This window comes from Lactobacillus rizhaonensis (assembly GCF_036246345.1).
Classification (GTDB): domain Bacteria; phylum Bacillota; class Bacilli; order Lactobacillales; family Lactobacillaceae; genus Lactobacillus; species Lactobacillus rizhaonensis.
In genome coordinates, this window is sequence record NZ_BTTV01000006.1 from 1 (window position 1) to 57,671 (window position 57,671).

Genomic DNA, 57,671 nt, shown 5'->3' on the forward strand with positions numbered 1-57,671 from the left:
AACAAGCTGTACGTCAATAAAGGTTAACTGCTAAACAAATATTTAACTCTCAAAAAGGCGCCTTTTTGAAGTACCTTTAGTATACCCATTTTTAAATCTTTTTGATACTTGACATTCTATAAGAAATCCAGTTGAAAAAGATTAAACGAAAAGAATCAAACCGTTAATAAACTGTTTGATTCTTTTTCTTTGTCTTGTTTTCTGTCAATCCGATCCTGGCTAGCAGATTGTGGAAATTGTTGTGGCCAAAAGTTATTCGCTATGCTTTGTTGACTACCTACTCTTGCGTTAGATTGTCTTTGTAGATTTGTTTTTGTCTTGCATAAAAATTAACGAACCGTTTTAATAAGAGAAGAAAATTTTTAATAACAAAAGGAGTAAAAATGGGACTTAACAAACCACTTTTATTTGCGCTTAGCGATACTAAGCCTGGACCAAAAAACTTAATTACAGACGTTGCCGGAGTTACAGTTGGCCACAAGACAATTGTCACTGATAGATTCAGAACCGGTGTCACTGTAATCAGCCCTTGCCCAGATAACATTTTTCGGGAAAAAATACCAGCTGCTACACATGTGATTAACGGTTTTGGCAAAAGTACAGGTCTAATTCAAATTAACGAACTGGGTACAATCGAAACGCCTCTAGTTTTAACCAATACTCTCAGCGTTGGCACTGCCTCGACAGCTTTAGTCAAAAGAATGCTGGCCGAAAACCCTGAAATTGGCCTTTCAACTGGCAGCGTTAACCCAATCATTATGGAATGTAATGACAGCTCAATTAATCATATTCGCGATTTGGGTGTCACTGAAGATGACGTTAACGATGCTTTTGCAGCTGCTACTACAGATTTCGCTGAAGGAGGCGTTGGTGGCGGTACAGGTATGCGCTGCTATGAACTCAAAGGTGGTATTGGCTCTGCATCAAGGCAAGTCGAGATTGACGGTAAAACCTTTACAATGGGCGCGCTAGTCATGTCCAATTTCGGTCTTAGCACTGATCTTAATATTTACGGCCATGCTATTGGTAAAAAGTTTGTTGATAACAAGGATAGTAAGGAAAAAGGCAGCATTATCACAATAATTGCTACCGATATTCCGTTTAACTCGAGACAATTAAAACGCATTGCCAAGCGTTCTGGTATTGGCATTACACGCACTGGCTCCTTTAGTGGTAATGGCAGCGGTGAAGTTACCCTAGCCTTTTCTACCGCCAACCGTGTAAGTCATTTCCCTGACCACGAATTAAGCACAATTCAGGCAATTACTGATGACAAAATTGACCGCTACTTTAGGATTACAGTTGATATTGTCAATGAAGCCATTCTTAGTTCTTTGGCTCACGCACAAACAACACCTGATCGTGACGGCAAGCCAATGTTATGCTTAAAAGATGCTCTATTGCAGCTGGGCAATGATGAAGAAGCACTGCAATTACGCTCAGATTTAGGACTTTAATTAGATACCGGTAACATTAATTCTCATTATTCTGCAGTGTTATAATTAACAGATAATGTTAGCGATTGCAAAGGAGAGTTAATATGACACCTTGGTGGAAAAATGCAGTAATTTATCAAATTTATCCCAAGTCCTTCCAAGATAGCAATGGGGATGGTATCGGAGACCTACCCGGCATTATTAGTCACTTGGATTATTTACAAAAATTGGGGATCGATGCAATTTGGCTTTCGCCAATTTATCAATCTCCCGGCGTCGATAATGGCTATGATATTGCTGATTATGAAGCAATTGATCCGCAATATGGCACTATGCAAGACATGGATAAGTTGATTAGTGAGGGTAAAAAACGCGGCATTCGGATCATTATGGACTTAGTTGTTAATCATACTTCTGATCAACACCAGTGGTTTATTGAAGCACGCAAAAGTAAAGATAATCCTTACCGGAACTTTTATATCTGGCGTGATCCTGTTGCTGGCCATGAACCCAATGATTTAAAATCTGACTTTTCAGGTTCTGCTTGGCAATTTGATGATCAAACAGGCCAGTATTACTTACACTTTTTTGCCCCGCAACAACCAGATTTGAATTGGCAAAATCCGCAATTACGGCACAAAATATACGATATGATGAACTTCTGGCTTGATAAAGGCATTGGCGGTTTCCGGATGGACGTAATCGAACTTATTGGCAAGGAACCTGATCGTAAAATTCGCGAAAATGGTCCACAACTTCATCATTATATTCAGGAAATGAACCAGGCTGTTTTAGCTAACCGCGACGTAGTCACTGTTGGCGAGACTTGGAGTGCCGACCTTGACAGCGCCCGCAAATATTCAGATCCCGCTCGGCATGAACTCTCTATGATTTTTCAGTTTGAAGATCAAAATATTGATAAACAACCGGGAAAGCCAAAGTGGGATCTCAAGCCGTTTAAAGCCAGTGATCTTAAAGAAGTCTTGCTTAAATGGCAGACACAAATAGATTATAACCATGGTTGGAACAGTTTGTTTTGGGAAAATCATGATATTCCCCGTGTTATTTCACGTTGGGGTGATGACAGTAAATACCGCGTACAATCTGCCAAAATGTTTGCCATTGCCTTACATTTAATGCGTGGTACACCATATATTTATAATGGTGAAGAAATTGGTATGACTAACTGCCCGGTCAAAGATATTTCAGAAATTGAAGACCTCGAGAGTATCAATATGTATAATGAGCGAATCAAGCAAGGTTATACCAAAGAAGAACTTATCAGGTCAATCAACGCCAAAGGACGCGACAATGCCCGCAGACCGATGCAATGGTCAACAGCTAAAGCTGCTGGCTTTACTACTGGTAAGCCTTGGCTGGCACTTAATCCTAATTATCAAGATATTAACGTTCAAGCTGCTTTGGCGGACCCACAATCAATTTTTTATACCTATCAAAAACTCATTAAATTACGTCATAAAAACGAAATTATCACTAATGGCAGCTTTACACCTGTTCTTGCAAGTCCTAATGTCTTGGCTTATTACCGTGAACTTGCTGGCGAGCGCTGGTTAGTCGTTGCCAATTTGACTGGTAGTGCCGAACAGTTTTCTGCACCAGATAAAATTGACCAAGTTTTAATCAGTAACTATAATGCACCGCAATCACTTAACAACATTAACTTAAGGCCATATGAAGCCTTTGCTGTGATTGTAAAATAAAAGCTTTATTTTTGTGAAAATACCCCCAAATTTGTCCTAAATTTGGAGGTATTATTGTGACTAAATTATCGAAATAAGATTTAGCAATTAAAGAGATGGTTCGATGTCAGAAAGATTAATTTTTGAACATCAATTGAAAATAACCTTCTTAATCTTTCCTCAAGCCTATTTTTTAACTTCTGCTCGGTATAACTCTGCTGTTTTGGCATCAAAGGCACACATAATAACTTCCATTTGATAATCAGAATGCTCTAGGAGCCAATCATGCGCGGCTGTAAAAGCAATATGGGTGGCTGGTGCAGCAGGAAAACCGTAAGCTCCAGTAGAAATAGCCGGAAAAGCAATGCTATGCAGATTATGATCTTTAGCTAAATCTAACGAGTTTATGTAACAGTCCTTTAATAACTCATTATCTTGTTTAGAACCTGAATAAATTGGTCCTACAGTATGAATGACAAATTTAGCAGGCAGCTGATATCCTTTGGTAATCTTAGCCTGACCTGTTTCACAGCCATGAAGCTGCCTGCACTCGGCCAGCAGTTCTGGTCCAGCTGCTTGGTGTATTGCACCATCAACGCCCAAGCCACCTAATAAAGAATTGTTTGCGGCATTAACAATTGCATCTATAGTTAATTTAGTAATGTCACCTTGAATAATTTTGATATTTTCCATAAGCATAGCCTCTTTTTATTTCATTCTAAACCTAAAAAGATTTTTTGCTTAAATTGTTATTTGTAAACTTTTTTATAATTAAATATTTTTAATCAAAGTCTCGAGGTTAAGTAATTCTACGTCATAAAAACTCTTTATTTTGCCAATAAAATTACCCATTCTAGTTTCTATTTAAGCACTGTTTTAAGATATATGTATATGCGATCAGCAAAAAACTTTTTCCAAAAGTATTGCTTTTTTCTTCCCAATGTATCAGAATTAAATATAGGTAAGCGCTTACCTAAAAATATATTTATTGCAAATAAAAAAGATAGGTGAAATATCTAAGTCTTTGACCAAATTACTTATTCGGTTTATTTGTAGTTTTATACTATCAAATTTAGATTTGTTTTTAAGCTAATTAAGGAAGAAAAATTATGGTTTCATATATAATTCCGATTTTACTATTAATCAGCTTTTTCCTTTTTATTTATTTCATACTAAAGGGTGGCAACTTAACAATTGGCTTATTTGTGATGGCTATCTTGTGGGCTATCATTGGACTTGTTCCCTTTGACACAGCTATCAAGAAAATATTCACTGAACCAGTTCTTGGTTATGGACCAACAATTATTTATATCATTTTTGGTTCATGGTTTGGCCGAGTGCTCGTTGAAAGTGGAATAGCGTCTTCTATTTCTGAAGAAACAAATAGGATTGGTAAAAAGAAACCTTTATTATCGGCAATTTTAGTTTTATTGGTTACTTCGTTTATTTTTATCAGTGCATACGGAGTTGGCTCAGTTATAGCTATCGGGGTAATTTTATTACCGATTATGCTATCAGTAGGTATTCCGCGCGACTTGGCTTTAACAACTTTTTGTTTAGCTATCGGTGCGCCAATGTACATTAATGTGGTTTTATTTAATCAAATAAAGCCTTTCTTTCCATCCGTTACCTATGATAATAAATATCTGAAATTCGCTTGGATAGCAGCGATTATCCAACTAGCATTCGTAATACTTCTGCTCGTCTTAAATCGTAAAAAAATCGACCCTGCAAAAGCACAAGAAAACCTCGCAGTTATCGGTGCCAAAATTGATAACAGTGATCAGCAACCAAAAATTTCAAAAATTGCTTATATAGTACCAATTGTCCCAGTCGCAATGAATATGCTTTTTAAGTGGGATGCTGTACCGTCACTTACTTTAGCTGCAATATTAGCCATGCTTTTGACGAAAAAAATGAATAACTATAAGAAATTAGTAGATTTCATTAATGATACTGTCAAAAAAGCTATATCAGATATTGCTGGTTTAATCATGTTCTTAATGGCACTGACAATGTTTACAGGAGCCGCCAAAATTGACGCAGTTCATTTTAAGCCCCTATTCAGTGCAATTTTGCCTCATGGTCACTTAATATTAGCGCTGATATTCGGAGTATTAGCTCCATTAGCACTATTTAGAGGTCCTCTACACGTTTGGGGAGCTGGTGCGGCTACTGCTGCAGTTCTTTCAGGTACCCATTTATTCAGTGATTATTTCTTACTACCACTGTTACTGATTCCAAGTTTACTTGCAGTGTCTACTGACGTTACACAGTCTTGGAACATTTGGGGACTTGATTATATGAAAGTTGATACTAAGAGTTTCCTAAAATATGGGGTGCCAACAATGTGGATTGTGTCTATTATCAATGAAGTTGTGGCCTTTATGTTTTTCGGCTAAATGTTAGTTAAAATTGGAAATTAAAATTATTATACAGAAATGGAGAACAGAAAGATGAAGAAAGAATATATTTGCCCTATTTTGACCATTTTGAAAGATGAAAATACTGTAGATTTTGATGCTATGCATAAGCTATATGACCGCCTGATTGAAGATGGAATTTCAGAAATTGCTCTTTTAGGCAGTTGTGGAGAATTCTATGCTCAAACCTTTGAAGTTTGCCAATCTTTAGTAGAAGATGCAATTAAGTATATTGATCACCGGACTAAAGTTTTAGTCGGTGCTAACCGTATGGATGATCAATTAACTATTAAATTTGCCAACAAAGCATTGGAACTTGGTGCAGATGGCATTTTGCTAGTAGGACCATATTACATGTCTTGTGATAGAGCTGGTATTATTACCTTCTATAATAAGATGGCTAAAGCTATTAAAGGCGATATTATAATCTACAATTATCCTGACAGAACTGGTTATGATGTTAACGCCGACATTCTCTTAACTTTATTAAAAGACAATTCTAATATTGTCGGAATCAAAGATACTGTTGGAGACGTTAACCACACTCTCAACACTATCAAAGTTGTAAACGCAAAATTCCCTGAATTTAGAGTTTACACAGGTTATGACGGTAATGTAATTGATGTAGTTAAAGCTGGCGGTCAAGGTGTAGTTGGCGGATTATCTAACCTCTACAGTCATGTTTGTGTTGACTTGTTAAGAAACTATGAGGCCGGTAATGATGAGCAAGTAGCAAAAGAACAAAAGACAATTGCTGAAGCTTCTGAACTATTAAATATAGTTAACCCATTTATGACTTTATTCAAATACATCCTCGATCAAAGAGGGATTCCGAATAACGTTGTAGCTTTAACACCATCTTCTCCAATGTCAGATGAACAAAAGCAAAAAGCTTTAAGCATTTATGACAAGACAATATAAACTAGTTTATATATGACATACAAGGTTTGGTTCTGATGCAATAGGTTGGAAGCAAGCCTTTTTTATTGTTCTGTTTTTATATAAAAATTTTGAATAACAAAAAATGCGAATCTTGTGAGCCGCATTTTTGATAGGCTACCTTTAGTTTCTTCAATAGCATTACTTGTTCTAGTTGCCAGATCCTGCATATAACTATCTACTTCATTTAAATTAATAATTTCCAAAATTTCTTTAATGATCTTACCGTGAATAGTTGCACCTAGTCTACCATTCAATATTTCAGCTGTTTCAGATTCAATCATCGTACAACTTTCAATAACTGCAGAAGACCATAGACCAATTCTGATGTTTTACTCAAGGCCGTTTCTCTTCAAGTGGTGATATGGCCTACTTTCTTTATCCTAACTCAAATTATTTTTACCCAAACAAAAAATGCGACTCCTAAGAGCCGCATTTTTCTTACTAAGTCCTATCCCTTTTCTGCACCAGCAGTAATACCGTTAACGTAAAACTTCTGCATGAAGACGAATAAGATCGTGATTGGAATAGCGATAATCACACAACCAGCAACAAACTCCGCAAAGTACGCGGTAGCATTGCCTTTAGTGTTGTGCACCATGTTATAAAGTCCGTACGCAATTGTGTATGTTTTAGGATTGCCAGAGGTTGACAAAATAATTCCCGAGAAAATAAAGTCAGTCCACGGACCAATAAAGGCTGTTAAAGCAGTGTAAACTATCATAGGCTTAGCTAATGGCAAATCAACGTGCATGAAGATTTGCCATTTAGTGGCCCCATCAATTTCAGCAGCTTCATCTATTGAAAATGGTACCGTGTCAAAGAAGCCTTTAGCAACGTAGAATCCCAGTCCGGCTCCACCGACATACACCAGTAGCAGGCCACCCAGATTTAACATGTTTAAGCCCTTTAAAATGTAATAAAGAGCAATCATTGACATAAATCCAGGAAACATTCCTAAGACCAGTGCAATCTGCATGAACGGCTTTCTAAACGAAAAGCGTAACCGTGATAAAACATAAGCAACCGAAATCGTTAAAAAAGTAGAAATGATCATTGAAAGTATAGAAACGATCAAGGTGTTAATAATCCAGCTGACTAGTGGATACTGCGAATTAGTAAAAATACCAATGTAGTTGTCAAAAGTGAATTTGTCAGGCCAAAAAGTTGAAACAAATCCCGTATCATTATAGGAAAAACTGGCTAATATTATCCAGATAATTGGTAAAATCCAAACTACAGCCAGGATAATCAATAATAGGTAACGAAAAATGAGTGAAAGGCGTTTTTGATTTTGATATGATTTCATTTTTAGCCCTCCTTAAAAGCATTGGTATGACGGTATGCAATTAATGAAAATACCGCACTAATAATAAAGATGAGGATACCCAAGACCGCTGACGCATTGTAGCGTTGCTCCTGACCAAAGGTTAAGTTGTACAGCCACGTTACCAACAGGTCGGTAGAACCCGCACCATTATACTTGTTATTCATTGGTGCTCCTCCAGTTAACAGGAAGATCACGTTAAAGTTATTAATATTACCAATAAACTGTTGAATAAGAGAAGGTGCCATCACAAATAATATTTGTGGAAAAGTAATTGATTTAAATACTTGTAAAGCATTAGCACCATCAATTTTTGCGGCTTCAATTTGATCTGTTGGCAAATTTTGAATAATCGCAGTTGAAACCAGCATTGAAACCGGGATACCGATCCACATATTAACAATAATAACAGTTATTCGTGCTACCAAAGGTGAGGCTTGACTGTCAATAAAATGTAACGGATGAGAAATCCAGCCGATATTCATTAAGATATTGTTGAGTGCGCCCTGATAGTCTAAGAACTGAGCCATCATTAACAAAGAAACAAACTGAGGTACTGCCCAGACAATCACAAAGATTGTCCGCCAGAAACCTTTATGTTTTATTCCTTTAGATTCAATCAACAAGGCAAGCAAAACTCCAAAAAAGAATGTTGTGGCCGTAGCGGCTACCGCCCAGACGAGTGTCCAGCCCAAAACTGGGAAGAACGTGCCTGAGAGGTCACCACTAAGGACATTGCCAAAAGCTTGAAATCCTGTCCAAGAAAAGGCAATTGGGTGTTGCCGGTTATAGTTGGTAAATGCCATTGAAATCATAAAGATTGTTGGCAAAATGGTAAAACAGAGAATACCGATGATTGGAAAAGTCATCAGAGTATCATGCAAACGAGAATCAAACAAGTTTGCCAGTTCTTCTTTATTGGTTAAAATGTGTTTGCCATCCCGCTGAAGCACATAATTTTTTCTGGTAGAGCGCAGATTGACAATGTATAAGTAAACCATTGCAATACAAATAATAATTGCCAGTAATCCAAACAAAAGAATCAAAACGGAGTTTGAAGGCTGCTTGGTAATATAAACGCCTTGTGCGTTATCATAAACAACCTTTTTATTTTTTATTGGTCCCAAACTTGACAACATACTAATTGCGGATATGCCACTAAAAACAAACCAAGCAATAAAGGCCACTTCTGCCAGCAATAATGCGATACCTTTTACCCATTGCTTATTTGCCAAAGCATTGGAACCCATAAAAAAGAATGATAATTTGGTAGCAATATTGCCTTTAGACCATACTTCCTTAAAGGTTGCCTCAGGTGCCGCATGTTTTTTCTTTCTAAACATAATTCTTCCTCTTCTTGAACAAAAAGGTTGGGCACTACTTGTCCAACCTTTAAGTATTTTAATTAACTATTTCTTTGATGAGTGCTTAGCTAATTTATCAAGTTGTGCTTTATATTGATTAGGTTTAACTTTACCATCATATGCACCATTGATTAGAGGAGGAACATCGTTCCAGAAGACAGACATTTGTGGTAATTTCGGCATCAAGACTGAATTGCCAGGTTTAGACATTTCAATTACCGCATCAGCAACTGGATCGTTCTTAATTACTGAATCATTAACTGCTTCCTTAAGAACAGGAATTTGACCAGCTTCTTTGTGAGCAATTAATTGTGACTTTTTATCTGTGATAAATGCTGCTAATTGTGATGCAGCTTTAGGACTCTTGGTATGAGCATTGACAGCGAACCCTTCGATTCCCAAAAAGGCCTGCATTTGTACGTTCTTGCCACCGACATTAATCATTGGGTACTTAGCAACAGCAAAGTTCTTACCTAAAATTTTCTTAATGTTAGCTGCATTCCAAGGACCATCCAAGATGGCTTGAGCGTTGCCCTTCTTCAATTGGTTCAAAGCATTAGAAGTCTGCATTACGCCCTTATTATTCTTTTGCTCCGCAAACCACTTCAATGCGTTAACACCTTTAGCAGAATTAAAGGTTGAACCCTTCAAATCTTCACCACTGTCACCATAAAGCTTTGTACCAGCAGAGAAGAATACCGGCCACATAACATAAGCGTTAGTAAAGTCTGTTGCCACAACTCCCTTTGAGGTTAAAGTCTTCCAGTCTTTTACATCACTTGCTGATAATTTAGACTTGTTGTAATACACTGTTTGTGCTTGTTGTGCATATGGATAAGCATAGATCTTGCCCTTCCAAGTTACACCTTTAGCTGCAACATCAATGTAATTAGATTTAATATTGTTGCTGTCTTTTGGTGACAGAGGATTAATATAACCAGAATCTGCCAGTTGACCTAATTGATCATTAGGTGCTTCAAAAACATCGGCTGCTTTTGAAGGGTCCTTGCCCACATCAGTTTTGGCATTAGCTGATCCGGTTGGACTTTGTGTAACACGCACTGAAATGTTCTTATGTGATTTAGTAAAATCACTGGCAATTTTCTTGTAGTATGATACCTGGTTAGTATCAACCCATAAAGTCAGCTTGGTATTTTGATTACTGCTGCTGCTTGATGAAGAATCTGATTTACCATTAGAACATGCTGCAAGTGACATTGCAGCTAAAACTGCTGTACTTCCTAAAGCTACTTTCTTCCAAATACTCATGTTATTTACCTCCTAATATAAAACAACATGTTTTTATATCAATGACAACTGAAGTCACTGATTTTATTCCCTAATTAACTACCGCCAAGGTCGTATCCTTGTCGAAAAAGTGTGCTTTGTTCAAATCAAAGCCCATCTTGACTTTTTGCCCTGGTTGATAAACATCCCGGGCATTGATGTTAGCAACAAACTCAGTTTCATCCACTCTTTGGTAAAGCTGAATAGTAGCTCCCAAGAGTTCAGAAACAACGACTTCAGATTCGACCACCGCATCAGGCCAAGTTTCTAAAAAGGCTTCTTCTGCGTGGATATCTTCTGGCCGAATACCCAGTATCAAGTCACGGTCATTATAGCCCTGCTCATTAAGCAATTTTGACTTGCCTTCTGGTATTCCCAGATTAAGGCCCTTGCCATCAGAGACTTGACCATCATGATAGTGGACATTAAAGAAATTCATTTGCGGTGATCCAATAAATCCGGCAACAAATTGGTTAACCGGATGGTTATATACTTCCTGCGGTGTCCCAATCTGTTCAATTTTACCAACTGACATTACCACTACCCGATCAGCCAAAGTCATAGCTTCAGTCTGATCATGAGTAACGTAAATTGTAGTTGTACCTAAGTTCTGGTGCAGTTTGGCAATCTCTGCCCGCATAGAAACACGCAGTTTCGCATCCAAGTTTGACAGGGGCTCATCCATCAAGAAGATAGGTGCATCCCGCACAATTGCCCGTCCCAGAGCGACTCTTTGCCTTTGACCACCAGAAAGTTCTGCCGGCTTTTTATCCAAATATTCACGCAAATTAAGAATCCTGGCAGCATTTTGTACCCTTTTATCAATCTCATCTTTATGATAATGACGCAGTTTCAAGCCAAATGCCATATTATCGTAGATTGACATGTGCGGATAAAGCGCGTAGTTCTGGAAAACCATGGCAATATGACGGTCTTTGGGTGCCACATCATTCATTACCTTGTGATCAATTTCAAGAGTACCCTCGCTAATATCCTCTAATCCCGCAATCATTCTTAAAGTAGTTGATTTACCACAACCTGAGGGGCCGACAAAAACAATGAACTCTTTATCTTTAATGTGTAAATCAAAGTCTTTCACTGAATAGTGATCATTGCCTTCATACTTTTTACACATATGGTTTAAGTCAACTTCAACCATATCTTTAACCTACCTTCTTATCATTTTTCTTAAATACCGCCACAATTTTATCCAGCTTTAATTCCTTTGTAGATTTAACGATATAATCAGCTCCTTTAAGTATTTGTTTATCTCCAATTCCCACTGCAAACTGCTGCGCAGCTTTAATTGCCGCAACACCGGCAGCCGCATCTTCAAAGCTAATCACTTCATCATTATGCAGCTTTAGCAACTGCTGTGCTTTTTGATAAATTTCCGGATCCGGCTTACCACGTTTCAGCAAAGCGGGATTAACAATTTGATCAAACTGATCAGCAATACCTAGCTTACTTAAGATTTTAGGGGCATTTTTAGAAGCAGAAGCAATACACATTTTCAAACCTGCTTTTTTGGCATCTGCTAATAATTCTGTAATTCCGGGCAAAATATCAGCTGGCGTCATAGTTTCAACCTGCTCTAAAAACTTTTCATTTTTTTCTGCCGCAAATTCTTCTTTTTGAGCTTTAGAGTACTTATTTTCCTGCTTGCCATATTTCAGAATCAAATCAAGAGAGTCCATCCGTGATATTCCCCGTAGAGAATCTAACTGCGCACTGGTCAACTTAATACCCAGTTCTTGAGCTAAATTATTCCACGCTGTCAGGTGAAATTTAGCTGAATCAGTCAGGACACCATCTAAATCAAAAATCAGGCCTTTAAGCAATTTTGTTCACCCTCTTTTAAAGTAACCTTTTGCTCTTTAACTAAAATCGTTAGTTCCTTTCCGCTAATTAACGTAATACACGTCTCCTGCTGCGTCACTTCTACCTTAATTAAGCGTCCACGATAATTAATTTTAAAACTATAACCGGTCCAATTGTCTGGCACAAAAGGATTAAATCTTAATTGATTATGACCATACCGCATGCCGGCAAATCCCTGGACTATTGCCAGCCATGAGCCGCTCATTGAAGTAATGTGCAGGCCGTCATCCGTATCATTATTGTAGTTATCGAGATCTAGGCGGGCCGTGCGTTCATAAAATTCTACTGACTGCTTTTTACGCCCTAATTCCGCGGCCAAAATTGAATGAATACAGGCGGAAAGGGAACTTTCATGTACCGTCAACGGCTCATAAAATGCAAAGTTACGCTCTTTTTGTTCTTTGGTAAACCTGTCATCCAAATAATAAATACCGTGTAATACGTCGGCTTGCTTTATGAAAGGTGACCGTAAAATTTTATCCCAAGACCAATGCTGATTTATTGGTCTTTGGTCAAGCGGAATTTCTGTAGCTGGTCTAATGTCTTTATCCAAGAAGTCATCTTGCTGCAAGAAAATGCCGCGTTCTTTATCTTCAGGCAAATAAATATTGTCAATAATGTCTTGCCATTTTGCCTGTTCTTCTTTAGTTACGTTTAAACGCTCTTGGGCAGTCTTATCCGCAAGCGGCAGTCTCTCTAATGTATATTGCAGTACCCATTGCGCCATAATATTGGTGAACCAATTATTATTAACGTTATTGTCGTATTCATCAGGTCCTGTTACTCCGTGGATAACATATTTATGCCGCCACTTGGAATAATGGACTCGATCAGCCCAAAATCTGGCAGTGCCTACTAGGACATCCATGCCCTCGTTCTTAACGTATGATTCGTCTCCCGTATAACTAGTATACCGTTTGATTGCAAATGGAATATCCTCATTACGGTGTATTTCTTCAAAAGTAATTTCCCACTCGTTATGGCATTCAATTCCGTTAAAGGTTACCATCGGGAAAAGTGCTCCGGCCAAGCCCTGCTGCCTAGCATTATAATAGGCACCATCAAGTTGATCATGTCTGTATTGTAATAATGCCCGCGTGACATTCGGCTTAGTGATACAAAGATACATCGGAAAGATGAAAGCCTCTGTGTCCCAATATGTAGCTCCACCGTACTTTTCACCAGTAAAGCCTTTAGGACCGATATTAAGTCTCTTGTCTTCACCATAATACGTCATGAATAACTGTAAAATGTTAAAGCGAATACCTTGTTGCGCTTCATCATTGCCGGTAATAACTACATCACTTTTAGTCCAACGATCCTGCCAAACTGCAGTATGATCGGCCAAATTTTCTGCAAAGCTTTTTGACTGCAATTGTTGCATCAACTCATCTGCACGATCACTTTGCTTTTCAGGTGCTACATCACGACTGGTAATTACGATCACATCTTTTTCTAAAGTGTAACTTTCACCAGCATTTAGAGTAACTGCCAGTTTTTCGCTTAACTTTGCAGTTGCAGTTTTAACAGCGCCCTCAACAACATGATTATTATTTCTTAGGCCTGCTTTTAACAAAACCGTAAACTGAGGCACATCGTAAGGATTAGGCTTGGTTATCACTTGAATGGAACGCTTTTCAGCATTCTCATTACAGCTAAGCCAAAAATGTTCATTATAGTTACTATCTTCATTAGTAACTGTGCCGTCAAGCGTTGAATTAAACTCAATTTGTGCCTGACCTGCAAGTACAGTAGCCTTAACAGTAATTAAAGCTGCTTCTTTTAGCTTGATATGTAAAAAACGCTGAAATTCAAACTTAACTTTAGTATCCGCACCTTCATAAATAAAACTGCGGGTAAGCAAGCCTTGGTGCATATCTAATTCAAAATAAAAGTCTTTAAATTTAATCTTGGCTAAGTCAATTTTTTCATTATTAACTGTAATACCAATTCCAATAAAGCTGGGGGCATTAATGGTTTTGCCAAAATATTTAGGATAGCCGTTTTTCCACCAGCCTACTCGCGTTTTATCAGGAAACCAGACACCTGCTAAATATGTACCCTGCAGTTGATCTCCAGAATATCCTTCTTCAAAATTACCGCGCATCCCCATATAGTCATTGCCAATCGCAGTAATGCTTTCCTGCAGCCTTTTATCCACCGGGGAAAACTTATGCGTAGCAACTTTCCATGGGTCAACCTCAAAAATTCGTTTCATTTACTTTCTCTCCCTCTTTGGTGAGGTTTTTTGTTTACGCTTTCATTATTCGCAAAAATGGAGTATTTGACAATAGCAAAATCGCTGTTAACGGTATCAGAATCATGTTTAAAAAAAGTCTGGGAAGAAATAATTTCTCTCAGACTCTTTAAAATTAATTTGCAAGTTCAATGACAAACCCGTGCTCAGCAAGTTGTCCATCTGCAAAATTCTGACTCAGTACCACCTGGCCGTTTGTGGCAACGGCAATCTTATCAGGTGTTGTATTAAAAAGAGCAGTGATCTTTTCTGCACCAATTCGCTTAACTTGGATTAAGCCGGTAGACGTAACACTTAGACTGATTGTGCCATTACCTATAGTAGCAGCATGGTTATTTCTAAAAGCAATCAGCTTTTGCACTTCATCCCAAAAAGGCGTGCCCTTTTTTTGCCAGTCCATTGGTTTGCGGCAATCGGGATCTTCTCCTCCCGTCATTCCCATTTCAGTACCGTAATAAATGCACGGACTGCCAGTCTGCATGAACATAAAAGTCAGAGTTTGCAAAGCCAGCGCTTTATTTTCACCTGCAAGCGTCAGTAAACGGGCGGTATCATGAGAATCAAGCATATTCATCATTGCCTGATTCGTGCAGTCGCGGTACATCATTAATTGATCAGTCAGAGCCTCAACCAGTTCCTGAGCCGTTTTTGTTTTGTGTAAAAAATGCTCCTCAATCTGCAAAGTATACGGGTAATTCATTACTGCAGAAAACTCGTCACCGTTGAGCCAAGGACGTGCACTATGCCAAATTTCACCTACGATATAAAAGTTAGGCTTAATTGCAGTAACCGCATCATGAAATTTTCGCCAAAAATGATGGTCTACTTCGTTAGCAACATCCAGCCTCCAAGCATCAATATCAAAATATTTTACCCAGTAAGTTGCAATTTCCAACAGAAAATCTTGGACTGCAGGATTCGCAGTATTCAATTTGGGCATTTGCCCTTCAAAAGCAAAGGTATCATAGTTTGGACCGCCTGCCTCAGGTCCTTGATATGGTTTAACTGGAAAATGATTAATATGAAACCAGGATGCAAACCTTGACTTAGCACCATTTTCTACTACATCCTGCCACTGCATTGATTGTCCGCCTAAATGGTTAAAGACAGCGTCCAGCATTACTTTCATTCCCCTTTTATGAGCTTCACTCACAAACTTGGCAAACAAATCCTTGTCACCAAAATCAGGGTCAATCTGCAGATAGTCTATCGTGTCATACTTATGATTGGAACTGGCTTTAAAAACTGGACACAAGTATAATCCGTTAACGCCTAACTCCTTTAAATAGTCTAGATGGTCAATAATACCCTGTAAGTCGCCCCCGTAAAAGTCTTCTCGTCCGGGATGATCTTGCGGATCCCACGGTTTTGTGCCTTGAGGATCATTATTTTTATCACCATTTGCGAAACGCTCAGGGAAAATCTGATACCAGACAGTATTTTTAACCCAGTCAGGGGTTTTGGTTTGATCAATTTCATGCAAGTAAGGTAATTTGAAGTAGCTGCTGTCAGCTGCTAAATTTGCTGCAGTAAAATCTTTGATCCCGCGGTCTCCAACAATTTTATGGCTGTTATCCTGGCCAATGACTTCAAAAGTATATTTAAGACGGCGATAAGGAGCATTCAAAGTTGCTACCCAATAATCAGTTACCTGCCCTTGTCCCGCTTTAGTCATGGCCATGGTTTTATCAGTCTTGGTATCAAGATAATTATCAGTATAATGAACTATTACTTTTTTAACATCATTTTTGGCACTGTGGAACCTAATCCGCACGTGATGCTGACTAATGACAAAACAGTCTTCGCTTTCTGTTCTATGTTTCAGGGCTGCTAATTGCATTTTTTCCTCCATTATTTACTTAAAACTACACCAGAATACGGCATCAAAATCAATTCATTCTTATTCAAATAATGCTGTCCGGCAGTTAACATGACTTTCCTATATTCACTAGGTACTTTAATTTTTAATTTTTGACTACTTAGTGAAACAGCCACGATTGCACTATCATTTGCTAAATCCCGCTGGTATACGTAGCTGTCATTAGCAGTTGCTAACAAGTAAAAACTACCTGATTGAAACAAAGCAGTTTTTTTCAAACTAATCAATTGTTTATAGAAGTTAAACATACTGTCAGGATCATCCAGTTCAGCCTGAACATTAGCGTCATTTTGACTTTGACCTTTAAGCCATGGTCTCACTTTTGAAAAACCATAATTTGGCTTTTTAGCCGTCCAGGGTATCGGCCCTCTCGCCGGCATTTTGTGCGCTTGACTGACCATTTTCAATGCTTCTGCTTTTGTTAAACCCCAATCTGCAGCTTTCGTGATAAAGCGTTCTACCTCTTGATCATTAAACTCTTCTTCAGCAGTAAAAAGCAGGTTTTTTAAGCCCAATTCTTCGCCATAATAGATAATGGGGATTCCTCGTTGCAAATACATCAGCATTGCTAAGCTGCGTGCCTGTGTTTCAGTCTGCGCTATTCTGGTAGCGAGTCGCGGCATGTCGTGATTGCTCCAATATAATGTAGGTTGAGAAACCTGCGCCAGAGTTTGCTGCCAAATAACCTGCGTCTTTTTAAAAGCATCCCAGTCAAGTCCTTTAGGCTGAAAATCTGCAGGCAAATTAGGATCAATGTGACGCTGATCATCCTTAAAATAACGAAAAGTAACAACACTGTCTAAAAGGTGGTGGTCTTTTGCCGTATAGTCCGCTGCTAAGTTAACATTAGCGCTGGCAGCTTCCCCTAAAAGCAAAGCTTCAGGATAATCCTTTTTTATTTGCTCACAAAATGGACGCAGCCATTTCTGAACTTGGGGCAAATTAGCAAAAAAGGGTTCAGCAACTATCGTTTGGTCATCTTCATTTGCTATTTTCTTTACCGGAAAACTTTGCCGTAAATCTGCCTTGGCAATATGAATAAAAGCGTCAAGGCGCAAGCCATCTATTCCTTGAGCCAGCCAAAATTCCGCAATTTTGAGCATTTCTTGTCTTACTTTGGGATTACGCCAGTTTAAATCAGGCATATGCTTGTCAAACAAATGGAAATAAAATTGGCCCGTACCTGCCGGATCCGGCTCCCAAACGCTGCCACCGAAAAAGCTGCCCCAGTTATTCGGACGCTGATTATTTGCACCTGCAAAAATATAGTAGTCGCGGTATTGACTATGAGGATCACTTTTGGCCTTTTGAAACCATTCATTTTGATCAGAAGTATGGTTTAAAACAAAATCTAAAAGCACATGAATTCCTACTTGGTGACAAGCAGCAATTAGAGCTTTCATGTCTGCCATCGTTCCCATTCGTGGATCGATTTTAAAGTAATCTGCCACATCATAGCCGTTATCAACTTGCGGGGAAACAAAAACAGGATTTAGCCAAATAGTATTAATACCCAGCTGTTGTAAATATGGTAATCTCTGCCTAATTCCATTTAAATCACCAATACCATCATCATTACTGTCTTGAAAAGACTTGGGATAAATTTGGTAAATTATTGCATGCTCATACCAGTGCGTCATAAATTTATACCTCCACTTAAAGTTTAGCGGAGAAGCCTGGTGAGAGGCAATGGTAATAGCAATGTTACCGCTATCAAAAAAATACTTATTAGTTCAACATAAATTAGTGTAGTGCGTTATATTCAGGCATATTTTTCTTCAAAAAACTATTGCATTTTTATGTGTACAGGTTCACAATAATCTTGAAATCGCTAACAAGTAAGGAGGATTTTTTTATGAAAATAAAAGCTGCTGTTGTTAATAAAATGGGCGATCCGTTTGAGATCGAAGACAATATTGATTTGCACGAAGTAGGACCAACTGACTTGCAAATTCATATGGTAGCAAGCGGAATCTGCCACTCAGATGAAGCCTTGCGCAAAGGTGATTCAAGTGTTGGCTACCCGGTAATTCTAGGACATGAGGGTTCTGGTATTGTTGAAAAAGTTGGTGACCAGGTTAAAAACTTCAATGTAGGCGATCACGTAATTTTATCTTTCTACGCTGATGGTATTTGTGATAATTGTTTAAAGGGTATCCCTACCCAATGCCGTCATTATAGTGACTATAATCTTTCTGGCGTCCGCGCAGATGGTGATGATCATTTCCAAAAAGACGGTCACAGAATTTGTGATATGTTTAACCAATCATCATTCACTACCACTACTGTGGTTGATCAGAGAAACGCGGTAAAAATTGATGATAGCATCGACTTGCGCAAAGTTGGCCCTCTTGGCTGTGGCTACGTTACCGGTTCCGGTACTGTCTTCAACACTCTTAAAGCTAGACCAGGCGATACCATTGCTGTCTTTGGTACTGGCGCAGTAGGATTAGCTGCAATGATGGCCGGCGTAATTAGTGGCTGCACCAAAGTAATAGCAGTTGATGTTGTTCCAGAGCGGCTTGAATTAGCTAAAGAATTAGGTGCCACACATACAATCAACAGCAAAGAAGAAGACCCAGTTGCCAAGATCAAGGAATTAACTGGCGGATATGGTGTTGACTGGACAGTTGATACTACTGGTGTTTCTGGCGTTATTAAAAATGCTGTCGATGCCTTGGCACAGGGTGGCACTTGCGCAGCAATTGCCGTAACAGCTCAGAATTTGACCATTTCTACTTGGAACGATCTTTGTGTAGATGATAGAAAAGTAGTTGGCGTTAACATGGGTGACGCCATTCCACAAGTTGACATACCAAGATTACTTGAGTTTTATCAATTAGGAAAGTTTCCGTTTGATAAGACTGAAAAATTTTATCAATTTGAAGATATTAATCAGGCTAATGCTGATTCAGTTTCTGGTAAAACAATCAAGCCTGTTTTGATTATCGATCCTGATTACAAACCTGAATAATAAAGAAAACAATCTAGTTTTTCCCAGAAAATGTGACCCCCAAATTTAGGACAAATTTGGGGGTCATATTATTTTTAAATAATTAATGCCAAAACTTTTTTAATTGTTTTGGCATTTTTTGTGAGTTCAATTATATCGTTTCAATTCTCACTGACTAGCCTTTGTGATAGCAGTTTTAACCATTAAAAAAGCACATAGTAATCGGCCTGATATTCGATTATTACGTGTATTTTTATTTGTACTTAATATTTACCTGGTTGATTCTCTTTTAACTAAGGAAGGCTTAATTAGTGCCTCTCCTTGAGGTGACCCTTTTTGATCAATTTTGCGTAAGAGCATGTTGGCCAAGAGTTCACCCATTTTAAAAATCGGCTGTTTAACGGTAGTTAACTTCAAGTTGGAAACCTGATCCAGAAAAACGCCATCGTACCCAATCACACCAAAATCAGCCGGAACTTTAGCCTTTTCATCCTGCAATTGTCTGACCACTCCTGTAGCAATGCGATCGCTGGCACAGATAAAACAAGTATCTTTAGGAAACTTGTGGAAATTATTTTTGATTACTTCTTGCGCAGCGTGACTGTGATTGGCAATACGATAGATTTGAGGGACCTTTTTATGCTTCTGTAATGTATTAACGTAACCCGTTTCACGCGAATACTCAAATGGCTCTCTGACATCAATGCCAATGAAAATAACGTTTTGGTATAACCGCGAAAGTGCATATTTTGTCGCCAATTCTCCACCATACTGATTATTATTGTCCACATAATCATAGCCATGATGATTTTCGCCAAATAAAATAAAGGGTTTTTTAAGGCTGTCAAATAAAGCATAATCACTGGAGCGGGCGCCAGTAATCAGGTAGCCGTCAAAGTTGCCATCTTCTATTTTATTTCTGTCTGTAACTAGCTGGATGGCATATTGCTTTTTTGATAACCCACGTGCAATGCCAAATAACAGGTTCATATAATATGGCTCTGTCGTATCAACATCCTCTAGCGTGACAAATTTAACCACATTTGTACGCTTATTTACCAAAGCCTGGGCAACATAATTAGGATGATAATCAAGTTCATCCATCGCCTGCTCAACCAATTTACGCAATTCCTCTGTTACCTGTTCGGGATGATTAATTACACGAGAAACTGTCATCTTTGAAACATTAGCCTTTTTAGCAACATCAAGCAAGGTTACCATTACGATCCGCCTCTAATCTAAGTACATTCGTTTTAGCTGAGCCAAGTCATCATCATTAAAGCCCAATACTTTTTTAAAAAAGGTAGGAAAACCGCCCCAACCGCCACGAACAGTTTCCGTAATGCCACGAATTGCTATGCCTTCGCCTTTGGTGACGTTCATTTTGGAAACCATTTGCGTAATTTCATCATTACTTGGTAATTGCCGTGAAACTGCAAAATCATAAAGTTCATTGGTTAACAAATAATCACGAGCAATAGTATCATCGTCTACGCCTAATGCCATTAAGATCAAGGCAGATACCATTCCCGTTCTATCCTTACCTGCACTGCAATGGTAAACTAGTGCTTCATCTTCTGGCAATTCCAACAGTTCCGCAAAAACGCGGGCAAACATTTCCTGGCTGTGGGAACTTAGCAGAGTTTGTTGATAAATCCGACCAATAAAATTATTATGCATATCTGGAATATGATGCAAAAAGCGGTAGATTGAGCGGTTATTTTGCACATCATTAATATTGTCAGAATATACCGGCAAATCAATATATTTCACATCGGGCCATGACATATCAGGTGAAGAGGACTTTTCATATTCAGAACGCAAGTCACAATCGACAGTGACGCGTAACTTAGCTAATTTAACCTGATCCCTTGCTGTTAAAGAGCTGAGTGAATCTGAACGATAAATTTTATTCCATTTAACTGTCTGACCAGTTACGCTTTGATAGCCACCAACATCGCGAAAGTTCATCGGACTATCTAATGCAATTATTCGATCATGTGCCACTTTGTTGTCCTCCTTTTATTATAATTACTCACCGTGTGCAAAGACTTGGGTGGCCTTCACGGCTTTTTTCCAACCCTGATACAAATGTTCCTTTTCGCTTTCAGGCATCTTAGGTTCAAAAGTTTTACCTACTACAAAAATATCCCTTAATTCATTAACATTTTGCCAATAACCTACGGCTAAGCCTGCTAAGAAAGCCACACCCATTGAAGTAGTTTCCAATATTTTAGCACGTTCAATTTTTATACCTAAGATGTCAGATTGGAATTGCAGCAAATAATCATTATTTGAAGCACCGCCATCAACGCGCAAAGCAGGAATTTTAATGCCCGAATCAACTTGCATCGTATCAACTACATCTCGCGTTTGATAAGCCAGCGACTGCAGTGTGGCCTTGATAAAATCTTTGTCATTTGTTCCACGTGTAATACCAAAAACGGAACCGCGAGCTTCGGAGTCCCAGTACGGTGCCCCTAAGCCAGTAAATGCCGGTACAACATAAACTTCATTTTCAGACTTTGATAGCCTGGCTCCCTTCTCCGAATCCGCTGCTGTTTTAATCATTTTGAGCGAATCACGCAACCACTGAATAGCGCTGCCGGAAACAAAAATAGAACCCTCTAAAGCATATGAAATTTTGCCATTTAAACCATACGCAATAGTAGTCAATAAATTATTGTCAGATTCTGTTGGTTGTTCTCCAGTATTCATCACGATAAAGGAGCCGGTGCCATAAGTGTTTTTAACCATGCCCTTTTTCAAAGCTAACTGACCGAACAAAGCCGCCTGCTGATCACCGGCAATACCGGCAATGGGTACTCGCCCGCCAAAAAATGTATAAGATTTGGTGTAGCCGTAAATTTCAGAATTGGACTTTACCTCCGGCAACATTACTTTAGGAATATTAAGCAGCTTTAAAATGTCATCATCCCAAGTTAAATCGTGAATATTGAAAAGCATCGTTCTTGAGGCGTTAGTATAATCAGTCACATGAACTTCACCATCGGTTAAGTTCCACAAAAGCCAGCTGTCAATTGTGCCGAAAAGCAGCTCGCCATTTTCGGCCTTTTCTTGTGCCCCATCGACATGATCCAGAATCCAGCGAATTTTAGTGGCACTAAAATAAGGGTCAATTATCAGTCCCGTCTTTTTGTGGATCAGATTACTATAACCATCTTTTTTCAGCTTTTCCGCTAAGTCGGTCGTCTGCCGTGATTGCCATACAATTGCATTATAAATTGGCTTGCCGGTTTTTTTATCCCAAATTACCGTTGTTTCACGCTGATTGGTAATACCTATACCTACTATTTGCTGTGGCCGGACTCCAGAATTAATGATTGCATTGGCAATTGTTGTTTGCACTGCGTGCCAAATTTCTTCTGCCTTATGTTCCACCCAGCCTGGTTGAGGAAAATATTGGGGAAATTCTTTTTGTGAAGAGGCAATTTTTCTACCCTGATGGTCAATTATCATTGTCCTGGTTGAAGTTGTGCCTTCATCAATTGCCATAATATATTCTTTTAACATCTTTGATCCTCTCCGACAGAAAGCGGTTTTATCTTCATTTTACTACTAGGCCTTGCTTTTACAAGAAATTATTATAACATTATGCTTGTTTTAAGTTATACTGGTTACATAGAGCTTTTATTAAAATGGGGATATATAAAAAATGAGAAAAGAAATTATTGCTTTAACAATTGCTGGCAATGACAGTGATGGCAGTGCGGGAATGTCCGCTGATCTACATTCTTTTTATGCTAGGCAAGTTTATGGCATGGGGCTTTTGACAGCCGCAGTAGCTGGTAATACTACTGGAATTTATGCTCAGGAAGTCATGCCAATTCCTTTTATCCAAAAGCAGTTCGATGTCCTAAACGATGATTTTAAAATTGATGCACTTAAAACCGGTATGCTTGCTAACAAGGATGTAATTGCTTGTGTTGCCGCCAATTTGCATAAATATGACATGGGTAAAATTGTGCTTGATCCGGTCATTATGACTAAACATGGTGATACCCTACTTGATGATGATGCTTACCAAGCGTTTCTTGAGCAGTTAATGCCACTGGCCGACATTATTACGCCTAATTTTTATGAACAGAAAAAGTTAACAGGCTTAAGTTTGGATACTAAAGATGAAATTCGCCAAGGTGCTAAAAAACTGCAGGAGATGGGCGCAAAAAATGTTTTGATGAAGGGGCGCCATGATAACTCCCAGCAGTCGCAAGTTACTGACATCTTATTAACTGCAGATGGCGAATTTCACGAATTTACCAAGCCTTTTATTAATACGGATCGAATTAACGGCACCGGTGACACACTATCTGCTGTAATTGCCGCTGAATTAGCCAAAGGTCAATCGATTATCGCCAGCGTTCAGACGGCTAAAGACTTTACTTATGAAGCAATTGCCCACCCAATTGAAGTTGGTTCTAAATACGGTCCAATCAATCATTTTGCAGCGCAGCAAAATCTTAAATAACTATTCTTTGCCCGCTTCTAACTATTAAGATATACTTTAAACAAGATAATAGGGGTTGGTAAATAATGGCTAACAAAACAATCAAGATTGCATATTTATATGAAGACCTGATGAATACTTACGGTGATTCTGGCGACGTTAAAATTATCAGGTTTTTGCTAAAAAAACAGGGCTATGATACACAAGTTGATAATATTTCTCTTGGTGATCAATTCAACGCTTTTGATTATGACTTTGTCTTTTTTGGCGGCGGACAAGATTTTGAGCAAACTGTTGTTGCTAAAGATTTACCGCGTTATAAAGAAACTTTGACAAAGTATATTAACGAAGGCAAGCCTATGGTAGGTGTCTGCGGTGGCTACCAGCTAGTTGGCACATATTATAAAACTAATGCCGGAGTGACAATCAAAGGGCTAGATATTCTACCTTTCCACACCGTTTTTAAGGCAGATAAGCGCATGATTGGTGATACCCGCTACATGAGCGAATGGGGTGAAGTCAAAGCCTTTGAAAACCATTCGGGTCAAACCTATTTTGATGATAAGGATAAGCTACATCCCTTAGGAGAAATGATTGAAGGTTACGGCAACAATCCCCAAGATCACGTCGAAGGTTTGCGCTACCGCAATTTTATCGGTACATATTCCCACGGCCCTATATTAAAAAACTTGAATGTCGCAAACGCCATAGTCAAAATGATTCTAGAATGGCATAATGAGCGAATAGCAGCTAAAACAAATTAATTGCAAAAAAGCTACTAGGCGTAGTAAATCTAATTACTATGTCTAGTAGTTTTTTGATACTTAGTTATTATTGCTATTATAGTTGTGAGTGCAGGTTTTGCCCCCCAATTAACAAATATTTTTCAAAATTGTAGGATATTTTAACAGAAGTTACTCCCAGCCTTGTTTTTCATAAGCCATCTGCCAAAACTGCAATTCATAATAGCTGCTGCGCACAAAAGCAGTTTGCATTTGATCAAGTACTTCATTAGTAGCGTTTTCGGCCAAGGAATTGGTTAAATGCAGCATTTTGGCTACATTTGCACCATACCAATCGCCGTCATAAGTATCAATCCACTCCTGATAATAAGAAACAGGTGAACCTTTTTCAGCCATTTTCTGACCAATTTCCTGATAGAGCCAGTAACATGGTAAAAGCGCTGCTACCGCAGGCTTAACACCAGATCGATTTAATGTCATATGCATGTGATTAACGTAGTTATATGCTGTTGGTGCCACCGGAGTTTCAGCAATTTCAGCTGCAGTTATTTTTAATTCCTCAAAAAAATGTCCTCGCACTGATATTTCAACGTTTTGTAAGTCTTGCGCTCCCGCCAGTAAAAATTCCTTTGCTTCCTGATCATCTGTTTTTGCCGCAATTAATTCATGCAACTTACTAAATTCTCTTAAATAATAGCGGTCCTGCAACAGGTAAAATTTAAAAGTTGCAATTGGGAGTTTGCCACTTTGTAGTTCCTTAATAAAGGGATGTACCAAACTTTTATGCCACAACAACGCCCCTGCTTCGTGCAACTGATCTGTGAAATTCATGATTACTCTCCTCAAAACTAAATAAAATTTTAAACACGGCTTTTAACTATTACTAATTACATTTTACTAAATTTAAATTTTAACTACTATACGATTTTTTGCTTTTTAGCATAATCACTCAATAACAGCTAAAAGCCAAGCATTTATTTATAGTATAAACAGTTAGCATCTTTATCAACCCAGCATTGTAATCAATAGTATAATACGCTATAATTGAAAGCGATAACACGAGGGGTGCCTTTTAGGCTGAGATGAATTTTTTTCAGACCCTTTGAACCTGTAAGCTAATACTTGCGTAGGAACGTGTCAAAAACGCTTAAGCTTTGGCACTTCCACGTGCCAGGGCTTTTTTATTAATCAAAATTTTTCAAAAACATTTAGTCGGGAGTAATAAAATGCAGTTAGACTTATTAGATAAATTACGAGCGCAAAATCCCGTTATTTTTAACATCGCCAATTTTGTGACAGTCCAAGATGTGGCGAATGCTGTCAATGCTATTGGTGCTTCACCAATTATGAGCAATGAAGTCGCTGAAGCCGAAGAAATAGTGCGAATGGCTTCCGCAGTGGCAGTTAATATTGGCTGTTTAACCAAGCAGCAAATCAATCATATTAAAAAGGTAGAAGACCTAGCAAGGCAGTATAATAAGCCGATAGTATTTGATCCTGTTGCGGTTGGTGCAGTCGAATATCGCTACAAAATCGCAGATAAGCTTTTATGGGATTTTCATACCAGTATTATTCGCGGTAATATTGGTGAAATTGCTGCACTAGGTGACTTCAACTGGGATTCAAAGGGCATCGATGCAGGTTCCGGCTCCGGTAATATTGATGATATTGCTATGAAAACTGCTCAGAAATATCATTGTACGGTCATTGCCAGTGGTCCTACAGATACAATTAGTGACGGTAAAAGACTGGCTCATATTCACAACGGCTCACCACTTTTTAAAACTCATGTGGGCTCAGGTGATATGTTGTCCAGTATTGTCACAGCTTTTACCGCAGTCACTGATGATCCGTTTGAAGCGGCTCAGATAGGTGCTTTAGTTTTCAGTTGTGTGGGTCAAATGGTTGTCCAAGATCATCCCGGTGTTGGACCAAGTACTTTTGGTATGTACCTTATAGATTATTTGTACAAAGTAGCAGTCGCTGATATTAAGCAAATTGCTGATTTTGATTAAGGAACTTCATGATGACAGAAAAAATTAATTCTTTTCCCCAGGTTTTAACTATTGCCGGTACAGATTCAGGTGGTGGTGCCGGAATAATGGCTGACCTTAAAACTTTTCAAATGCAAAAAGTATTTGGAACAGCTGTTGTAGTAGCAGTGACAGCACAAAACACTTTAGGTGTACAAAAATCTTTTTTACTACCACTAGAAATGATCGATGCCCAATTTGCATCTTTAGCAGAAGATTTTCATATTCGTGCTTGTAAAACGGGAATGTTAGGTGATGCAGCTCATGTTCACCAAGTTGCTCTTAACCTGCAAAAGTATGACTTTGGCCCTATTACCATAGATCCCGTGATGATTGCTAAAGGAGGTGCACCACTTTTAAGTCAAGATGCTGTTGCCACGGTTAAAAATGAACTACTGCCTTTAGCCGATTTAATCACACCTAACTTACCCGAAGCAGAAGCTTTAACTGGCATTAAGGTGCAAGTGCAAGATCAATTTCCTGAATTAGCCCATAAACTACAAGACATGGGTGTTAAAAATGTACTAATTAAAGGTGGACACACTAATAGCGCAGAAGTAAAAGATTATGCTTTATTTGCCAATGGTACTGATCTTTGGGTCAGCAGTTCCAGAGTACATACTAAACGCACTCACGGCACCGGTGATACTTTAGCTGCAGCAATTACGGCGCAGCTAGCTTTAGGTCAAAGTTTACCTGCAGCAATTACAATCGCTAAGAAATACGTTACCAAGACTATTAAAGAAACTATTCAAGTCGGTCATGGCCATGGTCCCTTAAATCATTGGGCAAAGTAATTTAGGAGAAATAATGAAAGAATTTAACACTGATTTTTTACATGCTTATTTTATTTGCGGCAGTCAAGATGTGCCCAAAGGTAAAACTTTAACTGGCATAGTAGAAAAAGCACTTGCTGCCGGCATCACGGCTTTTCAGTTTCGGGACAAGGGTCCTAATTCAACTTTAAGTAAAACTGAGCGACTACCTATGGCACAAAAATTACATCAACTGTGTCAAGCATATCGTGTTCCCTTCTTCATTGATGATGATGTCAAGTTGGCTCAACAAGTTCATGCCGAGGGAGTTCATGTTGGTCAAAGTGATGAAGAGATAAAACAGGTTATTAAAGAAGTTGGTGGTCAAATGTTTATCGGCTATTCCTGCTCGAATTTAGCTCAAATTGAGCAAGCCAATAAAATTAGCGGAATTGATTATTACGGTAGTGGTCCAATTTATGCCACCCAGTCTAAAAGTGATGCCGATCCCGAAATTGGTATTACTGGTTTAACCCAGCTGGTTAAAAACAGCGCTCGGCCAATTGTTGCTATTGGTGGGATAACTGCTAGCGACTTAGAAGCAATCTCCAAAACTGGGGCAAATGGTGCTGCAGTAATCTCAATGATTGCTCAAAGCAATAATATTAAGCAAACTGTTAGTCAAATGCTCACAGCGCCATGGATAAAAAGCGACTAGCGTATTTTAAAGACACAAAAAATGATTCTGCACTTGGCAGAACCATTTTTTTATTGATGATAAACAGTTTTTAATTGTAAAAATATAAGTTATATTGATAATTAACCTAATTGGGCAACTTTTTGCAGTGTTCTAATCATTTGAGCTACGAAGCCGGATTCATTATCATACCAGGCGTAACCCTTAACTAATTGTGCACCGTCATCACCAGTTTCAACCTGAGTCAGAGTTGGATCAAAGACCGAGCCATACTCAGTACCAATAATATCTGATGATACAATCTGATCATCATTATAACCAAAAGAAGGATTACCTTCAGTGTGCTTTTTAATTTTGGCATTAAACTCTTCAGCTGTAACTTTTTGCTTTAAAATAGCGGCTAGTTCAGTAATTGAACCGGAAATAACAGGGACTCGTTGAGCAATACCTGTAAGTTTACCGTCTAATTCAGGTATAACTAGTCCTATCGCTTTAGCTGCTCCTGTAGAATGGGGAATAACATTAGCAACTGCGGCACGGGCATTACGGACATTTCCTCCACGGTCAGGTCCGTCCTGCAACATTTGCGAAGCAGTATAAGCATGAGTGGTAGACATGATTCCTACCTGAATGCCAAATTCATCGTTCATTGCTTGTGCTAACGGTGCCAAGCAATTAGTGGTACATGAGCCAGCGGAAATAATTTGATCAGAGTCAGTTAGTTGGTCATCATTTACACTGTAGACAATTGTCTTCATGTTACCTGCGGGTGCTGAGATCAGTACTCTTTTAACACCGGCATCAAGATGAGCCTGTGATTTTGCAGTTGAAGTGTAAAAGCCGGTACATTCAAGCACTATTTTGACACCATCATTTTTGACCCACGGAATTTGACTGGCATCTTTTTCCGCATAAACCGGAATATTTTTGCCATCTATTACAATACTATTAGTGGTAGCAGTTACTTCATGATGAAATTGGCCATGCGCGGTATCATACTTCAATAAATGTGCTAACATAGCTGGTGAAGTCAAATCATTGATTGCGACAATTTCGATATCATCACTGGCCACTTCATATATTCGCCGTAAAGCAAGTCGGCCAATGCGGCCAAAGCCGTTAATACCAATTTTTGTAGTCATAATAAGTTCCTCCTTTTAGATTACAAAATTAGTATATTAAGATAAAATAGCCTTGCATAATCCAAGTTTATAATAGAGTTATCACTTTTAATGATATGGAGCAACATGAATTTCAACGACTTACATATTTACCAAACAATTTATGAAACTAGATCGCTTAACAAAGCGGCACTGAAATTAGGCTACACCCAATCCAACATTACAGCCAGGCTCAAAGCACTGGAGCAAGAATTGAATACGCCCCTTTTTGTGCGTTCTAATTTAGGAGTCAAACCAACTAAAAACGGACAAAAAATGCATAACTTTGCTACTAAAGTTTTACAAAACTACCAAAACCTGAAAGAGGATTTGTCTATTAACAAGCCCAAAGTCCTCATTTCTGAGTTGCTTTTTGGCTATATTATTACCAAAAAAGCACCATTTTCATTTGAGCACTACGACATTATCATTAAAAATACCAATGAAATTCAAGAATTAATAACTAAGCATGCATATGACATGGTCTGGACTTTTACCCCTATTACTCTACCCAAATATTCGCTAATCAAAAAAAGTCATTTAGAAGCCTGCTTTTTAAAGGGCAATAAAAAAGCAACCGGCAAAGTACCAGTTGCCATCAATGCTGATATTAATTGTCCTTTTCGTAACTTAACTCTTAAGTTAACACAAAATAAAAATGACATAACTGAAATCAATTCTCTGGAAATGATTTTAGAGCTGGTTAAAAAAGGTCAGGCAACTGCATTACTGCCCAAATATTTAATTAATGATGATCTAGTTGCAGCTGATTCGCAAGTTTGGAATATTCCCTATTATTTTTACCGTTATCAACTGTAAATAAAACATCCAATTTTTACTAATTTAAAACCTAATTGAAATAAAAAAGTACCGAGGCACTTCTAGCCTGGTACTTTGAATTTTTAGAAAAGTTATTTTTTCGACTGTAAAATTTTGGCCTTGGCATCATTGTAGCCGTCAATGTAGCGTTCTATTTCAATTGCTTTATTCTGGGTAACACGATTAACTAAGCTAACACCTTTTTTAGGAAAAGCCTTGAAAGAATGACTCTCTGCATAGTCCTTTTTGGCTTGTTCACAACCCATTTGATAATCACTGAGAGAACTCTTTTTCACAGCAGTTTTTGCTGCATGATAGGTATAATCATTGGTATCACGCCATTTTTTAAATGCTTTTTCAGCTTCTTTATAGTTTCCGGCTTCATAATTTTTTTGACATAATCATGTAATTGTTTTAAAGTAACCATTTTTCCCTCCTAAATTAAAGATAATAAGTTCCAACTTCATCCAAAAAATAATTAATTGTTATACTGCGTAAATTATGTGAATGACGTAGCACGAAACTGATGATAAATGCTATTTTACTATTATATTTTTTCCTAAATTTATTGAAATGCTTAGTACAGAAGACATCATTAGCGGAGATTTAATATTATGCCTCTTTTATGAGCAAGATATTAATCCCACCAATTAATATCAGAAGTGAACTGAGCAATATAATTACTTCAGACCCTGTATGATCAAGTAATAAACCCGCTAAAACAGAAGAAATTGGCCCACCAATATATGCTGTTGTTCTTATGGTCGTGAAAACTCTGGCCAAGTAATCATCTGGAGTAGTAGTTTGAATAATTGATTCTGCCAGAACGTTATGAATACTCGTTACTGGTCCAAACAAGAAGAGCAAAATACAAAAAGCAATTAGATTTGATTTAAAAAGCAACATTAGCCCTATTGGAATAGAGCTTAAAAGCCAGGCTAAACCAATAGTTTTTATTCTTGCTTTCATTTTGCCAGCAATCATCGCACCCAAAATTATCCCCAGTAAGATCATAATATAAAACGTACCGTATAATGAAGCATTACCGGCTTCTTGAGCAACACGAGGCAGCACTAACATTAGCGCTGGCTGAGCAAATGAGTATAAAACTCCAGCCCATAAGTAGCGCCTTAAGAACTTGTTTTTTCTGATATATTGATATCCACTAGTTATGCTATATACATATGAAACTACAACAGATCCTTTTTGACTCTTCTTGCTTGATAAATTATTGGCACTTTCAGGAATTTTTCTTAAAGCAATATTTAAAAAAATTAATCCTATTAAACTAAGGAAAGAACAGACCAGCATTATTTGTCCACTTAACAAAAATACAAGCAGTGCTCCAGAAAGTGCTGTTCCTCCAACATTAACCAATTGATCAACAATATTAACTTTAGAGATTATTTTTGTCATTTCATCTTCATTTAAAATTGCTTCACTTAAAATTGCACGATCAGCTGGACTAAAAAATTCATCACAAATTGAAAGTACACTTGCTATTACAATTGCCAGTAAATAATTATATGGAGAAAAAAGTATAACGTATGTTAACCCAAATAACAAAATTACTTGGATGAGCATAGAATAAATACTAACTTTTTTATAAGACTGCCTATCAATTATAGGCCCATAAAAGATAGACAATGCAGCTGTAACCGAGAATATTGCATTACAAATACCAACTATTGATGAACTCTTTGTCTGATTTTGAAGCCACCAAATAAATACCATGCCATACAGTGAGTTGCCTAGGCCACACGCCAGCCGTGAAGCTAGATAAGCTTTTTTATTTAACATACTTTTACCCTTTCATTTATATTTAAGCTAATTTTTGCTAAAATGACCTCATTTCATAGAAACAATAAGACTTCTTTTTGTTCTAAAAGCTTTTTATTACTATTTAGTTTTAATCTAATCATAATTTTGCTTTAAAATATATGTTTATATACTAAGAGGTAGTTTTAAAGGACCAAGTGGTCATTTTTAAACACTAAAAATCTCACTGAGCTGGGAAAAAAAATCAAAGACTACATTTAGTATCACAACCCGCAAAGAATCAAGACCAAACTAAAAGGACTAACTCCGATTGAATAGCGGCAGTTAGTCCTCAGTTATTAACTAATAAAGTGTCCTAATTTTATGGTTCACATCAAATCACCGAGAGAACTTTTTTATAAACATGATAGGTATAGTCATTGGTGTCATACCATTTTTAATATGCTTTTTCAGCATCTTTATAGTTTTCTTTGACATAATCATGTAGCTGCTTTAAAGCAACTATTTTATTTTTATACATAATTAATTTCAACTTCAGACATACTGCAGTGGCCGGTCAAAACCAATGTGGGACCATCGCCACTAGATTCACCAGAAATTTCCAGTTCTCCCAAAACAAGATCTAAGTTTTCACTATTAACTTTCCATGAAAGTGGCACATAAATTTCAATTTCACCCATGGTACCGTTAATATCTACTGTCACTACATCGCCAGCAGCCTTAGCCTGATCAAGGTAGACTTCAACTTCACCTAATGAAGAATTAATCATGACACTACGTAAATTTTGTGAATGAACATAGCGTGAAACTGATGACAGCTTCTGATTTATTACTATATCTTCACCATCAGTATGGTCTTTACCGTCATTAATGGTATCGCCATCAGTTGTATAGTCTTTACTATCATTAATGGTATTATTATCAGTCGTTTTATAACTTTTATCAAAGTCTGACCAATCATCATAGTAATCTCTAGGACTAAATTTATGTTTAAAGTAGTTTCCTCCTAAAAACCAGCTTTTTCTAAAAATTAATGTCAAACCTATATAAATCAACAATGCAGCAATCAATACTGTCCATGGAACAATTTTGGTAATATGCAATGGTTCAGCGTAAACAATTAAGAGAAAAGCAATAGAAAAAGTCGTACCAAACAAGCTTCTATCTGCTAGACTTTCAATTAAAGCCGCTCCAAACACAATAGTCCAAATAATCATGCTTACTTTCAAATGGAAAGAAAACAGGTGCAGCTGGTTCATTACCAAGAAAATAGCAGCAGCCACTAATGCTATCCCCCAAAATATTTCTCTAATTTTATTTTTTCTCATTATGATGACCTTCTCTCGTTTAACCTATCATTTAAGTTATGGTAGTAATGACGTGAAACATAGACAGTTTTATAAGAATCGCGAAAATTAATTTTACAGTTAGAAATTGAGCGTGTTAACGCATAAATTTGATTTAAATTTAAAATTGTTGACTTAGAGACCCGCATGAATTGATTGTTTAATAAATTTTCTAATTCATAGAGTTTGTAATCTACTGTAAAGGCATCCCTCGCAGTATGTGCAATCACTTGTTTATCTTCTGTTTCAAAAAATAAAATTTCGTTCATACTCAAGTAATAGGACACGTTATCTTTTTTACATTCAATTTGATCAGGGTGGCTGTTGATACCTTGAAGTTGACGGTAAATTTGTTCAACTTCTGGTGTCACAGCTTTAGCACGGATAGTTACACTAGTTTCATCATTATCCATATCCGGATCCAGCTCTATTTTTATTTTCACGCTTCTCACCTGCCCTTCATCACTTGATGATTTTATTAAACGCTAATTTTAATATAAAATCTAGCCTTTTTAACTAAGTGGCAATTTTAAGAAACTAAGTGGCTCACTTTTTGGATTCACAAGCAATAAAAAGTATTTAAAAATGCCAAAAAGTCGTAATTTGCTTTATTGTAAAATAAGGTTATTTTATATATATAAAAGTTGCAACAATAAAAAACAGGTCATTAGCTTTAACCAAACTTATGACCTGTTTTAAATTCCAAACAACTATTTATTTAATTTTACTTAATGCATCCCTGACAGCGTCTTTTAATCCTCTAGTGGTATTAGAGGCACCAGAAATTGCATCGACATCAACTGTATTTGCATTAACCATTTTTGCTGGTAATTCATTAATTGCCTTTTGACCATAGTCATCGGATTCAGCTTGTTTCAGAACTTCGATGCTTTTGAGATTCTTTTGCTTATCAGCTGTTACCCTAACAACAATTTCATCTCCCATACCTTTAGTGGATTTACCAATATATTGTTCAGGACCAGTTGGATATTCTTCTTTCTTAATATCAGAACCAAGTGGCCGTGGCTTTAATGGCTTTTCATGCTTAGGAGCAGGCACATTAACTTCTGCTACATCGTCTTTAGGATGAGCTGCATTTTGGCCCGCAATCTTACCGAAAATCAAGCAGTCCGCAAGATCGGACCCACCTTGATATAAGTTAGACATATTACTGCCCAGCTCCCCGGCACCATATAAATGAGGAATTGGTTTGTGCTCTGGATCAAGAATTTCAGCACGGGCATTTCTTCTAGGACCAGCTTCGGACCAGCCAATAGTTTGTACTAGCGGTATGGCATAATACGGACCCTCTTCAGAAAATGCACTTAAAGTAGCGGGATCACGATGATAAGCATAATCATGTTTCTTTTCGGCAAAGAAGTTAAATTCGTCAATTGTACTTTGCAGTTTATCCGCAGCAACTCCCATCTTTTCTGCTAATTCAGGAACAGAATCAGCTTTAAGAACGGAATTAAGTGCTTTATTATCAGGGAAAGTATTAATTTCACTGATCTTGTCATATTGCTTTTGATCAAAGATAAAGTAAGGATGAATTGGATTCAACGGTTTATACCATGAACCATGATTTTCTACATAGCCTTCACGTGCTCCTTGATCTTCCTTAAAGTAGCGTGTGCCGTCATCGCCAACCGTAAAAATACTGCCTGTATAGAAGACCGGGTTACCCATATAAAATGGTGCACGCTTCATCCCAGGTTCATAAAAAGCAAAAGCTTGTTGCATTCCACCGGCCGCATACATTGACATATGCCACATATCCGCACCTGCTTCGTGAGCTAGGTCAATACCCTTACCTTTATTATAAAGTGAACCCAGCGGAACTAACTTGTGTGAACCAATGTAATCCTGAATCATTTGCGGATTATTTTCGATACCACCAGTGGTTAACACTACACCATTTTTAGCGTAAACGTTTAATAAAACATGATCCCGCTCAATTTGAGCTCCGACAACTTTTTTACCAGGGGTTTGCAAGATGTGCTTAACAGGTGCAGAATACCAAACATCAATTTTATCACTACGATCGAGTACTTTTTGCCGTAAAATATTCCACAATGAAGCGTTAAAAATCCCCTTCTCCATTGTGATCATGTCATAGCTTTTAGCACCAGGTAAATCGGGATGATCGGCAATTACTGCATCATCCGGCAATCCTAAAATAGTTTTATAGCTAACAGGTTCATTCACATCCAGATATTTTCTAAAATATTCTTTCATGTGTGTAATGCCATGAACAACTGTATCCTCTATTTCAGAGTCAATGTTAAAGTGCTGGGCCAAATGCTCGTAGTAAGCACGATAATCTTCTTCGTTGCTGCTATAACCTACAAGTTCAGCAGCATACCTTGTATTACCACCTTCGTGACCTTCTGGAGCAGAATCAACTATTAGCACTTTAGCACCACTATCAGCCGCAAAGCGAGCCGCAGTTGCTCCGGCTCCACCAAAACCTAAAACTACTACATCATAGCTTGCATCATAATATGTATGATCATTAACTATCATATGATTACCTTTCTTTCATAATAATAATTTTTAAAACTATTTATATTCTTCATCAAAAACAATAATTGGTTTTATCATGCTGCCATTTACTGAATCCTTAATGGCCTCATTAATTTCCTCTGATTGATAAAACTTAACAATTTTATCAATTGGAAACTTACCTGAACGATAAAGGTCAACCATTTCAGGAATAAAATTCCTGCGGTACAGAATCGCCTTCAATAACACCGGTAAGACACTTTGAAGCTGATAAAAGATTAATCATCGGACTTAGTTCCTTAATTGTCTTGACCCCTATAGTTTTATTTTAATTTCATTTTGTTTTTAACAAGTTCAGTTTATCACATAACCGCTTACATTAAACTGGACTTATCCAAAATTTAATTTTTAAGTATAAAAAAAGTTCACATTCAAGTGAACTTTTATTTATTAATTTATTCCAAACCAACTTTTTTGAAGATCTCATCTACATGCCGTAAATGGTAATGGTAGTCAAAGGCATCGGCAACATCATCTTCAGAAAGGTAATTCATAATTTGACTATCTTCAACTAATTTTCTAAAGGAAATTCCCTCATTCCAAGACTTGTTAGTTAGCTTTTGGACCATGTCATAAGCATCTTCACGGGAAAGACCAGCCTCATCAATCAATTTTAATAATAAGCGCTGGGAATAAATCAGACCATAAGTTTTATCCATATTCTTAAGCATTGTTTCTGGGAAAACATCAAGATTGGTCAAAATGCGGTTAAAACGATCAAGCATATAATCAATACCAATCGTAGTATCAGGTAAAATTACACGTTCAGCACTAGAATGAGAAATATCGCGCTCATGCCAAAGTGATATATCTTCATAGGCCGTGATAATATGACCACGTAGAACCCGCGCCATGCCGCAAAGATTTTCTGAGCCAATAGGATTACGCTTATGAGGCATCGCCGAGGAACCTTTTTGTCCAGCACGGAAGTGCTCTTCAACTTCGTGTATTTCGGAACGCTGTAAACCCCGAATTTCAGTTGCCCAATTTTCAATACTTGTCGCTATTAAAGCCAAGGTCGCAATATATTCAGCGTGTAAGTCTCGCGGCAATACCTGGCTGGTAATAGGCTGCTGAGTTAAGCCTAATTGTCTTAATACACTGGTTTCAACAGCTGGCGGCACATTGGCAAAAGTCCCCACTGCTCCAGAAATTTTTCCTGATTCTACCCCCTTAGCAGCATGCTCGAAGCGTTCAATATCACGATTAATTTCCGCATACCAGCGAGCTAATTTCAGGCCAAAAGTAGTAGGTTCAGCTTGAACGCCATGAGTCCGACCCATCTCAACCGTATTTTTATACTTAAGTGCTTTTTGTGCAATCGTCTTTTTTAGGTCTTGCAAATCCTGCCGAATAATTTCATCAGCCTGCTTTAAGATGTATCCCTGGGCCGTGTCAACAACATCAGTAGAAGTTAAACCAAAGTGTACCCACTTTTTTTCTGAACCCAGGCTTTCGGAAACAGTACGGGTAAAAGCCACAACATCATGATGCGTTATCTGCTCCAGTTCTGCTACCCGTTCAGGCGTAAAACTGGCTTTTTGCGCAATTTTAGCAGCATCTGTTTTGGGTACTTCACCTAATTCACTCCAGGCATTGGTGGCAGCTATTTCTACCTTTAACCACGCTTCATATTTATTTTCATCCGACCATATTTTGCCCATTTCTGGGCGAGTATAACGTTCTAACATAAATTACATTTCCCATGGATTCTGTAACACGATTGTTTGCTCACGATCAGGTCCTACTGAAACAGTAACAAGAGGAATACCGACAAGCTCTGAAACACGGTTTAAAAATTTCTGTGCATTTTCCGGCAAGTCAGACCAAGTCTTAGCACCTGTGATATCTTCTTTCCAGGCAGGTAATTCCTCATAAACAGGTTTACACCGGTCTAATTCTTTCAGGCTGGCAGGATAATAGTCAATCTTTTGACCATCAAGTTCATAAGCAGTTGCAATTTTAATAGTGTCAAAGCCACTGAAAATATCAAGAAGGTTTAGACTTAAGCCGTTAATACCAGCTACACGTTTGGCATGACGTAAAGCGACTGAATCAAACCAGCCCACGCGTCGAGGGCGGCCGGTAACCGTACCATATTCATGAGCAGTTTCACGAATGCGGTCACCAGTTTCATCTAATAATTCAGTTGGAAAAGGACCAGCACCAACACGAGTAGTATAAGCTTTGCAGACACCAATGACAGTCTTTAACCGGTTGGCGCCAACGCCGATACCACTGGCAATACCGCCGGAAATTGTGTTCGATGAAGTAACAAAAGGATAAGTTCCTTCATCTATATCAAGCATAATCCCCTGTGCCCCTTCAAACAGGACTTTTTCATTGTTATCAAGAGCATCATTAACTAACACCGAAGTATCTGTAACATATTTTTTCATTTTTTGACCGTATTCATAATATTTGTCAAAAATATCCTCAAATTTAAGAGCAGGTTTACCATAAATTTTGGTAAATACTTCATTTTTTTGCTCTAAGTTAGTACGCAATTTTGCTTCAAAAGTATCCTTCTCAAGTAAGTCACAAACGCGAATACCAATTCTGGAAGCTTTGTCCATGTAAGCTGGACCAATACCATTTTTAGTAGTTCCGATTTTTTGATCGCCCTTTGCTTCTTCTTGGTATTCATCTTGCTTAATATGATAAGGCATGATGATGTGTGCACGATTAGAAATCTTTAATTTACTGGTGTCTATGCCTTTTTCTTCAAGATTTTTTAATTCACTAAATAAAACTTCTGGATTAATGACCACGCCATTGCCGATTACAGCACCTTCCTTTGACGCAAAAATGCCTGACGGAATCAAACGCATCTTAAAATCTTGACCATTGATTTCAATAGTATGACCAGCATTATTACCACCGTTTGAGCGCACAGTATACGCTGCTTCATTACTCAAAAAGTCAGTGATTTTGCCCTTTCCTTCGTCGCCCCATTGACTACCAACAACTGCAGCTGCTGTCATTTTTATTCACCTCATTAAATTTCTACAAATATCACGTAAATAGTCTAGCAATTTGCCCACATTTAGTCAAATTTAAATGCGAATTATTATAGTAGCCAGATTTTTAATAGTTCGATTTTTCTGTTGACAAAAAAAGTATTTTTGATTATAGTTACTTCGTTTGCAAAGATTTTTTATTCTAGGAGCCGATTTATTTATGAGTAATTATTTCAGTATGGAAGCCTTTGATTATGACGACATCCAGCTTGTTCCCAACAAGGGAATTATCAAAAGCCGTCATGATGCTGATACTAGTGTAAAGTTTGGAAACCGAACATTTAAAATACCTGTAGTACCCGCAAACATGGAAAGTGTCATTAACGATGACTTAGCAGTCTGGCTCGCTCAAAATGGCTACTACTATGTCATGCACCGCTTTCAGCCTAAGAAGCGTCTTAATTTTATCAAAATGATGCATGAAAAAGGGTTATTTGCTTCAATATCCGTAGGTATCAAAAAAGGCGAATATGATTTTATCGATCAATTAGTTAGTGAGAATATCAAACCTGAATATATCACAATTGATGTAGCCCACGGTCATTCTATCTATGTAATTGATATGATCAAATACATTAAAGAAAAATTACCTGATACTTTCTTAACAGCAGGTAATATTGCAACTCCTGAAGCCGTACGTGAATTAGAAGGCGCAGGAGCTGATGCCACTAAGGTGGGTGTTGGCCCTGGCCGTGCATGTATCACCAAACTTAAAACTGGTTTTGGTACTGGTGGCTGGCAACTAGCTGCTTTAAGAATGTGCAGTAAAGTGGCCAGCAAGCCATTGATTGCAGATGGCGGTATCCGTTATAACGGCGATATAGCAAAATCAATTCGTTTTGGCGCTACAATGATCATGATTGGTTCAATGCTTGCGGGACATGAGGAGTCTCCAGGTAACGTAATTAAAATTAACGGCAAAACTTACAAACAATATTGGGGCTCAGCTTCAGAAGTCCAAAAGGGTGCTTATCGCAATGTTGAAGGTAAGCAAATGCTGGTTCCATATCGCGGACATATCGCGGACACTTTAAAAGAAATGCAGGAAGATTTACAATCTTCGATTTCTTATGCCGGTGGTAAAGATCTTAGTTCAATTAAGTTGGTTGATTATGTAATTGTTAAAAACACGATTATGAATGGCGATAAGTAGCTAATTATGTGATTTTATTGCCAAATTACTAATAATTATGGTAATAATTTCTTTTTTTCGTTAAAATAAGATTTATCTCAGCTCTGGTAGGTAGTCGGCGCTGGGATTTTTTATTTTCTTCAATAGTAAATATTAATTAATGAAGTTTAATATATATGTACTATCACAACTAACGTCCACAAAAAAACTCTCAAACTGGATAAATTCAGTTTGAGAGAGCTGATTGCTATATTTAAAACAAATTATCTTTCTCTAATATATTCATCTTATAGTTTGGTCATTTTTAACAATATTAAAGTATTGCTGCAGTTCAGAATCACCATTTTTAATTTCCAGTAATCCTTTACTAGGGTCAAGAATTATAATCTGTAAACTAAAGACCTTATGATTATTTATATATACAGGCCGCTTAAACTTAAAGACAAAATAACGTTTTTTAATTTCATGAGGGCCCAGAAGGGTGAGGTACATATTATAAGGGTATGCATGGTAGCCTTCATTTAATATTAAAGCTTCAACATAACTAGCAAAATTGTTTTTATGTGTTTGGAGGATGCCTAGTTGTTTAATCAGATGATTAGCTACTATGTCCTGAATTTTTCCTTTTAAAGCATCTATTTTAATTATTACTGGTCGTTTAAAATAATTGGAAATTGAACCTATCGTTCGTTTAGTAGACAGTATTCTTTGCCACAGAGCCATTCTTAGTCCATCATCTGAAAAAAAGGAAAAAGTTATTTTGGGAATATTTATATTTTTATAACTCGGTTTAGTCTTTGAAGAAACTAATAAATAATCATATTTTGAATAATCAATATTTTCCAATTCATAAGAATAAACAAAAGTATAATTTGCGTTATATTTATTTAAATCAAGTTTACCTATTAAATGTTCACTGGCTAATTTACCATAGTCGTTTACAACCAAGAAGTTAGTGGGAAAGTAACTGTTTTGTTTTTGATGAATTTTACTGTATAAGCCAAGAACCATATCGTTAAACAAGCTGTCATTTAACTCTTTTTTATTATAATCAGTGCAGGAATTATATAGAGCAACTGTTAAAGAACTTGTTGCAAAAATTTTGCGAGCAACCTTTTCAATTGCCAGTTCTAAGTTAAAGCAAACAAAGTCATATTTTTTCTTAAGGTATCTGATAAAAAAACTGCGATAAATGTATGAAGCAATATCAGAACCTTTATTAATGCATAGTGACAATTGCTCTTTTAAAGCAGCACAAACTTGTTCAACTTGTACCTGTACTTGCTGTGACCATGTTCTTAATTTATTCAAATCAGGAATTTGATCAATTTCAGAATTAATTAATAAAAAAACAGCTAAGTATAGTTCTTCCTGGATATTATTTTTAATTAATTTGTCAGCAATTATAAACGCCTTAGCATGCATCAATTCAGCTTTAAGACTATGACTAATCTTTAAACTAATATCTGGCCGTAATTTATAAATCAGCAGATATTTTGTTACTTGCTTGAAGCCATTATCCGTTAAAGGAAAATCATATTCGTGAATTAATTGCCGTAAAGCCTGACTTTTATTTAGTAAATCAGTTTTAGTAACGCCATATTCAGTAAAAGCATATTCTGGTAGCAAAGCGTCTTTTTGTTCAAAACTATATACATCAAATAAATCTATCAAGCATGAACGAACAGCACCCGTTTTACCTACTACTTTCATGCCATAGTATGGAACAGATTTTACCTTTAAATTATAAATACTTAAAAATTTTTTCACATCGCGCATATCTTTATTAATAGTCGCGGTACTAAAATTTAATTTGCTCGCCAGCTGGTCGATTTTGATGTAGTTTGGACTCGCACACAGAAATCTGCAAATTTTAGCAATACGTAACTTATTACGAAACAAGTAATTAAACTTGAGATTTAAATATTCAGAACAATTTTCCTTTAATAATTTCAGCCAGTCACTTTCTGCCAAAGAATAATCAAGCAAATATCCTTTAGCTCTTTGATTTATAATTTTGACATCATGACCAGCATTAAGTAAAGCTTTATTAATTTGCGCAAATTCTGTATTCAGCGTTCGCGCGGAAATCCCGCTTTTCTTTTTTAATTCAGAAATAGTAAGTAAATCGTTGTTTAAAAAAAGATTTAACAAATCAATTTCACGGTAAGTTAAATTCAACATTGTTTTGCCGTCTTCCTTTTTAAGACAATATTAATACTTACTTTAACTGAAAACTTATGCTTTTTCTAATAATGACTTGCGTAAATTCAAATATTCTGATTCAGTCAGGCCCAACTTGTCAGTTGCATACTGATAAATTGTGCCGTATTCGCGCGTTATTTTGGTAATTGAAGCAGTAATAAATTCTTCTCTGGTGTCAAAAAGGGCATACATATAATCTGCAATTTCTTTATTACCAGTTTGTTGCAAAAAGTTTTGATAATAACGAGCATTCTTCTTAATACGTGCTCGTTTAGTTAGCATGTAATCATAAACCAGTAATTCTGGTGGTACGCCAAGAATTCCTTCCAAGACCATGAAGCCAAAGCCGGTTCTATCTTTACCGCCACGGCAATGTTGCAAGCTGGGTAAATACTTACTTTGAGCTGTGACTTTGATGGTGTTACTAAAAGCCTCTATGCTTGCAGGACTATCGACAAAGGATTCTTGTTGTCTGATCATTTGATCATTACCAGTTTCTCCTTTAGCTAGTGCTTCTTTAGCCCTCTCTTTCATATCTTTTCCGGTATCTAAGTTTTGAGCTCTGCCAGCTATAGCAGCTGTTTCTGCATTAGGATCAAAATTAAAGGTATGAATTGCAGGATCAATAACAGGATCAGGTGTATCTTTAACTTCAATTGCACCACGGAAATCAATAATTGAATTTAACCTCAAATTTTTAACAAAAGTATAGCCTGAAGGCTCTAAATTGCGCAAATAATCAGAGCGATAAACTTGCCCCCATTTGATTCTCATGCCATCACTTGTGCGGTAGCCACCAATATCGCGCAGATTATACATCCCTGGGACAGGCAGTATGCGATAACCAAATAACAAAGGCTCGTAATTCTTAAAATTCAGAATGAAATAAGTTGGCCTGACAGTTGAGTAAGTAAATTGAAAGCAGACCTTAGTTTTATTACTGGTTAACAAATACTTTTTTTCTTTAGTATATTTATCATTATCCAGAGTCCAATATAATTCATAATCAGGCAAACTTTGTTCATTAGTTTTAATATCTACTTCTGTTTGACCATCATCTAAAACATATGCTTCTGCGTAGTCGATTTTCATTAGTTCTTTCCTTGCACTTGTTCAATATATTCTTTGATTGGTGTAGGGGCATCATAAGCCGCCATTTGAAAGTTTATTTCTATTCCTGAGTCAACCAATTTATCTAGTGCATCCTTTTCTTCTGGAGTAAAGCACAAGTCATTATTGTAGCGAATTGTACGTTCTTTACGCTCTCTCATACCACCAAAATTAACTGACTTAATGTCAACCCCACCTTCAATTAAGTGCAATAGATCAAGGGTACTGGTCAATATTAAAAACGTGGTCTTTTTTATAGGATTTTTCTTGTAAACTCGAATAAATTTATCTACTCCAAAAACATGTACGATATAGCCAGGAGCAGCCATTTTCAACACTTGCTCTTGTACTGGGTTACTAGCTGCCCTATCACTGATGCATATGATTTGTTCAGCACCAACATGACGCAGCCAGGAACTAGCAACCTGACCGTGAATTAATCTGTCATCAATACGAGTCCACTTGATTGGCATTTTGCTTCTCTCCTTCTTTTGCTTTTTCAGTAATATTCACTAACGCTTGCGGATATGTTCTTTCAATAATCTTCTTGGCTTCTGCTAAATTTTCAGGATTGCTTAAGCATAGTTCCAGTAAAACTGGCATATTTAGCCCCGAATAAACAAGGACATTTTCATTTGTCAAAGTTAAATACGTAGACACATTAGCAGGTGTACCACCAAAAATATCAACTAAGATAAGAGTTTCCGCATTTTTTTCGTTGAGCGCTTTTAATTTAGTTTGAATCTCCTCAAGACTTTCTTCATAAGTTTTACCTTTAGTAACAGATAGAACTGCAACATTTTTTTGCGGCAGTCCAATAATCATTTCAGCCGATTTTAATGCTTCTTGAGCAAACAAGCCGTGACTGGCCAAGATAATATTTATAGCCATCAGTAACCTCCTTAAAAATTATTTGATAATTCCCATTACTGCTAAAATTGTTCCCAAAATCAAAATAGCAAATATTAACCAAGTTAAATATTTACGTGGTAAATATGAGTGTAATTTATAAAGACCTAAGGTAAACAGTAAAGGTAACAGCTTTGGCATCACGCCGTCTAATAATTTTTGGATGACAATTTTTGTACCCTTGGTATGAATTACTGTACCAACATTTATCTTGACGTATTGGGCAATGAGCGCACCTATAACCATGACACCGATCGCTGTTGAAATATTAATTATCTTTTGCATAACCTTCTTTTGGTTACCGCTTTTAATAAATTCTGTACCCTTTTCGTAACCAAAAATAATTCCATAATATTTAACAGCAATATTAATTCCGTTATAAATGACAAACATTAAAATTGGTCCTAATACATTTCCTTGTAATGCATAGGCTGCACCAATACTGCCGGCAATAGCCTGAATGGTTATTTTAAAGACACTGTCACCAATACCAGCTAATGGTCCCATCATTCCGGCTTTGATAGCAACAACTGCTTCTTTTTCATCTTCGCTGGTTGTTTCTTCAACAGCTGCGGTAATTCCCAGAATCATACCTGTTGCAGTAATTTGCGACAAAAAGTAAGTCAGATGGCGCTTCATGGCTTCAATTCTAAGTTCCTTATTATCACCATAAAGACGGCGGATAATTGGTACCATCGCATTCAAAAAGCCAATAGCTTGAGTTAAAACCAACGTTGAAGTAACGTTTAGTCCCCAAATTTGTAATCGCCAAAAGACTTTGTTTAAATCCTTACGGGTAATTTTTTTACTGTTTTTAGTTTCCACTTCATTACTCATAGGTCGTACCCCGTATCTTCATCAACTTGCTGATTATTAGAACTACTATTTTCTGAACCCATTTCGTTTTGCTTATCTATAATTTCCATAATGTAGGAATAGATCACGGCAAAAATCAAAGAAATTAAGGTAACTGGCAAAATGCCTAAGTTTAAATAGGCTGATAAAACAAAGCCAAAAATTAAGAATGGCCACAATGTGCCCTTCATCATCATTGTCATTAAGATGGATAATCCCACAGCAGGCAGTAAAGATGATGCCGTTCCTAAACCATTTAAGATATTACTTGGTACAACAGCCAGTATTTTATCAATTATGCCCTTTTGGAAATAAACAAACAGAAATGTTGGTATTGCTCGAATTGAAAACTGTATGAGAAAAGCAACAATATTTATTTGCATTATTCCACTTAAATCACCGTTATCAGCCAGTCTTTGAGCCCAGGGTTCGAAAAACTGCTTTAATACCCGCGTAACTACTATTAACTGTTGAATCAAAACTGCTACAGTAGTGGCGGCTGCGACTCCAGCAGCAATTCCCTTTGGCGTAGCACCTGTTCCTGAAGTAATTGAAACAGTTACTCCGATAATTGTCCCGACAATCATATCTGGCGTAACATAGCCAGCCATGTTGCCCAGGCCCATCCACATTAATTCCAATGTAGCGGAAATTACAAGTGCCGTTGGCAAATCTCCCAGGATAAGGCCTACAACCGGTCCAACCAGCAAAGGTCTCCGAAACATTTGCGGTCCTTGATCGTCAAATGAACAATATCCTGCCCAAATTGCGATTAGCAAAGCATTTACAAGACTCATTAACGTACTCCTTTCATCTAAATAACTTTTTAGTTATTCAATTAATACATTGTCAGTATAAAATAGCGCTTTCATAACCTCCATAGATTTTTTATCGTTTAAAATTGCAAAAAAATAGTAGGAAGTCAGCTTAAAAGTAATCAAATAAACCAAGCTTATATTATTTATACAAACTTGGTTTATTTCATTTAATTAAATATAGAACTAACTATTTTTTGGGCACACGCACTAAATTATCTCTCACTAAACATTCTGCAATTTCTACTGTGTTGCTGGCGGCGCCTCTTAATAAGTTATCAGCTACGATCCACATATTAAATGCACCAGGATTTTCTTGATCTGGACGAATACGGCCAACGAAAGTTTCCTTTTTACCGGCAGCTAAAAGTGGTTGGGGATAGATCTGATTTTCAGGGTCATCCTGTAAAACAAGGCCAGGAGTTTTTACAATTTCCCACTTTATTTCTGCAGTCGTTGCCTTTTCATCCTTCAGCACAAAATAAACCGTTTCACCATGACCAATTTCAACCGGTACGCGGACACAAGTAGCAGTGACTTTAATCTTCTTTGAGTCCTGATCATTAAACAAAATCTTTTTGGTTTCATGAATCATTTTCCATTCTTCGTGCGTGTACCCATCATCTTCAAAAACATCAATTTGGGGTAACAAGTTAAACGCCATAGGATAATGCTTTTTAGCAGAGGCGGTGGGTAGGATCTTAGCTGTTGTCTTTTGCTTATTCAACCTGTCCTGAGCTTGCTGAAGCAGCTCATCCCAAGCTGCCTTACCAGCTCCAGACACAGCCTGATAAGTCGAAACAATAATTTGCTTAATTCCCCATTTAACGTGCAGCGGGTAAAGTGCAGCCACCATTTGAATAGTTGAACAGTTAGGGTTGGCAATAATGCCATGGTGATTTACCAATTGTTCATCATTAACTCCCGGAACAATTAAGGGCACCTTATCAGCCATACGGAAAGCACTAGTATTATCTACACACACTGCTCCTCTTTTGACTGCTTCAGGCAACAGTCTTTTTGACACAGCTCCGCCAGCAGATGATAAAACTAAGTCCACTCCCTTAAATGAATCAGGTTGTGCTTCTTCTACTATGATTTCTTGATTTTTAAATTTTAGTTTTTTACCTGCTGACCGCTTAGAAGCCAGTAGTTTGATTTGTTTGACTGGAATTTTAGACTTTTCAAGCTCACTAATTAAACGCTGACCCACTGCACCTGTGGCACCCAGAATTGCAACTGCGTATTTTTTCATCAATTATCACCTTTTTCTGTTAAAAACTGTTGGATACGGTTCATTGCTGTATGCAAGTTTTCATCGCTGGCAGCGTATGAAAAACGAATATACCCTTCACCACCAGGACCAAAAGCATTTCCAGGCGTTCCCCCAACTTTAGCCTTGTGAGCTAAGTCCAGTGCAAAAGCCTCATCATCTTGACCATAACTTGCCGGTATTTTAGCAAAAACATAAAATGCTCCTTCACTGGCATGGGTTTCAAGACCCATATTGTTTAACGCACTAACAATATAGTCACGTCTTTTTTGATAAATTGGGCGTGCCTTAGCTGGATCCTGATCACCATTTTCCAAAGCCTCGGTTGCCGCTGCTTGTGCAGGATTAGATGGGGCGGTAACCAAAAATGCGTGCATCTTCGCAATCAAACTAATTAAAGCAGCTGGTCCAGTCACATAGCCTAAACGGTAACCGGTCATCGCATGAGACTTGGACAAGCCATTAATTAATAAAGTGCGTTCGGGTAAATAATGCGCAATCGAAACATGATTAAAGTCATAAGTCAATTCACTATAAATTTCATCGGAAATAACATAAAGATGATGCTTTTTAATGATCGGTGCTATCTGTTCTAAAACAGAACTAGGACATTCCCTGCCGGTGGGATTAGTAGGATAGTTAAATAAAATTGCTTTAGCATGAGGGTGCTCATCTAAAGTCTTTTCCAGTGCCTGCGGAGTTAAAACGAAATTCGTATCTGCCGTATTGATGGCGACCAATTCAGCTTTAGTGTATTGAATTAGCGGAAAATAAAGAGCATAAGATGGAGTAGGCACAATAATTTGATCACCTGGTTGAAATAGTGCCAACATGGTTGCAGCTATGGCCTCTGTCGCACCGACCGTGACTATAATTTCACTTTCAGGATCATAGGTTAAGCCTTGCTTGCGCTTTAAATAATTGCTGATAGCCTGACGCAGCCTAGGTGTTCCTTTTTGGGCCGAGTAATGCGAATCATTATCTAATATACTTTGGGCTGCAGCTTTTTTAACATGTTCAGGTGTATTTAAATCAGGTTCTCCTAAAGTTAATTTAATTAAATCAGGAATACCATCAACTTTTTGGGCAAAAGCACGGATACCAGAAGGAGGAATTTTTTCCAATGGTGTATGAGTAATTGAAGTTAAATCAGTAGCTAATTGGGGCATTTTGTTCTCCTTGTAATTATAAAATCTGGTCTAAACCGACCACTAAATCCGTTAAATCCATTACCCGACTCAAGGCTACTTTAACGCCCTGCATAAATGAAGAACGGGAAAATGAGTCTTGCCTGATTGTTAAAGCTTCGCCGGAACCACCAAAAAGCACCTGTTCGTGGGCTATATAACCAGGTAAACGAACGGAGTGAACAGGAACTCCATCATAATCAGCACCGCGAGCTTTAGAATCACTTGTTGTTTTGGAACAATTTTCTGAATTGCGGTTTTCTGCAATCACTTTGGCAGTCGCAATAGCAGTAGCACTAGGGGCATCCTTTTTATCAGCATGATGCATTTCAATGACCTCTGCATCAGGAAAATACCGCGCCGCTTCTTGTGCAAACTTCATTAATAAGACAGCCGACAAGCCAAAATTTGGAGCAATAAGGCCACCAATTTTTTCCTTTTTTGCCAGTTCTTGTAACTGTTTTATTTGTTCAGAAGTTAAACCACTTGTTCCCACAATTGGGTGCATATGGTGCTTTAAAGCAAACTTAGTATTTTCATAAACTGCTTGTGGAGTCGTAAAATCAATCCAAATATCAGCAGCAATATTTACAGCGGCCAAATCATCAAAGCGGGCAACAGCAGGCTTAAAATCTGAACTCTCAGATGCAGTAGGTGCCAAAACTGCTACCAATTGACAGTCAGGTAATTTTTCAACTAACTGGACAGTTTGCCTGCCCATGGATCCCGTGGCACCAGCTATCAAAATTTTTTTCATTACTCTACTCCTAGTTCTAACGGCAATTCATGCAATAAAGCCGATTCGGTTAAACCTAAATGAATAGCTAATTGCCGCTTTTCTGTTTCATTTAAATCTACAATAGGTAACCGGCAGCCGCCAGCTGGCAATCCTTGGGCGTTAAGGACAGCTTTAACAGGTGCTGGTGAAGGATACATGAATAAGGCTTGCATCTTCGGCATTAATCGTCTTTGCAATTTCCCTGCTGCAGCTACCTTACCCTGATCTAAATCATCATACATTTCACGCATGGCCGAGCCATAAACATGAGAAGCTACCGAAATTACTCCTTTTGCCCCTAAAACTTTAGCTGTTAAAGACTGCAAGTCTTCGCCCGTATACACCAAGAAATCTTTTGCTGCGTGTTCAACAATATATTCTAAGTCTTCTAAGTCAGCACATTGCTTAACACCAGCAATTTTAGGATTATGCGATAACTCGACCAGAGTTTCTTTAGTGATCTTAATTCCTGTTCGACCCGGAATGTTATATATAATGATCGGTATTGGCGAACTTTCAGCCACCTTTTCATAATGGGCTGTAATTCCCCTTTGATCTGGCTTGTTATAGTAAGGTGCTACTACTAGTGCCATATCAATACCGGGAATTTGCCCCACCTCTTGAGTAAATGCAACTGTCTGTGCAGTATTATTGCTGCCTGTACCCGCTACCACTGGCACACGCCCAGCAATTATTTGAGCAAATTTAGTATATAATTCAATTTTTTCATCATGAGTCATTGTTGCTGTTTCACCAGTAGTACCGCCAATGACAAAACCAGTGCTACCTGTGTTAAGTAAATGCTCGGTTAATTTTTTCAGACCGGGATAGTCAACTTTATCTTCCTTATTAAAGGGCGTAATTAGCGCGGTCATTAAATCTGCTTTGTCAAAATTAGTCATGTTTTTTCTCCTTTTGAGCTACATGTGACTCAGTAAAAAACCTACCACTGCTTTAATTCCTACTTCTATGGCTTCTTCATGCGGGTTGAAGGTTGCAGAATGAAGTTGCGAATCATCATCCACTCCCAACCAGAACATGGTGCCGGGAATTTGCGCTAGTAAATAGCCAAAGTCCTCTCCAGTCATAGCTGGTTGCATCTCTTGGTAATTAATTTGAGCATTTTCCTTCATATATTTAATAAATTCAGCTGTAATTTGGGGATTATTTTCAACTGGCCAATAACCACCCTGATTAAGCTGCAAATCAACTTTAGCATTATAGCTGTGTGCTATTCCTTGAGTTACATCCCGCAGACGCTGATCAATTTTTTTAATCATTTTTTGGGTTAATCCCCGAATGGTTCCTTCTAAGTGAGCATGGCCTGCAATAGCATTTCTAACTGTACCAGCTCTAACTTTTCCTATTGTAATAACACCACCTGCAATAGGATCGATACTGCGAGAAATAATTGTCTGAATTTGCTCTATTAAAGCAGCCGCAGCCACTACCATATCATTAGCTTGCTGAGGATATGCTGCATGACCATCCTTACCATATAAATCAATATTGATTTCAGTTGTACCTGCAAATAAAGTCCCCAAACGGCAGCCAATTGTGCCGGTAGGTAAATCGGGAGTATCATGCAAAGCAAAAAATTCATCTGGGCGCCACTTACCAGTAAAAATTCCTGCCTCATAGGCTTTTTTACCACCACTCTCACTTTCTTCAGCTGGCTGGAAAAAGAACAGCAAATTGTCTTGCGGTTGGTGATCGCAAAAATAATCTAGAATTCCCAGGGCTACTGTCATATGGATATCATGACCACAAGCATGCATTTGACCTTGATTATGAGAAGCAAACGACAGGCCGGTCTGTTCTTGAACCGGTAAGCCATCTATATCTGCGCGATAGCCAATCGTTTTTTGCGGTTTGCTTCCCCGAACCAGAACCAATATAGCTGTAGGCAGTTCAGAACATGTACGAATTTCAATGTATTTTTGATTAAAATTACCAATAACCTGCAATAAATATTTTTGTGTTTGGTATTCGTGCAGAGCTAATTCTGGAATCTGATGCAAGTCGCGGCGAATTTTAATTAGTTGTGCAGAAGTTAACATTAATTAATTCACAGCTTTCTTAATCCTGGCTCAATTCCTGTTTTAGAGGCAGTTTTTTGATCACGCATTTTAATAATTTTTGCCGGTACCCCGGCAACGACACTATTTGCTGGTACATCCTTAGTTACTACTGCCCCAGCAGCTACTACGGCATGATCACCAACTTGAACTCCTTCTAAAACTACGGCATTGGCACCAATTAAAACATCCTTGCCGATTTTCACAGGTTGTGCCGAAGCCGGTTCTACGACTCCAGCTATCACTGCACCTGCCCCGACATGAGTGTTAGGGCCAACAATTGCTCTGCCGCCTAAAACAGCATTCATATCAATCATGGCATTTTCCCCTATTTCAGCACCGATATTAATGACTGCCCCCATCATGATTACCGCATTTTTGCCTATATCAACGTTTTCACGAATTAGTGCCCCTGGCTCAATTCTGGCAGAAATGTTCTTTAGATCCAACAACGGAATGGCGGAATTGCGACTAGTATTTTCCACTTGATAATCAGCAAATTTGTCAGAGTTTTTTTCTATAAAAGGCCCCAAGACTTGCCAGTCTCCAAAAACGACCCCAGTATGATTTTCAGTAAAAGTTTTGCAGTCTTCTGGCCAATTTAACTGAGACAAATTTCCTTTGACATAAACTTTAACTGGTGTTTTTTTGGTTGAATTAGCAATAAAATCAATGATTTCGGTTGCCGTCATTTTTTTCATATTTATAATTTATCCTTCCATTTGATAAAAACGATCATGACTAACTAGATCCGCATAAGTTTCACGTGTAACTACTTCTTGTACCTGCCCATTTTCTGCAAAAACAACAGCTGGCCTGGGAACACGATTATAATTAGATGCCATACTATAGCCATAAGCACCAGTTGCTAAAACCGCAATTACATCTCCCGGCTTGCTTTTAGGCAATGCCAATTTGTCAACAATAATGTCGCCAGATTCACAGTAGCGACCTGCAAGCTTAACTGTTTCTTCAGGCTTTGCTTGCGGATTTTTTGCTAACAGTGTCTCATATTCTGCCTGATAAAGTGCCGGTCTGATATTATCACCCATACCGCCATCGACTGCCACGTAAGGCAAAAGCCCTGGTACATCTTTACGTGAACCAACTGTATACAAGTTATAGCCGGCCTCGCCGACAATCGAACGTCCTGGTTCAATCCAAATTGTAGGCATTTTTAGGTGATCTTCCTGTACACACTTTTTGACTGTCTGTACGATTTGACCAACAAAGGTGTGAGCAGTTACTGGATTATCCTGCTTGGTATACCTGATGCCGAAACCGCCTCCCAAATTTAACACCTGAGGTTGATAATCATATTTTTGTTTCCAATTGTTCACTAGCTTCATCAACTTCTCTACTTCAAGTTTAAAACCTTCTGTTGCTAAAATTTGTGAACCGATATGTGCGTGCAGTCCAATTAATTCCATTTGTGCGTCAGCTCTAACTTGTAAAAATGCCTGTTCAGCCTGACCTGAACGAATGTCAAAGCCAAATTTGCTGTCCTCTTGACCTGTTTGGTCATATTCATGAGTATGAGCAGAAACCCCTGGAGTTACTCTCAACATTACCTGCACGTGAGTATTAGTTTGGTTTAAAATCCGTGTTAATAGCTTAATCTCAGTAAAATTATCTAAAATAATAACGCCAACATGATTTTGAACAGCCATTAACAACTCATCTGGGGTTTTATTATTACCGTGAAAACTGATTTTTGCCGCTGGGAAACCAGCTTTAAGTGCAGTATATAATTCTCCACCAGAAACAACGTCAATGTGTCCTCCCAGTTTATTGATTATCTGGTAAATTGCAATCGTAGCAAATGCCTTACTGGCATAGCTAATTGCATAATCTACCTGTTCTTTTTCAAAAGCATTTTGGAAAGCCTGAAATTGCCGTTTGATTTTCTGAACATCATAAACAACTAAGGGGGTACCAAACTTCTTTGCTAGTTCCAAAGCGTCTACTCCCCCAATTGTCAAATGACCCTGGGTATTAGTTTGATAATAATCATTAGCAGCCATTTAAGTCTCTCCCTTTTTGTTAAATAAAAAGGCTCTTTTGTTGTACCTAACAAAAGAGTCCTTCAAGTTATTATCTGGTATCAATTTTGTCGATAGCGCTCCGCGAATATAAAATTGCGACAGTCCGTAACCTGTTAGATTACGTCCCAGCTTATTAATTACCGCAATAATTAAAGCTTCGGCAACCGCCCCTTTGACTGGCTTCCTGGTTTTTTGCAGAAACTCCACCAGCTACTCTTGTTGGTTGCAACCTCTTCGATTTATTAAAATATTATTATTAATTAATATGATTGTCAACCATTTCCACTGACAATTGCTTTTTAATTTTTTAAATAAAAATATTATTTTTCAAATTTATTTATTTTTATCTTGTCCAATGCCATTAACACCAACACTTTTAGCGCAAATTTTAATGCAATAATATGACCCAAAACAGCCGCTTTACTGAATAACAACTTTCTTTTGCAGTTGAAGATTAAAATTTTAATGTTAAAATCCAATACTAATTACTTAAATTAAATTTAATTGTGAAAGGTATTAACATGAAAGTCGTTAAATTTGGTGGTAGTTCTCTAGCTGACGGAGAACATTTTCAAAAAGTTTTAAACATTATTAATGCTGATCCAGCACGTAAAGTGATCGTGACTTCTGCTCCCGGCAAAAGGTCTAAAAACGACACTAAAGTAACGGATCTATTAATTAGATATGCAGAAAATGTACTTAATAATCAAGATTATAGTGCAACGGTAAAGGCAATTTGGACCAGGTATCAGAATATTGCAGATTACTTTCAAATATCCGAGCAATTAGTAAAGCCATTGTTACAAGAATTACTCAATCTTCCTCAACTCTCTTATCCAAACACAGATTTTTTAATGGCGGGTTTTAAAGCACATGGTGAAAAACTTAGTGCACAGCTTTTAACTTTGATTCTGCAAAAGCGCCATATAGCTGCTCGCTTTTTGGATCCCGCAGAAGCTGGCTTTATGGTTACTAGTAATGCTAACGATGCTCAAGTTCTACCAGAAACTTACGAAAATTTACAAAAATGGGCACAAACTTCAGATTTACTAGTCGTACCCGGTTTTTATGGCATTACAGAAGATGGCTTAATAGCAACCTTTTCTCGCGGAGGTTCGGATATTACCGGAGCAATTTGGGCACGTGGAATTAAAGCAGATTTATATGAAAACTTTACGGATGTAGATGCAATCTACGCAGCTGACCCCAGAATTGTTGCGCATCCCCGTGCCATTAAGCTTATGACATACCGTGAGTTGCGGGAGCTGTCATATGCAGGATTTTCTGTTTTTCATGATGAAGCCATTATTCCCGCAATTGAAGGTCAGATTCCAGTAAATGTCAAAAATACTAATCATCCGGAACTACCTGGAACAATGATTGTCCCGCAAAATAATTTTACCCCGCAAAGTACAATTACAGGTGTGGCAAGTTCTGGACATTTTGCCGCATTATATTTACATAAATATTTACTAAATAAAGAAGTTGGATTTACACTTAAATTACTACAAATATTCTATAAATTTAATATATCATATGAACATATGCCATCAGGAATTGATGATTTGACCATTATTTTTGATAAAAAACAATTTGATAAACAAATTCGTCAGCAAATGTGTCTTGAAATTCAAAAAGCACTTCAACCTGATCAACTAGAATGGATTGATGATTATGCCATCATTATGGTGGTTGGAGAAGGGATGCGTAACAAAATTGGTGTAATGAAGAATATCACTCTGCCTTTAGCAGAAAAGCATATTGCCATTCATATGATTAACCAGGGTGCTTCACGCATTTCAATCATGCTAGGCACCAAAAAGGCAGACGCAGCTGCCGCTGTTAAAGAAATCTATCACCAGTTTTTTAATTAATTTAAGGAGAAATTTTCATGATACAACTACAAAAAGTTCATGGTTCACAGAATAAGTTTTTTCTACTTGATCAAACTCAATTTCAAGCACCATTATCTAAGGGAGAGTTAGTCAACTTGGCGCAGCAGATAACTAAGCCGGAAAGAGGCTTACTTAATGGTGCTGATGGTTTACTAGTAGTCAACAATTCAGACCATGCAGAAACTCTAGGAAAAATGCAGGTTATCAATGCAGACGGTTCTTTTGCTTCTATGTGTGGTAATGGGTTAAGGACAGTAGGCCGCTATTTAGCACAAAAATACCATAAAGAAACATTCAAAGTTGAAACTATGCAAAGCGATTTGCGCGTTAACTGTCAGCCGGACTGGGCGCCAAAGGTTAAAGCAATCAGTGTTGAAATCAGTCCGGTTAGTTTTACAGCTGCGGCTCTCCCCTTTACTAATTTAGGTTATTCTGAATTAATTAATCAAGAGTTGCCAGAACTGGCACCAAAACTGAAATTTTCAGCAGTTGCTGTCCCTAACCCCCACTTGATCAGCTTTGTTTCAGACAGTGTCTTCAAAAGCGACTTATTGGCAAAATTAGGCGCAAAACTAAATCAGAAAAATCCATTTTTCCCTGATGGAGTAAATGTTAGTTTTGCTCAAGTTTTGAGTGCGCATCATCTATTTGTACGCACTTTCGAACGAGGTGTAGGCTTTACCAATGCTTGTGGTACAGCCATGTCAGCTGCAAGTCTAATTTACGCAGTAACTTACCAGTCAAAGAATCTGTTTGACAAATTGCTGACTGTTTCTAATCCTGGCGGCTTTGTTCAAACTAAAGTTCATCACAGTGATCATAGCTATTGGATAGAATTGATCGGAAATGCTACGGTTACACATTATATTGACGTTACAGAAAGTGAATTACATCAGAAGCATCCCGATTTTAATAATTTTAATGTTACGCCCACTACGGAAGATGAGGCATATCAAGAATTTATTACCACACAAAGCAATAACTGATTGTTGTCTTAGTACTGGCAAAATTTATTGTTATTAAAAAAGTGACTCCAAAAGGGTTTATTTCCTTCTGAACTCACTTTATGTACCAAATTTTTTAAGTTTGGAATTTTTATGAAGAATAATATTCAAATAATAATCAAGCAATTATTATATTGCATCTGCAGTACTTGCTTGTGCAAGTAAGGTGTTATTATCAATTCCATCAACACGAACATTATCTTTTAAAGAAACTTTTCCACTAGTTACGATGACTGGACTAATAATATTATATTGCTTTTCTACTTCTTTTAGATCAAAAGAAATTAATTTTTGACCCTTTGAAACTTTCTGTCCCTGAGTTACGTAAGTTTGGAAAAATTTCCCGTTTAATTCAACTGTATCAATACCTACATGTATTAAAACTTCAATACCATTTTTTCCACGTATTCCGACAGCATGACCAGTCTGTGCTATAACCGCAATCGTGCCATCAAACGGAGCTTTTACAACACCATTTTTAGGTATAATTGCAAAGCCGTCACCCATTGCACCGGAAGAAAATGTTGTATCAGGTACTTCTTTCAAACTCACTAAATCACCTTCCATAGGTGCAAAAATATCTATTGTTGACAAATCTTCACGGGTTGTATTCTCTTTACTTACATCAATAACAGGTTTCTCATCTTCTACACCAACTTTAGGTTGCAAGACTAGTACTAATAATGCAGTCGATACTATTGCAATTCCCAGTCCAATTATTACATGAATAAATTTAGGCATAAGTGCATAGACAGCTAAACTTAATATATTTGATGGTGTGAAGCTGCCCAGATGATAGCCCATTGCTGAAACATAAGCTGCTCCAAGACCTCCACCTATACAAACGGATAATAATACACGCTTATATTTTACGATCACACCATATAGTGCAGGTTCTGTAATACCTAAAATAGCAGAAATACCTGATGCATAAATGACTGATTTTTCTTTCTTGGATCTTGTTTTAAATGCCATAGTTAAAACACCTGTTGCCTGGGCAAAAGTTGATACTAACATTGTTGGCATCAAAACGTCATAGCCTTTTGATGCAAAATTTTGGAAAACAATTGGGGTTAATGCTTGATGCATGCCTGTCATAACCAGCAATGGACGCAATCCACCCAAAATAGCACCAGCTAAAGCACCAGAAAATGAAAATAGTTTCATCGAAGCAGCAGATAATATACTACCTAAATAATTTCCTAAAGGTCCTATGGCTATTAATTCAATGGGAATCATTATAATTAAAACAACAGTTGGTACAAAAATAACCTTTAGCATGTCAGGCATATGCTTATCTACAAACCTATATAAATAACTCATTATCCAGACAGAGAGAATAATAGGTAAAACAGATGCACTATAGTTTATCACTGGAATAGGCAACCCTAAAAAATGATAGTTACTAATTTTACCTACATTATTGATCAAACTTGGATATAGTAAAGCACCAGCTAGAACCGCTGACAATATTGCATTTGTCTTAAAGAGCTTTGCTGCTGATATAGCCAATAAAAAAGGTAAAAAATAAAATGTAGCATCGGCCATCAAATT

The 57,671-nt window shown here is 37.6% G+C and carries 52 protein-coding genes and 2 riboswitches (1 of these 54 running past the window's edge); of the genes, 14 read left to right on the plus strand and 38 right to left on the minus strand.

Annotated features, from left to right (window positions below; genetic code table 11):
• The first annotated feature begins 383 nt into the window (after positions 1-383).
• Both AAA915_RS07520 and AAA915_RS07525 read left to right on the plus strand, forming a co-directional pair.
• Positions 384-1,457, plus strand: a complete 1,074-nt coding sequence (locus AAA915_RS07520) for a P1 family peptidase (protein WP_338201159.1) — start codon at positions 384-386, stop codon at positions 1,455-1,457.
• A gap of 83 nt (positions 1,458-1,540) precedes the next feature.
• The gene (locus tag AAA915_RS07525; RefSeq protein WP_338201161.1) at positions 1,541-3,157 is read left to right on the plus strand and encodes a glycoside hydrolase family 13 protein; all 1,617 of its coding nucleotides are present in this window, start codon (positions 1,541-1,543) and stop codon (positions 3,155-3,157) included.
• A 165-nt stretch (positions 3,158-3,322) separates the two neighbouring features.
• On the opposite strand, the gene AAA915_RS07530 is transcribed toward AAA915_RS07525, so the two are convergent.
• Positions 3,323-3,829 carry an O-acetyl-ADP-ribose deacetylase gene (locus tag AAA915_RS07530; protein WP_338201163.1) on the minus strand — a complete coding sequence of 169 codons (507 nt, stop codon included), beginning with the start codon at positions 3,827-3,829 and terminating at the stop codon, positions 3,323-3,325.
• A gap of 416 nt (positions 3,830-4,245) precedes the next feature.
• Here AAA915_RS07530 and AAA915_RS07535 point away from each other — a divergent pair, with 416 nt between their 5' ends.
• Positions 4,246-5,538 (plus strand): gluconate:proton symporter, encoded by a 1,293-nt coding sequence (locus AAA915_RS07535; RefSeq protein WP_110446748.1) that lies wholly within the window; start codon positions 4,246-4,248, stop codon positions 5,536-5,538.
• Between the two features lie 54 nt (positions 5,539-5,592).
• A complete protein-coding gene (locus AAA915_RS07540) occupies positions 5,593-6,480 on the plus strand; it encodes a dihydrodipicolinate synthase family protein (RefSeq protein ID WP_338201166.1) in 888 nt (295 codons plus the stop codon).
• Positions 6,481-6,542: 62 nt separating this feature from the next.
• Here the strand turns inward: AAA915_RS07540 and AAA915_RS07545 are convergent, their stop codons facing one another.
• The 9 genes from AAA915_RS07545 to AAA915_RS07585 form a co-directional block, all read right to left on the minus strand.
• Positions 6,543-6,782 (minus strand): hypothetical protein, encoded by a 240-nt coding sequence (locus AAA915_RS07545; protein ID WP_338201168.1) that lies wholly within the window; start codon positions 6,780-6,782, stop codon positions 6,543-6,545.
• 167 nt (positions 6,783-6,949) lie between these two features.
• Entirely contained in the window at positions 6,950-7,807 is an 858-nt protein-coding gene (locus AAA915_RS07550) for a sugar ABC transporter permease (protein WP_045928744.1), read from the minus strand.
• A 2-nt stretch (positions 7,808-7,809) separates the two neighbouring features.
• The gene (locus AAA915_RS07555; RefSeq protein ID WP_174794679.1) at positions 7,810-9,168 is read right to left on the minus strand and encodes a carbohydrate ABC transporter permease; all 1,359 of its coding nucleotides are present in this window, start codon (positions 9,166-9,168) and stop codon (positions 7,810-7,812) included.
• A 66-nt stretch (positions 9,169-9,234) separates the two neighbouring features.
• On the minus strand, positions 9,235-10,458 hold the full coding sequence (locus tag AAA915_RS07560) for an extracellular solute-binding protein (protein ID WP_338201172.1): 1,224 nt from the start codon (positions 10,456-10,458) through the stop codon (positions 9,235-9,237).
• Between the two features lie 70 nt (positions 10,459-10,528).
• Entirely contained in the window at positions 10,529-11,635 is a 1,107-nt protein-coding gene (locus AAA915_RS07565) for an ABC transporter ATP-binding protein (RefSeq protein WP_174794677.1), read from the minus strand.
• Between the two features lie 4 nt (positions 11,636-11,639).
• On the minus strand, positions 11,640-12,317 hold the full coding sequence (gene pgmB / locus AAA915_RS07570; RefSeq protein WP_174794676.1) for a beta-phosphoglucomutase: 678 nt from the start codon (positions 12,315-12,317) through the stop codon (positions 11,640-11,642).
• A complete protein-coding gene (locus AAA915_RS07575; protein ID WP_174794675.1) occupies positions 12,302-14,575 on the minus strand; it encodes a glycoside hydrolase family 65 protein in 2,274 nt (757 codons plus the stop codon). The genes pgmB and AAA915_RS07575 overlap by 16 nt, the downstream gene beginning before the upstream one ends.
• Positions 14,576-14,729: 154 nt before the next feature.
• Positions 14,730-16,454, minus strand: a complete 1,725-nt coding sequence (locus AAA915_RS07580; protein ID WP_338201175.1) for a glycoside hydrolase family 13 protein — start codon at positions 16,452-16,454, stop codon at positions 14,730-14,732.
• A gap of 11 nt (positions 16,455-16,465) precedes the next feature.
• Positions 16,466-18,133 (minus strand): alpha-glucosidase, encoded by a 1,668-nt coding sequence (locus AAA915_RS07585; protein WP_338201177.1) that lies wholly within the window; start codon positions 18,131-18,133, stop codon positions 16,466-16,468.
• A 215-nt stretch (positions 18,134-18,348) separates the two neighbouring features.
• On the opposite strand from AAA915_RS07585, the gene AAA915_RS07590 reads away from it, so the two are divergent.
• Positions 18,349-19,467 carry an NAD(P)-dependent alcohol dehydrogenase gene (locus tag AAA915_RS07590; protein ID WP_174794672.1) on the plus strand — a complete coding sequence of 373 codons (1,119 nt, stop codon included), beginning with the start codon at positions 18,349-18,351 and terminating at the stop codon, positions 19,465-19,467.
• A 249-nt stretch (positions 19,468-19,716) separates the two neighbouring features.
• Here AAA915_RS07590 and AAA915_RS07595 read toward each other — a convergent pair whose 3' ends face one another.
• The 3 genes from AAA915_RS07595 to glpK are packed head-to-tail and all read right to left on the minus strand — an operon-like array spanning position 19,717 to position 22,980.
• The gene (locus tag AAA915_RS07595) at positions 19,717-20,667 is read right to left on the minus strand and encodes a LacI family DNA-binding transcriptional regulator (RefSeq protein WP_338201180.1); all 951 of its coding nucleotides are present in this window, start codon (positions 20,665-20,667) and stop codon (positions 19,717-19,719) included.
• Between the two features lie 12 nt (positions 20,668-20,679).
• Complete coding sequence (locus AAA915_RS07600) at positions 20,680-21,453, minus strand: tyrosine-protein phosphatase (RefSeq protein WP_338201182.1); 774 nt, start codon at positions 21,451-21,453, stop codon at positions 20,680-20,682.
• A 24-nt stretch (positions 21,454-21,477) separates the two neighbouring features.
• A complete protein-coding gene (gene glpK, locus AAA915_RS07605) occupies positions 21,478-22,980 on the minus strand; it encodes a glycerol kinase GlpK (RefSeq protein WP_338201184.1) in 1,503 nt (500 codons plus the stop codon).
• 142 nt (positions 22,981-23,122) lie between these two features.
• Between glpK and thiD (AAA915_RS07610) the strand changes: the two genes are divergently transcribed.
• Positions 23,123-23,935, plus strand: coding sequence for a bifunctional hydroxymethylpyrimidine kinase/phosphomethylpyrimidine kinase (gene thiD / locus AAA915_RS07610; protein WP_338201186.1), 813 nt, complete (start codon positions 23,123-23,125; stop codon positions 23,933-23,935).
• A 65-nt stretch (positions 23,936-24,000) separates the two neighbouring features.
• Positions 24,001-24,678, plus strand: a complete 678-nt coding sequence (locus AAA915_RS07615) for a type 1 glutamine amidotransferase (RefSeq protein ID WP_338201188.1) — start codon at positions 24,001-24,003, stop codon at positions 24,676-24,678.
• 150 nt (positions 24,679-24,828) lie between these two features.
• On the opposite strand, the gene tenA is transcribed toward AAA915_RS07615, so the two are convergent.
• Positions 24,829-25,488 (minus strand): thiaminase II, encoded by a 660-nt coding sequence (gene tenA, locus AAA915_RS07620; RefSeq protein WP_338201190.1) that lies wholly within the window; start codon positions 25,486-25,488, stop codon positions 24,829-24,831.
• A gap of 220 nt (positions 25,489-25,708) precedes the next feature.
• Positions 25,709-25,807: riboswitch (TPP riboswitch) on the plus strand.
• Positions 25,808-25,883: 76 nt separating this feature from the next.
• Here tenA and thiM point away from each other — a divergent pair.
• From thiM to thiE, 3 genes are read left to right on the plus strand one after another with little or no spacing between them, the layout of a single operon-like run.
• Positions 25,884-26,672, plus strand: a complete 789-nt coding sequence (gene thiM, locus AAA915_RS07625) for a hydroxyethylthiazole kinase (RefSeq protein WP_338201192.1) — start codon at positions 25,884-25,886, stop codon at positions 26,670-26,672.
• A gap of 11 nt (positions 26,673-26,683) precedes the next feature.
• Positions 26,684-27,487 carry a bifunctional hydroxymethylpyrimidine kinase/phosphomethylpyrimidine kinase gene (thiD, locus tag AAA915_RS07630; protein ID WP_338201194.1) on the plus strand — a complete coding sequence of 268 codons (804 nt, stop codon included), beginning with the start codon at positions 26,684-26,686 and terminating at the stop codon, positions 27,485-27,487.
• 10 nt (positions 27,488-27,497) lie between these two features.
• On the plus strand, positions 27,498-28,163 hold the full coding sequence (gene thiE, locus AAA915_RS07635) for a thiamine phosphate synthase (protein WP_420915120.1): 666 nt from the start codon (positions 27,498-27,500) through the stop codon (positions 28,161-28,163).
• A gap of 101 nt (positions 28,164-28,264) precedes the next feature.
• On the opposite strand, the gene gap is transcribed toward thiE, so the two are convergent.
• On the minus strand, positions 28,265-29,284 hold the full coding sequence (gap, locus tag AAA915_RS07640) for a type I glyceraldehyde-3-phosphate dehydrogenase (protein WP_265667343.1): 1,020 nt from the start codon (positions 29,282-29,284) through the stop codon (positions 28,265-28,267).
• Between the two features lie 105 nt (positions 29,285-29,389).
• On the opposite strand from gap, the gene AAA915_RS07645 reads away from it, so the two are divergent.
• Positions 29,390-30,121, plus strand: coding sequence for a LysR family transcriptional regulator (locus AAA915_RS07645; RefSeq protein ID WP_174794658.1), 732 nt, complete (start codon positions 29,390-29,392; stop codon positions 30,119-30,121).
• Positions 30,122-30,213: 92 nt separating this feature from the next.
• Here AAA915_RS07645 and AAA915_RS07650 read toward each other — a convergent pair whose 3' ends face one another.
• The 9 genes from AAA915_RS07650 to AAA915_RS07690 form a co-directional block, all read right to left on the minus strand.
• Positions 30,214-30,417 carry a hypothetical protein gene (locus AAA915_RS07650; protein ID WP_338201200.1) on the minus strand — a complete coding sequence of 68 codons (204 nt, stop codon included), beginning with the start codon at positions 30,415-30,417 and terminating at the stop codon, positions 30,214-30,216.
• Entirely contained in the window at positions 30,414-30,548 is a 135-nt protein-coding gene (locus AAA915_RS07655) for a hypothetical protein (RefSeq protein ID WP_338201202.1), read from the minus strand. Before AAA915_RS07655 ends, AAA915_RS07650 begins: the two co-directional genes overlap by 4 nt.
• Positions 30,549-30,733: 185 nt before the next feature.
• Positions 30,734-31,921, minus strand: a complete 1,188-nt coding sequence (locus tag AAA915_RS07660) for an MFS transporter (protein WP_338201204.1) — start codon at positions 31,919-31,921, stop codon at positions 30,734-30,736.
• Positions 31,922-32,412: 491 nt separating this feature from the next.
• Positions 32,413-33,228 (minus strand): LiaF transmembrane domain-containing protein, encoded by an 816-nt coding sequence (locus tag AAA915_RS07665; protein WP_338201206.1) that lies wholly within the window; start codon positions 33,226-33,228, stop codon positions 32,413-32,415.
• The gene (locus AAA915_RS07670) at positions 33,228-33,689 is read right to left on the minus strand and encodes a LytTR family transcriptional regulator DNA-binding domain-containing protein (protein ID WP_174794654.1); all 462 of its coding nucleotides are present in this window, start codon (positions 33,687-33,689) and stop codon (positions 33,228-33,230) included. The genes AAA915_RS07665 and AAA915_RS07670 overlap by 1 nt, the downstream gene beginning before the upstream one ends.
• Positions 33,690-33,960: 271 nt before the next feature.
• On the minus strand, positions 33,961-35,772 hold the full coding sequence (locus AAA915_RS07675) for an FAD-binding protein (RefSeq protein ID WP_338201208.1): 1,812 nt from the start codon (positions 35,770-35,772) through the stop codon (positions 33,961-33,963).
• A 36-nt stretch (positions 35,773-35,808) separates the two neighbouring features.
• On the minus strand, positions 35,809-36,000 hold the full coding sequence (locus AAA915_RS07680) for a hypothetical protein (RefSeq protein ID WP_338201210.1): 192 nt from the start codon (positions 35,998-36,000) through the stop codon (positions 35,809-35,811).
• Positions 36,001-36,206: 206 nt separating this feature from the next.
• A complete protein-coding gene (gene purB, locus AAA915_RS07685) occupies positions 36,207-37,502 on the minus strand; it encodes an adenylosuccinate lyase (protein WP_338201211.1) in 1,296 nt (431 codons plus the stop codon).
• A gap of 3 nt (positions 37,503-37,505) precedes the next feature.
• Positions 37,506-38,795, minus strand: coding sequence for an adenylosuccinate synthase (locus AAA915_RS07690; RefSeq protein ID WP_338201213.1), 1,290 nt, complete (start codon positions 38,793-38,795; stop codon positions 37,506-37,508).
• A 196-nt stretch (positions 38,796-38,991) separates the two neighbouring features.
• On the opposite strand from AAA915_RS07690, the gene AAA915_RS07695 reads away from it, so the two are divergent.
• Entirely contained in the window at positions 38,992-39,984 is a 993-nt protein-coding gene (locus tag AAA915_RS07695) for a GMP reductase (RefSeq protein ID WP_338201215.1), read from the plus strand.
• 261 nt (positions 39,985-40,245) lie between these two features.
• Here the strand turns inward: AAA915_RS07695 and AAA915_RS07700 are convergent, their stop codons facing one another.
• The 13 genes from AAA915_RS07700 to lysA all read right to left on the minus strand — a co-directional run bounded on the left by AAA915_RS07700 (position 40,246) and on the right by lysA (position 53,197).
• A complete protein-coding gene (locus AAA915_RS07700) occupies positions 40,246-42,147 on the minus strand; it encodes a helix-turn-helix domain-containing protein (RefSeq protein ID WP_338201217.1) in 1,902 nt (633 codons plus the stop codon).
• Between the two features lie 54 nt (positions 42,148-42,201).
• Positions 42,202-43,260 carry a tyrosine-protein phosphatase gene (locus AAA915_RS07705; protein ID WP_338201219.1) on the minus strand — a complete coding sequence of 353 codons (1,059 nt, stop codon included), beginning with the start codon at positions 43,258-43,260 and terminating at the stop codon, positions 42,202-42,204.
• A complete protein-coding gene (locus AAA915_RS07710; protein WP_338201221.1) occupies positions 43,260-43,751 on the minus strand; it encodes a PTS sugar transporter subunit IIB in 492 nt (163 codons plus the stop codon). The genes AAA915_RS07705 and AAA915_RS07710 overlap by 1 nt, the downstream gene beginning before the upstream one ends.
• Positions 43,726-44,169, minus strand: a complete 444-nt coding sequence (locus tag AAA915_RS07715; protein WP_110446782.1) for a PTS sugar transporter subunit IIA — start codon at positions 44,167-44,169, stop codon at positions 43,726-43,728. Before AAA915_RS07715 ends, AAA915_RS07710 begins: the two co-directional genes overlap by 26 nt.
• 18 nt (positions 44,170-44,187) lie before the next feature.
• Positions 44,188-45,024 (minus strand): PTS system mannose/fructose/sorbose family transporter subunit IID, encoded by an 837-nt coding sequence (locus tag AAA915_RS07720; RefSeq protein WP_338201224.1) that lies wholly within the window; start codon positions 45,022-45,024, stop codon positions 44,188-44,190.
• Positions 45,021-45,839 carry a PTS mannose/fructose/sorbose/N-acetylgalactosamine transporter subunit IIC gene (locus tag AAA915_RS07725; protein ID WP_338201226.1) on the minus strand — a complete coding sequence of 273 codons (819 nt, stop codon included), beginning with the start codon at positions 45,837-45,839 and terminating at the stop codon, positions 45,021-45,023. Before AAA915_RS07725 ends, AAA915_RS07720 begins: the two co-directional genes overlap by 4 nt.
• A gap of 208 nt (positions 45,840-46,047) precedes the next feature.
• On the minus strand, positions 46,048-47,115 hold the full coding sequence (locus tag AAA915_RS07730) for an aspartate-semialdehyde dehydrogenase (RefSeq protein ID WP_338201228.1): 1,068 nt from the start codon (positions 47,113-47,115) through the stop codon (positions 46,048-46,050).
• Positions 47,112-48,299 (minus strand): aminotransferase class I/II-fold pyridoxal phosphate-dependent enzyme, encoded by a 1,188-nt coding sequence (locus AAA915_RS07735; protein ID WP_338201230.1) that lies wholly within the window; start codon positions 48,297-48,299, stop codon positions 47,112-47,114. Before AAA915_RS07735 ends, AAA915_RS07730 begins: the two co-directional genes overlap by 4 nt.
• Positions 48,300-48,315: 16 nt before the next feature.
• Positions 48,316-49,074, minus strand: a complete 759-nt coding sequence (gene dapB, locus AAA915_RS07740) for a 4-hydroxy-tetrahydrodipicolinate reductase (RefSeq protein WP_338201232.1) — start codon at positions 49,072-49,074, stop codon at positions 48,316-48,318.
• Positions 49,074-49,997: a 4-hydroxy-tetrahydrodipicolinate synthase gene (dapA, locus tag AAA915_RS07745; RefSeq protein ID WP_338201234.1), complete on the minus strand. Its 924-nt coding sequence runs from the start codon at positions 49,995-49,997 to the stop codon at positions 49,074-49,076. Before dapA ends, dapB begins: the two co-directional genes overlap by 1 nt.
• 18 nt (positions 49,998-50,015) lie before the next feature.
• On the minus strand, positions 50,016-51,155 hold the full coding sequence (locus tag AAA915_RS07750) for an N-acetyldiaminopimelate deacetylase (RefSeq protein WP_338201236.1): 1,140 nt from the start codon (positions 51,153-51,155) through the stop codon (positions 50,016-50,018).
• A gap of 8 nt (positions 51,156-51,163) precedes the next feature.
• The gene (dapD, locus tag AAA915_RS07755) at positions 51,164-51,874 is read right to left on the minus strand and encodes a 2,3,4,5-tetrahydropyridine-2,6-dicarboxylate N-acetyltransferase (protein ID WP_338201238.1); all 711 of its coding nucleotides are present in this window, start codon (positions 51,872-51,874) and stop codon (positions 51,164-51,166) included.
• Between the two features lie 9 nt (positions 51,875-51,883).
• A complete protein-coding gene (lysA, locus tag AAA915_RS07760) occupies positions 51,884-53,197 on the minus strand; it encodes a diaminopimelate decarboxylase (protein WP_338201240.1) in 1,314 nt (437 codons plus the stop codon).
• Positions 53,198-53,281: 84 nt separating this feature from the next.
• Positions 53,282-53,461, minus strand: a riboswitch (Lysine riboswitch).
• A 278-nt stretch (positions 53,462-53,739) separates the two neighbouring features.
• Here lysA and AAA915_RS07765 point away from each other — a divergent pair.
• The gene (locus tag AAA915_RS07765; RefSeq protein ID WP_338201242.1) at positions 53,740-55,092 is read left to right on the plus strand and encodes an aspartate kinase; all 1,353 of its coding nucleotides are present in this window, start codon (positions 53,740-53,742) and stop codon (positions 55,090-55,092) included.
• A gap of 17 nt (positions 55,093-55,109) precedes the next feature.
• Positions 55,110-56,099: a diaminopimelate epimerase gene (gene dapF / locus AAA915_RS07770; RefSeq protein WP_338201244.1), complete on the plus strand. Its 990-nt coding sequence runs from the start codon at positions 55,110-55,112 to the stop codon at positions 56,097-56,099.
• 147 nt (positions 56,100-56,246) lie between these two features.
• Here dapF and AAA915_RS07775 read toward each other — a convergent pair whose 3' ends face one another.
• Positions 56,247-57,671 carry the 3' portion of a beta-glucoside-specific PTS transporter subunit IIABC gene (locus tag AAA915_RS07775; RefSeq protein WP_338201246.1) on the minus strand. The gene runs 438 nt beyond the window's last position, so 1,425 of the gene's 1,863 nt are visible here — the last part of the coding sequence; its start codon lies beyond the right edge, outside the window; it ends in the stop codon at positions 56,247-56,249.

Excerpts from the sequence above, each read along its gene's own strand:
- AAA915_RS07520 (WP_338201159.1), top strand. The coding sequence starts at position 384 with ATGGGACTTAACAAACCACTTTTATTTGCGCTTAGCGATACTAAGCCT.
- AAA915_RS07525 (WP_338201161.1), top strand. The coding sequence starts at position 1,541 with ATGACACCTTGGTGGAAAAATGCAGTAATTTATCAAATTTATCCCAAG.
- AAA915_RS07530 (WP_338201163.1), bottom strand. The coding sequence starts at position 3,829 with ATGGAAAATATCAAAATTATTCAAGGTGACATTACTAAATTAACTATA.
- AAA915_RS07535 (WP_110446748.1), top strand. The coding sequence starts at position 4,246 with ATGGTTTCATATATAATTCCGATTTTACTATTAATCAGCTTTTTCCTT.
- AAA915_RS07540 (WP_338201166.1), top strand. The coding sequence starts at position 5,593 with ATGAAGAAAGAATATATTTGCCCTATTTTGACCATTTTGAAAGATGAA.
- AAA915_RS07545 (WP_338201168.1), bottom strand. The coding sequence starts at position 6,782 with ATGATTGAATCTGAAACAGCTGAAATATTGAATGGTAGACTAGGTGCA.
- AAA915_RS07550 (WP_045928744.1), bottom strand. The coding sequence starts at position 7,807 with ATGAAATCATATCAAAATCAAAAACGCCTTTCACTCATTTTTCGTTAC.
- AAA915_RS07555 (WP_174794679.1), bottom strand. The coding sequence starts at position 9,168 with ATGTTTAGAAAGAAAAAACATGCGGCACCTGAGGCAACCTTTAAGGAA.
- AAA915_RS07560 (WP_338201172.1), bottom strand. The coding sequence starts at position 10,458 with ATGAGTATTTGGAAGAAAGTAGCTTTAGGAAGTACAGCAGTTTTAGCT.
- AAA915_RS07565 (WP_174794677.1), bottom strand. The coding sequence starts at position 11,635 with ATGGTTGAAGTTGACTTAAACCATATGTGTAAAAAGTATGAAGGCAAT.
- AAA915_RS07575 (WP_174794675.1), bottom strand. The coding sequence starts at position 14,575 with ATGAAACGAATTTTTGAGGTTGACCCATGGAAAGTTGCTACGCATAAG.
- AAA915_RS07580 (WP_338201175.1), bottom strand. The coding sequence starts at position 16,454 with ATGCAATTAGCAGCCCTGAAACATAGAACAGAAAGCGAAGACTGTTTT.
- AAA915_RS07585 (WP_338201177.1), bottom strand. The coding sequence starts at position 18,133 with ATGACGCACTGGTATGAGCATGCAATAATTTACCAAATTTATCCCAAG.
- AAA915_RS07590 (WP_174794672.1), top strand. The coding sequence starts at position 18,349 with ATGAAAATAAAAGCTGCTGTTGTTAATAAAATGGGCGATCCGTTTGAG.
- AAA915_RS07595 (WP_338201180.1), bottom strand. The coding sequence starts at position 20,667 with ATGGTAACCTTGCTTGATGTTGCTAAAAAGGCTAATGTTTCAAAGATG.
- glpK (WP_338201184.1), bottom strand. The coding sequence starts at position 22,980 with ATGTTAAAAGAATATATTATGGCAATTGATGAAGGCACAACTTCAACC.
- thiD (WP_338201186.1), top strand. The coding sequence starts at position 23,123 with ATGAGAAAAGAAATTATTGCTTTAACAATTGCTGGCAATGACAGTGAT.
- AAA915_RS07615 (WP_338201188.1), top strand. The coding sequence starts at position 24,001 with ATGGCTAACAAAACAATCAAGATTGCATATTTATATGAAGACCTGATG.
- tenA (WP_338201190.1), bottom strand. The coding sequence starts at position 25,488 with ATGAATTTCACAGATCAGTTGCACGAAGCAGGGGCGTTGTTGTGGCAT.
- thiM (WP_338201192.1), top strand. The coding sequence starts at position 25,884 with ATGCAGTTAGACTTATTAGATAAATTACGAGCGCAAAATCCCGTTATT.
- thiD (WP_338201194.1), top strand. The coding sequence starts at position 26,684 with ATGACAGAAAAAATTAATTCTTTTCCCCAGGTTTTAACTATTGCCGGT.
- gap (WP_265667343.1), bottom strand. The coding sequence starts at position 29,284 with ATGACTACAAAAATTGGTATTAACGGCTTTGGCCGCATTGGCCGACTT.
- AAA915_RS07645 (WP_174794658.1), top strand. The coding sequence starts at position 29,390 with ATGAATTTCAACGACTTACATATTTACCAAACAATTTATGAAACTAGA.
- AAA915_RS07655 (WP_338201202.1), bottom strand. The coding sequence starts at position 30,548 with ATGGTTACTTTAAAACAATTACATGATTATGTCAAAAAAATTATGAAG.
- AAA915_RS07660 (WP_338201204.1), bottom strand. The coding sequence starts at position 31,921 with ATGTTAAATAAAAAAGCTTATCTAGCTTCACGGCTGGCGTGTGGCCTA.
- AAA915_RS07665 (WP_338201206.1), bottom strand. The coding sequence starts at position 33,228 with ATGAGAAAAAATAAAATTAGAGAAATATTTTGGGGGATAGCATTAGTG.
- AAA915_RS07675 (WP_338201208.1), bottom strand. The coding sequence starts at position 35,772 with ATGATAGTTAATGATCATACATATTATGATGCAAGCTATGATGTAGTA.
- purB (WP_338201211.1), bottom strand. The coding sequence starts at position 37,502 with ATGTTAGAACGTTATACTCGCCCAGAAATGGGCAAAATATGGTCGGAT.
- AAA915_RS07690 (WP_338201213.1), bottom strand. The coding sequence starts at position 38,795 with ATGACAGCAGCTGCAGTTGTTGGTAGTCAATGGGGCGACGAAGGAAAG.
- AAA915_RS07695 (WP_338201215.1), top strand. The coding sequence starts at position 38,992 with ATGAGTAATTATTTCAGTATGGAAGCCTTTGATTATGACGACATCCAG.
- AAA915_RS07700 (WP_338201217.1), bottom strand. The coding sequence starts at position 42,147 with ATGTTGAATTTAACTTACCGTGAAATTGATTTGTTAAATCTTTTTTTA.
- AAA915_RS07705 (WP_338201219.1), bottom strand. The coding sequence starts at position 43,260 with ATGAAAATCGACTACGCAGAAGCATATGTTTTAGATGATGGTCAAACA.
- AAA915_RS07710 (WP_338201221.1), bottom strand. The coding sequence starts at position 43,751 with ATGCCAATCAAGTGGACTCGTATTGATGACAGATTAATTCACGGTCAG.
- AAA915_RS07715 (WP_110446782.1), bottom strand. The coding sequence starts at position 44,169 with ATGGCTATAAATATTATCTTGGCCAGTCACGGCTTGTTTGCTCAAGAA.
- AAA915_RS07720 (WP_338201224.1), bottom strand. The coding sequence starts at position 45,024 with ATGAGTAATGAAGTGGAAACTAAAAACAGTAAAAAAATTACCCGTAAG.
- AAA915_RS07725 (WP_338201226.1), bottom strand. The coding sequence starts at position 45,839 with ATGAGTCTTGTAAATGCTTTGCTAATCGCAATTTGGGCAGGATATTGT.
- AAA915_RS07735 (WP_338201230.1), bottom strand. The coding sequence starts at position 48,299 with ATGCCCCAATTAGCTACTGATTTAACTTCAATTACTCATACACCATTG.
- dapB (WP_338201232.1), bottom strand. The coding sequence starts at position 49,074 with ATGAAAAAAATTTTGATAGCTGGTGCCACGGGATCCATGGGCAGGCAA.
- dapA (WP_338201234.1), bottom strand. The coding sequence starts at position 49,997 with ATGACTAATTTTGACAAAGCAGATTTAATGACCGCGCTAATTACGCCC.
- AAA915_RS07750 (WP_338201236.1), bottom strand. The coding sequence starts at position 51,155 with ATGTTAACTTCTGCACAACTAATTAAAATTCGCCGCGACTTGCATCAG.
- dapD (WP_338201238.1), bottom strand. The coding sequence starts at position 51,874 with ATGAAAAAAATGACGGCAACCGAAATCATTGATTTTATTGCTAATTCA.
- lysA (WP_338201240.1), bottom strand. The coding sequence starts at position 53,197 with ATGGCTGCTAATGATTATTATCAAACTAATACCCAGGGTCATTTGACA.
- AAA915_RS07765 (WP_338201242.1), top strand. The coding sequence starts at position 53,740 with ATGAAAGTCGTTAAATTTGGTGGTAGTTCTCTAGCTGACGGAGAACAT.
- dapF (WP_338201244.1), top strand. The coding sequence starts at position 55,110 with ATGATACAACTACAAAAAGTTCATGGTTCACAGAATAAGTTTTTTCTA.